Genomic DNA, 54,870 nt, shown 5'->3' on the forward strand with positions numbered 1-54,870 from the left:
GTGCTCCGTCGCCGGCTCTCGCGACTCCCGTGGCTCTATCGCGCACTCCTCGTCGGAGGCGTCGTCGGTGCCGCGTGGAGTCTCTGGTCTCTTCCCGCCGGCGACCTCACCTACCGCGCGGTCCACGACGCCCTCTTGTTTATCCTCATCCCGGGAGCGCTCGCGGTCTCACACGGGCGTAACCTCGGGTGGAGGGTTGACCGACGAGCGCTCAGGAACACCGTCCTCCTCGCGTTGTTCGTCCTTCCGTTCTACCTCGTTGGGTCGTCGCTCCCGACGATTCGGACGTACTATCCGATGTGGCACACGTCGACGGCGCTCGCCGACTTCGTCCCACACGCAGCACAACAACTGCTGGTCGTCATCGCCGCCGAGACGTACTATCGCGGCTTGCTCTGCGTCGGTGTCCGCGAAATCGGGCGTAAGAGTGCGCTCATCAGTCCGATTCTCTACGCGTTCCACCACGTCGGCAAACCACCGATAGAGCTCCTGTTGTCGGCACCGACCGATATCCTGTTCGGCCTCGTCGATTACGAGAGCGACTCGATCCTCCCGTCGATCGTCGCCCACGGGTTCGGTCTCATCCTCCTTGACTGGTTGGTGCTCCATCCGCCGCTGTTCCCACCGGAAGACGTCGCTGCAGCGCTCCAGTGGCTTCCGATTCCGCTATGACTCACTCCGGCGACGACGACGAGTGCGCGGCCTACACAGACGCAAAGTCGTCGTTCGTTCAGACGGTACTCGAAGAACGTCGGGACACGGCGTATCCCCGTCACAACTCGCTGACGGCGCGGTAGAATCCCTCGGGCCACCGTTCTGGGTCGATTCCATACTCGCCCCCGTTTCGAACGATGATGAGCCGATTGGCTGGCGACACGTAGACGAACTGTCCGCGGTCACCCCACGCCGCGAAGTCCGGCGGTTCGTTCTCACGCGGAAAACCCCACCACATGAACGCGTAGTACTCGTCGTCCGAGAACGCGGGTGCTCGTCCGGCCGGGTTGCGACCCGTTGCGAGGGCAACCCAGTCGGGGTGGACAATCGACGCGCCGTTCCAGTCTCCATCGTGTAAAAAGAGCCGCCCGAACTTTGCGAAGTCGATGGCGCGTGCATTGAGGCCGGCTTCCATCTTCTCGAACCCGCTGGTGGTCGAGTCGAGACACCACGCTCCGTCGAACTCCATCCCGAGGGGGTCCCACACCCGTGTCTGTGTCCACTCGGTGACCGACATCCCCGTCGTCCGTTCGAGAATCAACCCAAGCAACTGCGGGTGGTACTTGTTGTACAGGAAGTACTCACCGGGCGGGTCGACGATGTGCGTGTTGTAGAGACTGATGTGTCGCTGGTCGGGGTAGTACGACGTGAGCGCGTCGTCGCTGTTGTACAGACCCCAGCGAATCTCCTGATAGTCGAGTCCTGAGGACATCGTGAGGAGATGCCGAATCGTGATGTTCGCGAACGCCGGGTCGCGGTCGAGTAACTCGGGGAGATACTGGGTAATCGGGTCGTCGATGCCACCGATGAATCCCTCTTGGATGGCGATTCCCACGAGCGTCGAGGCGAACGACTTTGCGACGGAGTACGACGTGAGCATCGAGTCGCGTCGCCATCCGTTGAAGTACGATTCGTAGACGATACGGTCGTCCTGAACGACGACGAACGCTTGTGTGGCAGTCCCGGCGAGGAAGGCCTCGAAATCGTCGACGGAGAAGGCAGTCTCGAACGCTGCTGCGACCCGGCGTTCGTCGAGTGCGACATCGAACTGATACGGCGACGGAGAGGCCGAGAGGACTCGTTGCGGGAAGTGAGTGAGGAAGTCGCCAACGTCGGAGTCCCTCCACGCGAGGATACGCCAAACGTACTCTCTGGGATACCGTATCGCGGCAATAGCGGTCAAAGCCGCGAAGGACGACAACAGGACGACGGGTATCGCGACGAGGGTTCCAAGGAGACGGCGTCGAGAGAGCGGTCTTCCCAAGAACGAAAGGTGCAGTGCACCCCGACTCGTAGAACCGTCTGCAGACCATGTACCCTTGTTTGACCACACTCTGTCGTCACGATGCGACCGACCGCCTTTTGTAGGTGGCTTGGGGGCTGGGTCAGCACGTATTGACGCCCAGAGCACCACGATGCCAAGCGTCCCAATGAGTGCAACAAAGACGAACCGTGCAGGGGTCGCAGCGAGGACACTCCACGTCCAGACTGCGAGCACAATCAGCACTCCACCAATGGCCAGTTTTCCGAGGCCCCTCGCATCGCCAAGTGTCGTCATTTTCTCTCGCCCTCTCAACTGTACAGATACGCTCGGCACGCATCTAAATCGGATGTACAGATAGCTCATGTGCAAATTGGATACAATACCGTAGCTTTTCCACGGTGGAGGCCGAGAGTCATCTTATGGCACTCCCAATCGACCCGACCGCCATCAAACCGGAAGACATCGGTGAGGAACGTGTGGTCCTCGACATGGAACACGAGGAGGCAATCGAACACGTCCGCGAGGCGTTCACGGATGCAGGGTTCGGTGTCGCAACCGAATTTTCGCCGTCGGAGATGCTCAACGAGAAAGTCGACGCCGGCCGTGACCCGTACTACGTCCTCGGTGCCTGCAACCCCGCGATGGCCGACCGCGCACTCACCGCCTCCGACAACCAGATTGGCGGCCTCTTCCCGTGTAACGTCGTCATCTGGGAGGAAGAACCTGGGAAACAGGTCGTCTACCACCTGAGCATCATGCGCGTCGCCCGCCTCATTGGTATCGCCCCCGACAACGACGAGATGGCAGACATCATCGCCGACACGGGCGAACTCGTCGAGAAAGCGCTCGCCAACCTCGACGCTGTCGACGCCTAAGCAGTCTCGCTATCGGTCGGCCTCTCGTTTCGGCTCAGCCGACCCATCCTCTTCTCACGCGTCGGAGTGACTGCCGTCGTCCTCACTCTCGTCCTTCTGGCGAACGAAGAACACGTACCCGACCCCCGCGAGCGCGACGACTGGGAGTAAGAGGAGTAGCAAGATGAGGGCGATGATGAGCAGTTCTGGACCTCCGGGTATCTGGAGTGGGACCATACGAAAACATGTCTTTCAGTTGCCAAAATAGTTGGCTCAAGAGAAGTCGAAGATGTTCGTCTGCAGTCCGGCGGCCATCGTCGACTTCCGGCGGAGGTCACCCAGCGAGACGGGGAGATAGTTGGTCACGTCGCGGACGGCGCCACCGAACGTCTCTGCCCCCGCTTTCTCTCCTTCGAAAGCGTGTCGAATCGACTCGCGAATCTGCCAGACGCCGACGGGACCCCAGTAGTCGTCGGAGACGTGTCTGAGGACGAGCGCCTTCGCCTGCCGCCCTCGGTCGTGGAGGTGTTCGAGGACACCCAATCGGGAGGCGTGGTACGCTCCTGCCGTCTCGTTCACGTACGACGTCCGACCTTCGTAGCCCTCGCTGTCTGCAGCGAGGTACATCCCTGCCTCTGGGTCTGGGTTCCAGACACTCCCGGGAGCCTTCATCTCGACCAACTCGAACTCCCAGCGACCCGGCGCGAGGATGACCCAGAACGCGTTGCCGAGGAACTCGTTTCGGTAGATTTCGACGTTGTCGATGGAAGGTGCGTGTTTCACCGTTCCCCGGAGGTACTGGCCGAGTGTGTCGTCGACAGCGGTAATCGACCACCGCGTGGGCACGAGGCGTCGCTGTTCTGTCTGACCAAGTGCGCCCGCCGACAGAATGGTGTTGATGTCGTACACGTCGAACCCGCGTCGGTAGAGGTACGTCATCGCTCCCTGTGCGTTCCAGTCGTCGTCTTCGAGCGTCTTTTTCACCGCTTTCGGGACGTGCGGGTTCTCCGCGAGGTCAGCAGACCGAGCGCGGGCGCGGGGGCCGACAGGTGTCGCAACGTCGTCCGAGTGGGCGTCGAGGTCTAACTCGGGTTTCCCGTCGAGACCGATTTCGACGGTCACGGGACGGTCGGCGATTGCGACTTCTCGTTGCGTCCCCAGAAACCCGTCCCACGAGTCGGCGACGTTCGTCACCTTCGTGCCGCGATTCGAATTGAGAAGCGAGGTTCGACGCTGGAACACGTCCGAGATACTCACGCCCTCGTCGTACCACGCGGCGCTCGTCTCGAAGGTGTCGGCATCTTCGTCGTGGCCGACTGGCGAGAGAATGCCAGTCGAGACGCGCGGGTAGTTCGAACGCCCGACGAAGATGGACGGCGAGACGCCGCCGTAGAGTGAGTCACCTTGGACCGTCTCCTCGAATCGGTCTTGGAACGTCTCGAGGTGGTCGAGAATGCCGTAGGACTTCTCTTCGGCGAGACGCCGGCGCTCGGCACGTTCGTCTCGCTCGATGTCCATGAACTCGTCGAGCCGCATCATCGGATGTGGGTCGCCCGACGGTATGAACCTTCGGCGACGGAGTCGACGTGACGGACGTGAAAATGAACTCGCAGAGGTACCCGAGACGGGCACCGACACTGCTCAGGCGTGGATGCCCATCGCTTCGATCTGTTCTTGGTAGCGGTTCCGGATGGTGACTTCGGTCACCTGCGCGACGTCGGCGACTTCACGCTGGGTCTTCTTCTCGTTACAGAGCAACGAAGCCGCGTAAATCGCCGCGGCAGCGAATCCCGTCGGCGACTTCCCGGAGAGCAAGCCCTGTTCGGCCGTCGTCTCGATAATCTCGTTCGCCTTCGACTGCACTTCCTTCGAGAGGTCGAGTTCAGACGAGAAACGAGGGACGTACTTCTTCGGGTCGACTGGGCGCATCTCGAGTCCGAGTTCCTGTGAGATGTACCGGTACGTGCGACCGATCTCTTTCCGCTCGACGCGGGAGACTTCGGCAATCTCTTCGAGCGAGCGCGGAATCCCCTCTTTCCGACAGGCAGCGTAGAGCGTCGCGGTTGCGACGCCCTCGATGGAGCGTCCGCGAATCAGGTCTTCGTTGAGCGCGCGGCGGTAGATGACGGACGCGACTTCGCGGACAGCACGCGGGACACCGAGTGCGGACGCCATGCGGTCGATTTCGCTGAGTGCGAACTGCAAGTTCCGTTCGCCGGCGTCTTTGGTCCGAATTCGCTCTTGCCACTTCCGAAGACGGTGCATCTGTGACCGTTTTTCGGACGAGAGCGACCGGCCATAGGCGTCTTTGTCCTTCCAGTCGATGGTCGTCGTCAGTCCCTTGTCGTGCATCGTCTGGGTGGTCGGTGCACCGACGCGTGACTTCGACTGTCGTTCCGAGTGGTTGAACGCACGCCACTCCGGTCCGGGGTCGATACGCTCTTCTTCGATGATGATTCCAGTCTCTTCGTGAATTAGCTCACCATCCCCAGTTCGAATCACTTCGTCGGGGTCGAGATTGTCGAGGTCTATCTCGTCTTCCGCTGTCGGTTCGTCGTCCTCCGACTCCGACTCCGCTCCCCATCGAGGTCGGTCGTGCTCACGTTCCCGCTGGCGGGTAGGCCGTTTCATCGCATTTTTATATTGTCTATGTGTTGATACTTGAAACTTTCCCCCGATTTGTACACCAGGACCGCGTGCCACGGCGACGGCGAACGGAGCGCCTATACCGAGGCCCCAGCGAGGTGGAGGTATGCCGACGGTCGAGTGTGACCCCGACGATGCCCGACGACGACTCGAAGAGGCGGGTGTTGCCGTCCAATCCGGCAACACAGAGTACGAACACTGGCGCGCCGAGCGTGGCGACGCCAGCGCCGTCGCCTACGACGACAAAGTCGTCGTGCAAGGGGCCAATCCCGCGGATTTGCTGGCTATCTTGCAATCGAAGGGTGGCCGGGCACACGTCTACTTCGACGGTGCGAGTCGCGGGAATCCCGGTCCGGCTGCAATTGGGTGGGCTATCGTCACGAGCAACGGCATCGTCGCCGAAGGGTCGAAGCGCATCGGAAAGACGACCAACAACCGTGCCGAGTACGAAGCGCTCATCCAGGCGCTGACGGTCGCCAAAGAGTACGGATACGACGAAGTCGACGTCCGCGGAGACTCCCAACTCATCGTCAAGCAGGTTCGTGGCGAGTGGAAGACCAACGACCCTGGACTCCGTGAGCGCCGCGTGAAGGCGAACGAACTCCTCACGGCGTTCGACCGCTGGACCCTCGAACACGTACCGCGAGAGATAAACGACCGCGCAGACTCCCTAGCCAACGAGGCCCTCGACAATGCCTGAGTCAGAACTCCCCGACGAGGTACAGGAAGAAGCAGAGCGGTTGACTCGCCTGGCCCGCGACGCGGTCGACCCCGACGAGCGCGCCGCGTACCTCTCGGCGCGCGACGACCTCGTCGAGCAGTACGACTTCGTCGCTCGCCACCGCGAAGAAGACGACGTGCTCGTCCTCCACCCCGCCGAGTGGGTCGACGACGGAGGAACCGTCCGTCCCGCGCAAATCGACGACATCGACCGCGGGATAGAACGACCGCTGTCTGGAACTGGCGAAGACCACGAGTGGAGCGCAGTCGAAGAACACAACGCCACTGTCGTCGAGACCATCGCTGACGAACACGGAGACGTCCACGCCGCGAACGCACGCGCGTTCGCAGACTTCCTCGGAAACCACTACGTCCGCAGAATCGAGACAGCGGGCACTCCCGAGGTGCGTGAGTTCGTCAAAGAATATTATCCACGCAATGCGTGGCCGACCGCGGAACAGCGGTCAGTTCTTTCGGAGTCGCTCGAACTGATTTTCGACGCCGCAGGCGCCGAATTGCCCGAGTTCAAGTGAGCGATACCGGGGTTTTCGTCTACTTACAGCTTGGCTTCGATGAGCTCGGAGACCATCTCGGCGCGCTCGTCGTCCGTAACGAACTTCGAGAGCATCCAGTCGAAGCGGTCGAGGACGGCTTTGAGACCGTCGTCGGTCAGTTCGTACTGGTTGGTACGCTTGTCGAGTTCGCTCTTCTCGACGAGGCCCATCTCGACGAGGTCGTCGAGGTTGGGGTACAGACGCCCGTGGTTGACTTCGGTGTCGTAGTACTCTTCGAGGTGGCGCTTGATTGCAAGACCGTACATCGGTTCCTCGGCAAGGATGACGAGGATGTTCTGTTGGAACGCGGTGAGGTCCCGAGCCGCACCGGATTTGTTGCCAATAGTTTGTGCCTCTGACATGGATATGGAAATGTCATCTACCTATTTAAACTTTGTCAACGCGCAGTCGGTTTGGGTCTTTTATATAGCCTTTCCAACAGTAGAAATTGGGGAGTGAGGCACGCGTACATCGGTTTTAGAATAAGTTAACGCGAAACTGAGTATCTCCAATATTGACGGGACCAACAGCGGAGGCATATCCAGAGAATACTACAAACTCAATCTAAGGCACCTCCAGAGAATCTCCAGAGAATATCTCAGAGATTTGGTGCATCATCGTACTGCATCGGCACGGATCGAGAGAAACAGTTCGAGAGCATCCCGAAAGGACTTTTGCTCGTTTCGAGGATGGGTTCAATATGGCGAATCTCTGGGAAGACATGGAAACCGGCCCCGACGCGCCGGACGTCATCTACGCAGTTGTCGAGTGCCTCAAAGGCGAGCGCAACAAGTACGAGTACGACAAGGACATCCCCGGCGTCGTCCTCGACCGCGTGCTCCACTCCAACGTCCACTACCCCTCGGACTACGGGTTCATGCCGCAGACGTACTACGACGACGAAGACCCCTTCGACGTGCTCGTCCTCGTCGAAGACCAGACGTTCCCTGGCTGCGTCATCGAAGCGCGCCCCGTCGCTCTCATGAAGATGGACGACGACGGCGAGCAGGACGACAAGGTCATCGCCGTCCCCACCGAGGACCCCCGGTACGACCACATCGAAGACCTCGAAGACATCCCGCAGCAACTCCGTGCCGAGATTGACGAGTTCTTCGCGACGTACAAGAACCTCGAAGCGGGCAAGGAAGTCGAGACCCTCGGCTGGGAAGACAAGCAGGCCGCGAAGGACGCCATCGAACACGCGATGGACCTCTACGAAGAGAACTTCGCGTAAGCGACGACACCACCTCGTTTTTTGTGACGCTGCCACCCGTAGTGGCCTCGCTCTATGTCGAGACCGAGACCACGCGACCGCCGTCGAGTCGCATACGGCACGAATCGACAGACGTCGTCGGGGGACATACCCTGCAGTTATCCTCGCTGCACCAGGGATGAATTATGCGCATGAGTAATTATTTGACCATCGGCAGCGTAGAGACAACTGAGTATGGCAGCCAAGCAACCACGTCTCGGGCTCGCGCACCCGACCGTCGTTCCGACGAACTTCACTCCCCCCGCCGAGGCAACCACAGACGACGAAGCGGTCGCCGAAGAGACCGACGACGAGGCCTGATTTCGGATTCTCTGCCGACGTTCCCTCGGAGAGTGGCATCTCCGGTCGTCGATGCCAGAGGGTGTCTTTTCAGACTGATGCAGTAGGAGTGAGCGTACGATGTGCCCGTGAGCGGTGACTTTGTAAGTGGAGTCTGTCGGGTAGCCGTCGAGAAGGTGTGCGATTGGCACGCGCGCGAGGCAACCCCTTTTTATCTCGTCGCTGCAACTCGTGAGTAATGGCTACCTGCGACGTGTGCGGGCGGAACGAGAACCTGCCGTACCGTTGTTCCCGGTGTGGCGGCACGTTCTGTGCTGAACACCGACTTCCCGAGAATCACAACTGTTCGGGCCTCTCAGAGTGGAACGACCCCTCCGGCGTCTTCCAAAGTGACTTCAACGACTCCGTACAGACGGAGCGTCGTCCGGGCAGCGGTATCCTCGACTCCCTCACCAGCACGGGAGGGTTCCTCGGCTACTTCCGCGGGAACATGTCGTACCTGTTTCTGGCGATCATGTGGGTGATGTTCCTGTTGGAGTGGGTCGTCATCTTCGCGATGCGGGGTGGAATCCTCCCCTTCGGCACGTTCAGCGCAGTCTTCACGCTGAGTACGCAGAACCCACTGTACATCTGGACGTGGGTCACGTCGGTGTTCTCGCACAGTCCGGTTTCGTTCTACCACATCGTCGGGAACAGCATCGTGCTGTACTTCTTCGGCCCGCCGGTGGAACGCTACATCGGGTCGCGCAAGTTCGCCCTCCTGTTCGTCGGTGCTGGCGCACTCGCCGGACTCTCGCACATCGGGGCTGCGCTCATCTTGACTCCCGGGATTCCGACATCCGTGCTTGGCGCTTCGGGTGCTGTCTTCGCTGTCCTCGGCGTCCTCACGGTCCTCAACCCGGGGCTGCGCATCTACCTGTACTTCCTCATCCCCATCCCGTTGTGGCTGTTCACCTTCGGGTTCGCGGCCCTCTCGGTCGTGTTCTTCCTCTCACCCGGGACTGCGGCGACAGCAGGACAGGGGAACGTCGCACACTTCGCCCACCTCGTCGGGCTCGTCATCGGCCTCGCGTACGGCCAGCGCGTGAAAGGCACACGGAACGTCCCCAGTGAGATGTCGCTCGGTGGCGGCATGCGCCGCGGCCCCGGTGGCGGCCGCTTCTGAGTCGAGATGCAACAGGTCCACCCAGAACTCGCACCCCGGCCCGGTCTCTCCCGAACCGAGATGGAGACACTCCAGCGCCGCGTCGCGGAGACAGCCGTCTTCGACGACGACCTCTCGTTCGCCCCGGAGCGCGTCTCACTGGGTGACCCCGAAAATACGACACTCGTCGGAGACGCAGCGCCCCCGCTCGTCGCCGGCATCGACCAGTCGTTCCTCGACGGCCGCGCCCTGAGCGCCGTCGTCGTCCTCCGTGGCGGCGAGGTAGTCGAGCGCGTCCACGCCGTCTCCGACCTCGACTTGCCGTACATTCCCGGCCTCCTCTCGTTCCGCGAAGGCGGCCCCATTCTCGACGCGCTCGCCGAACTCGAGACCGACCCGGACCTCTTCGTCTTCGACGGGTCTGGACGCATTCACTTTCGGCAGGCCGGCCTCGCCACCCACATCGGCGTCGTCTGCGACGTTCCGAGTATCGGCGTGGCCAAATCACTCCTCTGCGGAACGCCCGACGAAGACGTAGACGGTCGTCCCGAAGGGTGGCGCACACCGATTCGCGCGGACGATTCGGTCGACGCCGTCGGGGGGCACCCTGCGACACCCGAGACGACCATTGGCTACGCCTTCCAGTCGCGGCAGTACGACTCGCGTCCCATCATCAATCCGCTGTACGTCAGCCCCGGCCACCGCGTCTCGGCAGAGACCGCAGTCGACCTCGTCTCGCGTCTCTCCGGTGACTACAAACTTCCCGAACCAACGCGTCTCGCCGACGCCTACGCCGACGAGGCAAAGGCACAGTACGAGTAGGGTTCCGCGTTGCCGGGGTCACAGCAGTCGAATCGTCGTGCCGAACCGCCTACACTTAACAGCGCACGGTTCGACGTACCGACGTGCATCAAAAGACGGTCCTCATCACCGGTTGTTCCTCGGGAATCGGGCGCGCCACGGCGCTCGGCTTCCTCGACGAGGAGTGGGAGGTCTACGCCACCGCCCGTAACCCGGCGGACATCGAGACGCTGGGCGACCGCGGTGCGAACATCGCGACGCTCGACGTGACCGACCAGAGTGACGTCGACCGCGTCGTCGACCGCATCCTCGACGAACAGGGTCGCATCGACTGTCTCGTCAACAACGCTGGCTACGGCCAGATGGGTCCCATCGAGGACGTGCCGACCGAGATGGTCCACGAGCAGTTCGACGTGAACGTCTACGGTCCACATCGACTCACTCGGGCCGTACTCCCTCACATGCGGTCACAAGGCGAGGGAACCATCGTCAACGTCTCCAGCGTGGTCGGACGGGTCTCCTTCCCCGGCGGCGGTGTGTACGCGGGGTCGAAGTTCGCGCTCGAAGCGATGACCGACGCGCTCCGCGCCGAAGTCGAGGAGTACGATATCGACGCCGTCCTCGTCGAACCCGGCCCGGTCGAGACGCAGTTCGCGAACCGCGTCGAAGCGGAGGTCAACGGCGGCGACGAACACGATGGCCTCGAACGGTCGGGCGCCTACGAGAAGTTCTACAAACTCTTCGACGATACGGAAGCGCTCGGCGGCACCGGTCCGGGAGCAATCCCGCCCGAGCGAGTCGCCGAAGACATCGTCAACGCTGCGAGTTCGACGAAACCACGCGCGCGCTACCAACCGGGGACCGTCGCACGAATCGCCGTCCTCGGTCGGTTCCTCCCCGACGCGTGGCGTGACACGCTGTTCGGGTTCGTCCGAAAACTCCCCTGAACGGGGTCGTCTCGTCTCTTCTCTCCGGAAGACCGTCTACTCCAGACAGGACGCGACGACGCGCAGCGCGTCTTCACCCTGTACCTGGTCTGCGAGGAGTGGCACTCGTTTGACGTCACGGCCGCGGAACAGGTCGGTCGCCGACCGAAGTGCCTCTTGTTGCACTTTCCAGCGGCGCTGGCAGAAGCCACAGTTTTCCAGGTCGGGCGATTCGAACCACGACGAGTCCACGTCGGCGACGTCGTCGACGTTCTCCATCACGCGATTGACGACGAGCGTCTGGACCGGAATGCCGAACTCGTCGAGGCGGGCGACGAGGCGCTTCGACTCGACGACGCTCATCTCTTCGGGAATCATGACGACGCGGAAGTCAGTCTTCGACGGGTCTCGAAGGACGGCGCGGAGCCGCTCGATACGCTCTCTGAGTTCGTCGAGGTCGGCCATCCCCGCCTGCGGGTCGTCGGGACCGGCACCGAACATCCCTTTGACGCTGTCCATCATACCCGAAAACTTGTCGCGCATTCGGACGATGCGACCGAGCATCGAGTCCATCATCTCCGGCAGTTCGAGGAGTCGAAGCGTGTGACCAGTCGGTGCGGTGTCGATGACGACGCGCTCGAAGCGAGGGTCGTCAAGATATTCGAGGAGTTGCTGCATCGCTGCCGCCTCGTCGGCACCGGGCATCGGGCCGCCCATCCCCATCGGACCGTCGCCGCCAAGGAGGTCTTCGAATCCACCCATCGCGTCGCCCATGCCGCCGAACGGTGAGTTCCCGCCGTCGTCGCCGACGAACGGGTTGTCGTCGTCGTACTCACTCGTGTCGTACTCCGTCTCGTCGCTGGCGGGGGCCGCGTCTCCGCCCGCGGCGAATGGCCCTTCCATCACTGAGTCGGGGTCGATTTCTGCGGCGTAGAGAGGGATGTCCTCACGAATCCGCGACGGTTCTGCAGGGAGTTGCGTCCCGAGCGTGTCCGACAGCGAGTGTGCGGGGTCGGTCGAGACGACGAGTGTCGCCGTCCCGTCGGCCGCGCTGGCGAGTGCCGTCGCGGCCGCCATCGTAGTCTTCCCGACGCCGCCTTTGCCGCCGTAGAGGACGTAGTCGGGGGCGTCGATACCGCGTGGGAGGTCCGCGCGGTCCGTGGTCGTCGCCTCCTCACGGTCGGTGACTTCGACTTCTATCTCTGCTGGCCCCTCATCGCCAGCGTCGTCCGTCTCCTCGGGGCGTTCAGTCGGCTCGACGTCGATGTCCATGTCGGACCCGAAACGGCCAGGCTTTGTGTACTTCTCGGTCTCGGAACCTCGCGTGGGGTGTCGAGGGTGCGGGGTGACTGCGCTCTCTCGTCGCCGGACGGATTTTTGTCACGTCGGACCGTCGAGCGACGTATGCGCGAGTTCGAATCCGGCCAACCGGAAGCAGAAGAACGCGTGGGAGACACCCTCCGCGACGCAGGCCACACTGTCGCTGTCGCCGAGTCCTGTACGGGTGGTCTCATCGGGTCGCTCCTCACCGACGTGCCGGGGTCGAGCGACTACTTCGACCGCTCGCTCGTCACCTACTCGTACGACGCCAAGCGCCACGAACTGGCCGTCTCGCGGGAGAGTCTCGACGAACACGGGGCAGTCTCCGAACCCGTCGCAGGTGAGATGGCAGCTGGCGTCCGCGACATCGCCGACACGACGTGGGGTCTCGCGACGACGGGCATCGCAGGTCCAGATGGCGGCCTTCCCGGAAAGCCAGTTGGGACTGTCTTCGTCGGCATCGCGTTCGCGGCCCCGTGGGGGTCGGGAGACTCCTACACGCGTGTCGAACGGTTCGAATACGACGGGTCGCGGACGCAGGTGAAAGAACAGATTGCGCGCGGGGCGCTGGAGTTACTTCGTGAAGAAGTCGAGTCGGTGAGCGAGAACGCAGGCGACTGAGACACGAGGGAATCGACCGTGTTTCGGTAACGCCGTCAGTCGATTTTTCTGGGAAAGCTTTGTATCCCGGCAGGCCAGTTTCAGCGCATGAACAAGAAGGGGCACGTCCTCAATGCCATCCTCTTAGCACTCGGCCTCGGCGTCATCCTCACCATCGACCCGCGAACGTTCGAACCGAATCGCGCGGAGACGTACGTCCTCCTCGCGCAGAAAATCGGACAGTTGTCCCTTCCAATCATTCTCGGCGCGCTCTTTCCCGACGTGGACACTGCCTTCGGCAAACACCGCAAGACGCTCCACAACCTGCCGGTGCTTATCGTGTTTCTCGCCTTCCCACTGGTGTTCGACAATCTGCACTTCGTCTGGATTGGCGTCGCCACGCACTACGTCCTCGACATGGTCGGGTCGAAACGCGGTATCGCGCTGTTCTACCCGCTGTCACCGCAGGAGTACGACCTGCCGACTGGCGTGGCGACGAGTTCGAAGTACGCCGACATCGTCACGTACGTCGTGACTGCTGCCGAACTCGTCGTGCTGGCGGGTATCCACTACTACGTAATCTCACTCGACGTGTCGCTGGCGGACACGGCGGCGGCGTTCACGGCAGTGCTGTGAATTCAGAATAAGCGGTGTTTGTCGCGCGGGCACGGGTCAATCTCGTTCAGTAGACGCTCACGTCGTCGAACTTGCCGTCGTACGCGATGTGGTTCGGATGAGTTGGTTCCATCCCCGACAGGAGTAAGCGGTCTAGCTTCCCCCACGAGTTCTCGTAGCCGAGGTGTGCAAATTCGACTGCGCCACGAATCGTATGCGAGAGACCGGAGCGGCGCATCACTCGGCGGTCGGTCCCGTCACGAAGGGCCTCGACGAGCGCTGCTTCCGAGTCGATGTCGCCGTCGAACTCGGTCCACGCTTCGCCGATGCTCCCGCGGAGGTGGGCGTACGACGACGCAAATCCGGGCAAGCCAGTCTCGCGAGCGATTTCACGCCCGCGACGATTGTGCCGTGAGAACGCTTTGGCGTTGTACGTCTCGACGGCGTCGATGTCGTCGCGGTACTGGGCGATGTCGTCGAGAGTCAGACTCACCGTCAGCAGTTCCGGGTGTGGGACGAGCGTCGCCGCACCCTGTCGCTCGAACTCGTCGAGCGCGCCGTCGAGCGTGATGAAGTCGGGGACGGGGTCGTCGAGGCCGACTGCGAGGAGGTGTTTGCGGTCTTTCCACGACCCGGTGAACACCTCTCGGGCGGGGACGACCAGTAGGTCGTCGTCAGAGAATCGTTCGGCGCGAGCACGAATGTCGGGGAGACGAACAAAGTGCGGAGCGTAGACGAGCACGTCGAGACCACGGGCTTTCGCACGCGAGACGACACTGTCGTCGAGAATCTTCACGTGCATGTCTACCCGAGTCGTCGTGCTCGCGGTCACACGACCACGTGGGGGTAGGCGATAGTTAGTGGTTGCTATTTCTGAGACGACAAGAGACCGAAGAAACGGTTTAGTCCCCCACGTCCGTCGGGTCGAACATGGCCAGGTGGAAGTGCGGTGTCGAAGGGTGCGGTGGTCGATTCGAAGACGTCGAAAGTGTCATCATCCACCAGACGACCGAACACGAGCGTCACGAGTGTAAGGTGTGTGGAACCATCGTTCCCGAGGGCTACTTCGCGATTCGTCACGCCTTCGACGAACACACTCGCGCGGAGTTCGTCCGTGCGTACGAAGCAGATTCGACAGCCGTCCGTATCCGCGAGGACATCAAGGACACTGTCGAAAGTGAAGCCGACCTCAATAGCGTCGTGCAGACGCTTCGCGAGAAAGGCGCGCTGTAATCACGGGTCGGACTCCGGACGTACGTCCGCAGAGACTCATCACACTCGTCAGGTGAGGACGCGAAACACGAAGAGAGAAGAGAAAACTGTCCGAGCCGAAGGTTATCGCTCTTCGGAGTCGAGGACGCGAATCTGGTCGCCGCGAACGGTGACCGGAATCGGAACCGTCGCTTCGTAGAGTTCGACGGTGACCTGGTCTTTCGTCTCGTCGATGCGCTGGACGCGTGCCTTCTCGCCTTTGAACGGTCCGGCGATGAGTTCGACGATGTCACCCTCGGCGATGCCTTCGACGTCCGGCGTTGGCGAGAGGAAGTGTTCGACTTCCGCCATGCTGGAGGTGCCGACCATCCCGCCACTCTCGACGAGCCCACGAGCGTGTGGAATCTCTTCGAGGACGCGAGTGACGATTGCAGAGTCGTCTGCTTCGACCATCACGTAACTCGTGAGCGAGTCGGGTGACAAGACGGCGTGGATTTCGGCGAACTCCTTCGTCGCAATCATGTCCGCGACCGTTCGCTCCTGGCGAGCGGTCGTCTTTACGGCGAAGATTGGCATCTCAGACGCCCCCAGGGAGGAAGCTCATGACTGCGAAGATGATGAAGCCGAGCAGTCCGACCAGGAAGATGCCCGCGCCGGCAATCTTGGAGATCTGAGAGAACTCCTGCCAGGAGGGCGTGCTCGCGAGTTTCAACACGCGAACGTAGCTGTTGAGGTCGTATTTGACGTCCATGTTGGTGGGGGCTAAGACGGCCGGCTTTTTCTATCTATTGATGCTCGTCGCGACGGACCCGTGGGTCAGCGCGCTACGCAACGTCAAAAAACGAATGTGGTCGTGCCCGACCGGCGCCTCGCGATCGAACCGCGACGAGTGGATTACTCGACGTAGTCGATGTCTTCGAGGCGTTCTTGTGCGGCCTCTTGGACCTGCCCATTTCGGCCGTAAATCTGCGGTGATTCGACACCCGTGACGACAATCATCGTCCGCATCATGCCTTCGAGTTCGTCGTCGACGGAGGTTCCCCAGATAATCCGTGCGTCGGGGTCGATACGGTCGTAAATCTCCTCGACGACACCTTCTGCCTCTTCGATGCTCATGTCCGAGCCACCGGTGACGTTGACGAGCGCAGAGTTCGCGCCGGAGATGTCGACGTCGAGAAGCGGCGAGCGGAGTGCAGACTTGACAGACTCCTGTGCCTTGGATTCCGAGTCGGACTCGCCGAGACCGATCATGGCGACGCCACCACGTTCCATGACCGTCTTCACGTCGGCGAAGTCGAGGTTGACCAGACCTGGCTTGGTGATGAGTTCGGTGATACCCTTGACAGAGCGCATCAGCACTTCGTCGGAGACCTTGAACGCTTGCCGAACGGGGAGTTTCCCGACGGCGTCGAGGAGACGGTCGTTCGGGACGACGATGACCGTGTCAGAGACGTCGCGGAGGCGTTCCAGACCCGCTTCGGCGTTCGTTCGTCGGACCTCACCCTCGGCCGTGAACGGCGTCGTGACGATGGCGATGGTGAGCGCACCAGACTCGCGTGCTGCCTTGGCGACGACGGGCGCAGAACCAGTCCCGGTACCGCCACCGAGGCCTGCCGTCACGAACACCATGTCAGAGCCTTCGATGGCGTCGTAAATCTCCTCTTGGGACTCGAGTGCTGCTTCTTCGCCCACCTGTGGAAGCGAACCGGCACCGCGTCCCTGGGTCTTCTGCTCGCCCATGAGAATCTTCGTGTCTGCCCCGATTTCGACGAGGTGTTGCACGTCAGTGTTCGCGGCGACGAGTTTGGCACCCTTGATACCCTCGTCGTGCATTCGGTTGACGGTGTTGCCACCCGCACCACCGCACCCGACCACCGTAATGTTGGTCTGAAGGTCCTTGAGAACCGCCTTCAGTTCGTCATCAGTCATCGTTCCAGACCGGTTGATGTTTTCTGGGCCGCCGACTTCGGTCGCCCCATCCCCCATGTCCTCGGCCTCATCGATTGCGTCGTCGACGATTGAGTCCATATTTGAGCAGATGGTTTACGAGGATGACTAATTATCTTTCCCCCTTGTGTCAGACGTGCGTCTGACAACGACGATATTTGGGGCGTTTAATTACTGTCTGATGACACGTACTTCGGGAAAATCGGACAGTCGCAGTTAATTGATAACTATCTGAGTCAGACAACGAACTCGACAACTCTCTCGCGCGCGACGTCCGCGGGGTCGACAGTCTCTCCGTCGACCTCGACCGCCTGGCCTGACGAGAGTTTCCCGAACGCGGGTCCCTCTGGAACACCCCGTTCACGGGCCGCTTCGGGGTCGAAGGCGCTGACGGACGCTGTGACGCGGCCATCGTCGCGGACCACCGAGTCGTACTTCTGCCGAAGAATCTCACAGAGACGGTCGACGAGTTCGTCGTATCCATCTTCAGTGACCGCTGCACGGCCGACCGCGCGCGTCCCGCCTTCGGTCGTGTGGAAGGCGACAGTCGTCTCGGTGACTGCGTCGAGTGCGTCGTCGAGGTCGACGCCTTGTGCCTCGCCGAGGAGCCCATCCGGAAGCGAGACCGTGTCGTAGGTTTCGGCGTCGATATCCGCCCCGAACCGGAGTCCATCTTCGATTCGTGTGATGTCAGATTCGAGTTCACGAACGCGACCGAGTGGGACGCCTGCAGTCTCGCGGACCCACGTCTCGGAGACGACGCGGTAGCCCTCGTCGTCGAGGACTTCCGCGAGGTCGTCACGGTCACCGTCGACGAGTGCGACGTCTGCTGCCGACGCCTCGAACGCGCGACGGAGCACGTCCCGATTTTCGTCGGGAGAGCCCATCGACTTCAGTTGCCAATCGGCAGCGATGTGGCCGACACACCAGTCAGTGTCTTCGAGGACTCGAAGGAACCGCGGCGCGTAGTGGCCGCCACCAAAGCCCACGAGTTGTCGGTCGGTGTCTGGAGCGACGCCCTGAATGTCGAGGACAGCGGCAGCGACTGCGCGCGCGCCATCGGGGTCTTGCCACTCCGACTCGTCGCTTCCGAGTTCGACGAACATCGAGGGAACAGCGGTCTGGGTTGGACCGTGGTGCGTCGCCTCGATGCCGACTTCGTAGCCGTCAGGGGCGTGGGTTCGGAGTGCCTCGACGACCGCGCGCTGGGCGTTTGGACAGGCGCGGGCGAAGTGCCCTGCTTCACCGCCGTAGTCAGCGGGGCCAAAGTTACCGGTGAAGTGTGCAGTCAGAAGCGGACCGGTCTCGCCAGAGTGCCGAGACACGAATGCGACGAGGTCGATGTCAGAAGCGAACGCTTCGGCGGGGTCGTCGAGATAGATGTGGAGGTCGTCGAACTCACGAAGTTCGAACCCCTCACGGCGATAGAACGTCCCGCCGCCGTCGGCGTCCGGTCGGTCCTCGTCCACCTGTTCGTCCCAGTCGGCGAGAGAGCGAAGGTGCTCGCCGATGTGGACCGATGCGCTGTCAGCGCGACTGACGACGATTCCAATCACGATTCGAGGGTCGCTGAGGGCGGCGAAAAGGCCGTCGGAACCGGCGAGGCGACGCGGCGTCACGGAGGCCGAGAGTCGGCCGAGAAGACGACGTCAGTCTTCAGCCGTCGCCATCGATTCGCCGGGTCCATCGTCGCTGAAGTCACCACGAACCCGACGGACCGACCGTTTGGCGACCGAAAGAAGTTCCCGTCTGCGGAGGACGAACAGTCCGGTTCCGAGTACCAGATAGATGACCGAGAACGCGATGAGTGAGGTAGTCCCGTCGAACGTGACGAGACCGAGGCCCGGAATGGGAAGCGTGACCGACGCCCCCGTGACGGCGTAGACGAACTGCGCGAAGAACAGGCCGAGAAGTGCCAGCGCCTCGCGGACGCTGATTGCGAGCGTGATGAGGATGGCGATGGCGAAGTAGCTCTGTGCGGCGGTCAGCCAGATTTCGCCCATCTGGTGGGTGTCGAGCGGAAGTGGGGCGTAGTAGCCGAGCGAGAGACTGTAGACGAGGACGAGCGTCCCGATGAGGAGCGTCCACTGGTTGAGTTTCGACGAGATGAGGGCGTTGAATCCGGCGGTCGACCGGGCCTTGTTGACGAGATAGGCGACGACGATGAGTTCGGGACTCTCACTCGCGAGCGGGGCGACCCACTGAATCATCAAGAACGGGGGGATGCCGACGGCGGTGCCGAGTTCTTCGAGGCCGTGGGCGAAGGGTTCGACGGCGACGAGGATGACGAACCCCGAGAAGATGAACAACGCGAGCGTCGTGGCGATTCGCTTCGGTTTGACGTACGATTGGAGGTACGCGGGGATGCCAATCTGTTCTTCGTGGTCGTGGGGTGAGTTCAGCGCGACGAGGATGTACGCGACGTAGAGACCGACGAGGACGAACATATCGAACGCCCCGATACCTCCGCCGAGTGGGACGAAGAACGCGAACACGGTCGCTGCGAAGAGGAACAGAATCTCCGTCGAGATGCCCTTGTCCAGTCGAACCGCGTCGGCGAGGAAGCCCGGGCGGTTTTCGACTGCCGTGTCGCCTGTTTCACGCGCTCGGAAGACGGTGAAGAGTGCGATTGCAGACCATCCGATACCGATGAGGATGCGGTTCGCGCCGGTCATGTTGGCGACAGCGAGACTGGCCGCCTCGGCAGACTCGGGCGTGCCGGGGTTGATACCGGCTTCCCACGCGTAGAGGGCGTCGACAGCGTACTCCGGGGCAACCGCGAGGACCGCGAGAATCGCCAGTGCGAACGCGCGCGGCACGTCCGCTTCTGCCGTCTCCGCACCCCACGCGAGGAGGAACGACGCACCGAGGACAGCGACACCGCTCAGTGCCACCGTGACACCAGTCTGAAGCTCGATACCGAAGAGCGTGTGGAGCCCCAGCCACGGTACGGTGAGGAGTGCTGCACCAAACACTGCGACAAGCGGGTGGCTCAGTCGTCGTCGTACCATCGTGACTACACTACCGTCTGGGGGGCCGGTAGCTTTTGTGTTTCAATTTCGTGAGAAGAATGTCAGTCCGGGCAGGCAGTATCCCCGTTACGGGAGGATGAGCCAGAAGAAGACGAGGTAGCTCCCGACGAGAATTCCACCGTCGAGACGAGACACGTCGCGGTTGCGGAGCATCAGCGCGATGACGCCGAACGTGAAGACGAGGAGTGCTGGGAAGTCCAGTGAGATGGTACTCGCAGGGACCTTCACCGGAACCATGATGGCGAGGATTCCGAGGACGGCGACGACGTTGTAGATGTTCGACCCGACGACGTTCCCGATACTAAACTCGGACTCACCGCGGACAGCGCTGATGACGGAGGCAGCCAGTTCGGGGAGCGACGTCCCGAACGCGAGGATGGTCAACCCGATAAATCGCGTGCTGAACCCGTACGCTGCGAGGAGACCCTGTCCACCTTGAATGAGCCAGTTCGACCCGACGAACAGGAGAACCAGGCCGACACCGAGGTAGAGGACGTCTTTGAACTGCGCGGAGACTTCGTCTTCGTCCTCGATGTCGATTTCGTCGGTCCCAATCGCGTCCGCCTTCGCAGACCGAGCACGGTAGACCAGAAACGCCGTGAACGCCACGAGGATGACGAGGAGGACCACGCCGTCGAGCGCACTCAGGTTTCCGTCCAGACCGAGCGCGACGAGCGTGACTGCCGCCGCGACCATGAAGGGGACGTGACGCCGAAGGGTCGCAGTCGAGACGCCCATCGGTTGGATGAGCGCAGAGATACCCAACACGAGACCGATGTTGGCGATGTTGGACCCGATGATTGCGCCCAGTCCGAGGTCAGAACTGTAGCCAAGTCCACTCAACACGGCGACGAACAGTTCCGGCGTCGTCGTCGCGAACGCGACGATTGTCACGCCGACGATTGCTGCCCGAAGACCGAGGCCAATAGCAAGACGTGAGGCACCCTCTACGAGCGCCTCGGCCCCGAGATAGAGTGCGACGATACCAGCCACGAGGAGGGCGGTATCGAAGGAAATCAGGGTTGCGAGTGCCGACATAAGCGGGAGTAGACCGACGGGAGAACAAAAGCACGCCGGTACACTATGCCGTCGGTACCGATTGTCATACTATCCTCGCGTGACAGTCGCGGCGGAATCCGACGCAGACGGGCGAATTATATCGCCGGCGGGACTCCACCCGGCCATGCAAGTGTACGGTCTCGTCGGGAACCCCGTCGGACACTCGTTGTCGCCGCCGATGCACGAGGCGGCCTACGAGGCGACTGGGGTCGATGCACGGTACGTCACCTTCGAACCCGAGCTTTCGGCCATCGAAGCTGCCATCACTGGCGCCGATGCGCTCGGAATCGCCGGGCTAAACGTCACGATTCCATTCAAGCAAGACGTTCTCGAACTGGTCGACCCCGACCCACTCGCCGAACGAATCGGGGCGGTCAACACCATCGACTTCGGCCCGGACGGGCCGGTTGGATACAACACGGATGCGGCGGGAGTCACGCGAGCACTCGAACGTCACGGCGTCGAACTCGATGGTTCGGCCGCTGTCGTCGTCGGTGCTGGCGGCGCAGGCCGCGCGGCCGCGTTCGCCCTCGCCGACGCCGGATCCTCGGTTCATATCGCAAACAGAACGCCAGCGAAAGCCGAGGAACTGGCCAGTGCCGTCCCCGGTGCGACGGGTGGCGGGTTAGACACACTCGACCGGATTCACGACGCCGATATCCTCGTCAACGCGACGAGTGTCGGGATGGAAGCGCCCGACGAGACACCAGTCCCTGCATCGTACCTCCACGCCGACCTCGCCGTCCTCGACGCGGTGTACACGCCAATCGAAACGCGACTCCTCCGAGAAGCGGCCGACGCAGGTGCCGTCACCGTCGATGGCGCGTGGATGCTCCTCCTGCAAGGTGTCGAAGCGTTCGAGGTGTGGACTGGGCTCGATGCACCCGTCGAAGCGATGAACACCGCTCTCCGAAGCCACCTCTCCGACGACTGAGGCCGCCGGTTTTTAAATAACGGGGTTGCATATGACAAACTAATATGGGCTTGCTTGACAGTATTCTGTCCTTCTTGAAATCGCTCCGTGGTGGCGACTCCTCGTCCGCTTCGCACGGTGGACGTGACGAATCGGCAACCGTTACGGTCGAACGAGACACGCGCGCAGAGCGTGAGGAGGCGGATATCGAGACGGAAGCAGCAGTGAAAGAACCGGTCGAAGAGACGACAGAACCCGACACGGAAGCAGCAGTCGAGGAACCCGTAGAGGCCGACGTGGTCGAAGAAGCTGAAGAGGCTGAAGAGACCATCGAAGAGGCAGAACCAGCGGGTGAAGAAGAACCTGAAGCCGATGAGGCTGAGGAAGTCGAGGAGGCTGAAGAGGCTGAGGAAGCGGCTGAGGCAGAGCCCGAAACTGTCGACGAGGCTGAAGACGTCGAAGAGACCGAGGAAGAACCCGAGGCTGAAGAAGCCGAAGACGTCGAAGAGGCTGAAGAAGTCGAAGAGAGTGAAGACTTCGACGAAGCGGAAGAGGCTGAGGAAGCTGAAGAAGAACCCGAAGCTGAAGCTGAAGCTGAATCACCCTCCGTCGATACGGTTCGCGGAATCGGCCCGGCCTACGCAGAACGGCTCTCTGACATCGGTATCGAAACCGTCGCAGACCTCGCAGTCGCTGATGCAGAGGAAGTCGGCGAGGCCATCGACGTGTCGCCGAAGCGGGTTCAACGTTGGATCGACCGCGCGAGCGACGCGTAAGCAGAACGGCTGACACGTCGCGAAACCGTTTACCCGACGCGCCGTTTGGTGCGAGTAATGACCGCACCGACCGTCGTCACCGACCGCGACGACTTTTGTGCGACCGCTGGGGATGCACCAGCAGGCGCGCGCGTCCCTGTCGAAGTCCAGGTCCGAGTTTCGGACCCCTTCGACGCCTATCGGCGTAGCCGACGGGACTCTGGTGGCTTCTTCTACGAGACGACCGGTGGCCAACCCGGATGGGGCGCGTTCGGCGTCGAACCCGTCGAACGCCTCACTGTTGGCGCATCCGCCGTCTCACGAGACGATACCGCACCGACGCTCGCAGCCCTCGAAGGACTCGTCGACTCGGAGACGCTCGTCCGCGGCGAGTGCGACGTTCCGTATCCCTGTGGCCTGTTCGGATGGCTCTCCTACGACGTCGCACGTGAACTCGAAAGACTCCCCGAGTCCACGACCGACGACCGACGCCTCCCACATCTGCAACTCGGCCTGTACGACCTCGTCGCCTCGTGGGAAGAACCGCGCACCGACGGCGACACACGACTGCGAATCACGTGCTGTCCTCGAATCGAATCGGATTCGGACCTCGACGACGTGTACGACGAGGCACGCGACCGAGCAGTGGCACTCGCTCGTGACGCAGTCGACGGCACCCCCGAACCGGTCGCAGCACCCGTCGCATCCCACGAAGCGCAGTTCGAGAGCGAGTGTGGACGTGCGGCCTTCGCCGAGCGGGTTCGGGCGGCAAAACAGTACATCCGCGACGGCGACACGTTCCAGGCGAACCTCTCACAACGACTCGTCGCACCCGCAGCAGTCCACCCCGTCGACGCCTACGCGGCACTGCGAGCGGTCAACCCCGCGCCGTACTCCGGACTTCTCGAACTCCCCGGACTCGACCTCGTGAGTGCGAGTCCGGAACTCTTGCTCCGCATCGATGGCGACCGACTCGTCACCGAGCCAATCGCTGGAACCCGACCGCGAGGGGCGACGCCGGCCGAAGACGAAGCGCTGGAAGCTGACTTGACGACAGACGAAAAAGAGCGGGCCGAACACGCCATGCTCGTCGACCTCGAACGAAACGACCTCGGGAAAGTCTCCGAGTACGGGTCGGTCAGCGTGACCGAGTACCGTCGCGTCGACCGCTACTCGGAAGTGATGCACCTCGTGTCACTGGTCGAAGGGCGGCGGCGTGCGGGAACGACCCTTGCAGATGCCATCGCGGCGGTGTTCCCCGGTGGCACCATCACTGGAGCGCCAAAGCCACGAACGATGGAGATTATCGAGGAACTCGAATCGACCCGCCGTGGACCCTACACCGGCAGTATGTTCGCCATCGGATTCGACGACGCCGCGGTGTTGAACATCGTCATTCGCACGCTCGTGCGCTACCGCGACGAGTATCACCTCCGCGTCGGCGCGGGTATCGTCCACGACTCCGACCCGGACAGCGAGTACGACGAGACGTTGGCGAAAGCCCGTGCCCTCGTCACCGCCATCGACGAAGCGCTCGGTGAGCGCGCGAAGATGACCGTGGGGGCCGACCGATGACCCACATCCTCGTCGTCGACAACTACGACTCGTTCGCCTACAACCTCGTCCAGTACGTCGGTGAGTTCGCAACCAAGGTAGATGTCTACCGAAACGACGACCTGACGACCGACGACATCCGCGACATCGACCCCGACGGGATCGTCATCTCGCCGGGCCCCGGAACCCCAGCAGAGGCGGGCATCTCTGTCCCCACGTTCCGTGACCTCGACTATCCAACGCTCGGTGTCTGTCTCGGTCACCAGTCGCTGTGTGCCGCGCTCGGCGCGCACGTCGGCCACGCACCCGAAGTCGTTCACGGCAAACCATCGCTCGTCGAACACGACGGCAAGGGTGTCTTCACCGGTCTCCCCGACCGAATCGAAGTTGGCCGCTACCACTCGCTCGCGGTCGAACTCGACGACATCCCAGACGAATTGGTCGTCACCGCGTACACGGTCGACGACGACGCCCGAGAGACTGACACCGGACCAGATGCCGGAACCGACGACACACAGGTCGTGATGGGCGTTCGCCACCGCGAGAAACCACACGTCGGCGTGCAGTTCCACCCTGAGAGCATCCTGACCGAGTCGGGCAAAGACATCGTCCGAAACTTCGTCGCGCTGGCCGCTGGAGAGTCACCAGTCGCCGACACGTGGGCGTCGTGGAGGCCCACCCAATGAGCGACGATGACGCCACGCGACGCTACCACGTCGATGGTGACCTCGTTCCGGCGGACGAGGCGTCGATTCCGGTTACTGACCGTGGGTTCCTCTACGGCGACGCCGCCTTCGAGACGCTCCGTACCTACGGCGGCGACGTGTTCCACTGGGACGCTCACGCAGACCGGCTCGCCGAGACGTGTGACGTACTCGGGATGGACCACGGCCTCTCGGACGCCGACCTCCGCGCTCGAATCGACGAGACGCTGGCCGCGAACAATCTGTCGGATGCCTACGTTCGACTCTCGATTACGCGTGGGAGTCAACCCGGCCGCCTCACTCCTGCCGAGGACGTCGACCCGCGAGTCGTCGTCATCGTCGAACCACTGCCGCGTGGTGGGCGCGGGTCGGACCCTGTCTGGGACGGCCCAGCGACGGTCCAGACGGTCAGAACGCGCCGAATTCCGGACCGCGCGATTCCCGCACGGGCGAAGACCCACAACTATCTCAACGGCATCCTCGCACGCCTCGAACTCCGCGTCACCGGCGCGGACGAGGCACTCATGCTCGATTCAGACGGCTACGTCACCGAAGGTGCGACGAGCAACCTGTTTTTCATCGACGACAACGCGCTCTGCACGCCGAGTCTCGACGGGCCGGTCTTGCCGGGCATCACCCGACGAGTCGTCTTAGACCTCGCCCGACAGGAGGGCATCCCGATTCGGGAGCGACGCTTCACCCCGGACGACGTGCGCGGCGCGAACGAGGCGTTCCTCACCAACTCGACGTGGGAACTCCGTCCCATCGAGACGGTCGATGGTATCACCGTCGGCGACGGACCGGTGACGAAACTCCTCTCACGTCTGTACGACGACTACGTCGAACGACGACACTACGAAAACGAGTCACTCGACGACGACACTGTACCCGAATAACCGCGAGGGCGCTCAGAACTCGACGTTCGACTTCGAACTCCGGTCGGCGGGGTCCGTCTCGATTGCGCCGGGTCCCTCGAAGGAGAAGTCGTCGTCGGAGAGGAACACGTGGTCGCCGTCGATGGTGATGTCGAGGCCATCGAGGACGGCACCCTCACACGGGCCGTAGTTGCAGTAGCCGGAATCGGCCTCGAAGTACGCGCCGTGATTCTCGCAGATTATCTCGCCGTTTCGCATCTCCGCACCCGACCCCTTGTCGAGTTTGATGTTCGTCAGGTGCATGCAGTAGTTCAACCAGCCCTTGATGTCGCCGTCGTCTCGCACGAGGATTGCCTCGCGTACCTCTTCGTCGTCGTCGTCGGTGATGCGAAAGAGGAACGTCGTGTCTGCGGGCACGTCGTCGACAGAACAGATTCGTTCGAGGTCGCTCATTGGGCTTTCGTTGGAGTGCGGTGGAAAATCTCCTTCGGAAGTGGTCGGTGAGGAGAGACGGTACGTGCATGACGTTACGGAGTATCGTGGTAGGCAGTTTTGTCGAACCCCTCAGAACATGACAGGAATGGCGTGCTAAATATAGAGGCTGTATCTCCCACCGTCTTTCACCTGTCATACTACTCTCTGACGGCGTTCAGATCAAAACGCGCCTCCGAGAGTCGAATGACGTCAGTCCGCGGGGTGAGAGCGCCCCAACACAGACACACTCGGAAGCGATGGGAGTTCCAGATCAACCTGCCGGAGGAACTGTGCGTTGATCGCCACGATCACTGTCGAGAGTGACATCAACAGCGCACCCACCGCTGGTGAGAGCAAGATTCCAGCCGGTGCCAGGACGCCAGCCGCGAGTGGAATCGCGAAGACATTGTACCCGGCTGCCCAGACGAGGTTCTCCTGCATCTTCCGATAGCTCGCCTTGCTGAGTTTCACGAGGCGAACCACGTCCGTCGGGTTGTTCTGCACGAGGATGATGTCTGCCGACTGCACCGCGACGTCCGTCCCGGAGCCGATGGCGATGCCGATATCGGCTCGCGTGAGCGCCGGGGCGTCGTTCACGCCGTCACCGACCATCGCCACGAGGTTTCCTTGCTCTTGGAGCTCCTGAACCTTCTCGTCCTTGTCTTCGGGGAGGACCTCGGCGAACACCGTGTCGATACCGAGTTCGTCGGCAACCGCGTTGGCGACGTCCGCAGAGTCACCGGTGAGCATCGCCACCTCGATGCCGAGTTCGTGGAGCGCGTCGACGACCTGGTAGCTCTCCTCTCGGATCACGTCCGCCAGAGCGAACGCCGCGACGGGCTCGCCGTCGCGGAGGAGGTACACCACCGTGCGTGCGTTCTCGCCGGACCGCTCGGCGAACGCCCGGAGCACGTCGGGAACCTCCCCCTCCATGGTCGAGAGGAGGTTCGGCCCGCCGACGTGGATGAGTTCGTCATCGACCCGTGCCCGAACGCCCTGCCCTTTGATCGCCTCGAAGCCGGTCGCACGGGGACTGTCGACATTTCGCTCGGTGGCCGCCTGACGGATGGCTTCGGCGATCATGTGCTCGGAGTCGGCCTCGACGGCCGCCGCCAACCCGAGCGCTTCCTCGTCCGTGATACCCTCGACGGTCTCGATGTCCACGACGCCCTGCTCGCCTTCCGTGAGGGTCCCCGTCTTGTCGAAGACTATCACGTCGAGCTCTCGAGCCTGTTCCATCGCGATCCGGTCTCGGACGAGCATGCCGTTCTGCGCGGCGAGGGACGTGTTGATGGCAACGACCAGGGGAACCGCGAGTCCAAGCGCGTGCGGGCAGGCGATGACCAGCACCGTGACCACGCGTTCGATCACCGTCACGTCGAACGTGGTGGCGACAGTCCAGGCAACCCCCGTCACCACGGCGGCCGCGAGCGCCACGTAGAACAGCCAGCCAGCGGCGCGGTCGGCGAGCATCTGTGTCTTCGATTTGCTCTGTTGGGCGTCCTCGACAAGTCGCATGATTCCGGCCAGCGTCGTCTCGTCGCCCGTCGCGGCGATCCGCACGCGGAGGCTCCCGTCGCCATTGACCGTCCCGCCGATTACCGCCGCACCCGGTTCCTTGGTGACTGGCTTCGACTCGCCGGTGATCATCGCCTCGTTGACGTCCGAGTCACCCTCCTCGACGACGCCGTCGGCGGGGACGCTCGCACCCGGCCGAACGAGGACGAGGTCGCCCTCGCCGAGGTCACTCACCGAGACCGCCTCAGTCTCACCCGTCTCGGTGATGCGCTCGGCCGTGTCGGGAATCAGCTTCGCGAGTTCGTCCAGTGCACTCGAAGCCAGTCGGACCGACCGCATCTCGATCCAGTGGCCCAGCAGCATGATGTCGATGAGCGTCACCAGTTCCCAGAAGAACGCCGCCGTCGTGGGGAAGACCACGCTCGCGAGGCTGTAGACGAAGGCGACGGAGATCGCCATCGAAATGAGCGTCATCATGCCGGGTGCACGGTCACGTAGTTCGGGGACGGCCATCTTCAGGAACGGAATTCCACCGTAGGCGAAGACGATTACCGCGAATACGGGGTTGACCCACTCACTGCCGGGGAACACCGGGACGGAGAAGCGCAGCCACTCCTGCAGTGTCGGGCTGTAGAGGAGGACGGGAATCGAAAGCAGCGTCGAGACAAAGAACCGCCGTCGGAACAGCTGTTCGTGCCCCTCGTGCATGCCGTTGTGGCCGCCGTCCTCACCATGGCCCTCACCGCTGCCGTGGTCGTGCTGAGCGTCGTAGGCGTTCACCGCTTCACCATCGGTGGCGACCCCATGGCTGTCGTGAAGGTGTCCGCTCTCGGTATGTTCGGGTCGCGCGTGTTCGTTATGTCGGTCGCTTCCCTGACCTGTGGGCGTCTTGGTCCTGCTTCGGTTCTCGTCTCGGCCGTGTCTATCGTCGTGCGTCATGAGTTATCACCATACACTGGTATCGGTTCTGTGTCGGTCCATCGAGGGGTTGAGTTCTGTACTCACGTACCTATACGGTCCCCCTATCTATGCGGATTTTGCCTAGCAAAGCTAGGTAGAAAGCGCTCTAAAGTTTCCAAATTAAGGAAAGAGATATTCTGATAGGCAGTCTACCCTGCGTATGCGCACACTCGACGAGACGGACTTCGAGATCCTTCGACTCTTGACCGAAGACGCACGCCGGTCCTACCGCGAGATCGCCGAGGTCGTCGACCTCAGTTCCCCGTCGGTATCCGACCGTGTGAGTCGCCTCCAGGAGATGGGTATTATTCGCAGGTTCACGCTCGACCTCGACCGCTCGAAACTCCGTGGGGGTGTTCCCGTCCTCGTGGAACTGTCGGTTCGACCCGACGCCGTCGAGGAGATCAGTGATACACTCGCGCTCGCGGACGGTGTCGAGCACGTGTTCATGGGCTCGGACCCCCGGGTCTTTTTCCAGTCACGGCTCCAGAAGGCGGACGTGCGAACGTTCCTGACGAAGACGTTCGACTCAGAGGAGTGGGGGGCGATCACTGACTACGAGGTGGCCGTGCTCACGAGCGCCGACTGGACGCCACAGATCAGTGGAACAGACCTCGCAGTCACCTGTGCCCAGTGTGGCAATGATGTGAATGACGAGGGTGAAACGCTCCGACTCGACGGCCGTCTGTACTACCTCTGTTGTCCCTCCTGTCTGGAGCAGTTCGAATCCCGCTACGACCAGTTCAGTGCGAACGCCTGACTGCGTCGGATACGTGGACCGTCTCGTCCGGCCAGTCGCCGACAGGCACTCGCCACTGGCTATTCCTCAGCCGGTTCGTAGACCCTTTAGCATGAACGGTGACGACGCAATGATTCCTAGAAACCGAAGGCGAATACGGAGGCACGTCTCCAAAATAAGCGACCGGAAACACGGCATACGCTATGCACCGAACGAAGCGACTGCGGCGAGGTAAAGCGCGAACGAAGCCACTGCTGCGGTCGTTCTGACGTGGTTCCATCGTGTCCACCTTGCTCGAACAGCGGCCCAGTCTTCTGGTGGCGACACCGGAGACCAGGTGGCGATGTGTTCGTTCATCGGGATGTGGATCCGCGCCGTGACGAAGAACGCTCCGGCGAGGTAGATGACGGTTCCTGCGAGGTACAGTTGTCCGTAAAACGTCTGCCAGTCCCCGTGAAGAACCAAGACCGCCGCACCACCGAGCGGTACGACGGCGGCACTGAAGAACACGACTCCGAACAGGGCGTTCAGCACCTTCTCGTTGATCTCCTGCATCACGTTCGTGTACTCCGATGACGAGAGCGTCTCCAGTGCCAGCACCACACTCACCGAGTACGCGAAGAAGAACCCGGCCATGAGTCCACCGAGAACGGCCGAAACCGCCAGCACAAACACGACCGGCACGTCGAGGAGGGTGCTGACCTGGAGTATTGGAACCACTACTCTATGCCTCCGAGGACGTTTCGACAGGACTGTTCTGCTGGGCCCAACTGCTATCGACGAGAGCAGGTGAGGCGACGGCCTTCGCGTCGGTTCGAGCGACTACCTCGAACGTCCGGTTAACGACGTCTGGGGCGAACAGAGACGCGACCATGAGTCGAGCGACGTCCGCTCTGGGAATCGATCCAGTCATGGTTTTCGAGCCTTCCGCGACGAGAACGTCTCCCGTCGCCGGGTCGTCGTTCATCCAGCCGGGACGGATGATCACGTAATCGAGGCCTGATTCGAGGAGCGCCTGCTCAGCCTTATCTTTCTCTCGGACGGCCCAGCGAAGGACGATTAAGCGGGCCCAGAACGGCATTCCCTGACGGGAGTCACCGACACCGATGGAACTCTGGAGGACGAAGGTTCGGACCCCTTCGTCGACGGCCGCTTCGATGAGGTTCAAGACGCCGTCTCCGTCGACGACACGGCTTGGGCGGGTCAGCCCTGTCGTCAGACTCGAACCCGCAGCGAACAGGACTGCGTCGCAGCCTTCGATAGCGCGCCGTGCGTCTTCGGGGTTCAACAGGTCACCGACGACCACCTCGTCAGCACCGTGTGCCACGAGCGACTCGCGATTGTCGGCCGACCGGGTCATCGCGCGAACGGAAACCGACCGTTCGTTGAGCTCGCGGAGGATCTCACGCCCGGTTCTGCCACTGGCTCCGGCGACGAGTACTTTTGAGGGATATTCTTGTCTCATAGTTCTTGGACGTCGTACGGGGGTTGATACCAAAAAGTGTCCAGTTTCTTAAATGAAAGTAACTATCTCGACGGAAAGCGGCGGTTCGAGTGTCAGAACGGTCATATGATGGGTATAGTATCTATATCTCATCGTCAGTTGTAGCAACCGTGATGAAGCCAATCGACGGGGAGAAGGTTCCCTCCTCAGAGTCGGAGCACGCGGTAGCATCGGCACGACTAGACCCGGAAGCGGTGGTGACGGAGTACTTCTACCTACTCGAAGGAGTGCCGCCGATCGACGAGACGCCCAGAGAGCTGAACGAGACCGTCCGTACGCTTCTCGAGTTACTCACCGGCGCACATGCGATGGCGCTATTCTACGCGCTCTTCTGCGAGCAGCGCCCGCTTCGGTTCACGGAACTCGAAGCGGCGACGGGTGCATCGCCGAAGGTGCTCTCACGACGACTGAAAGAGTTCGTCGAGGCGGGGCTCGTCACGCGCCGTTCTTACGACCAGAGCCCTCCACACGTCGAGTACGAACCGACGACGATGGCAAAGGAACTCGACCCCGCGTTTCAGTTCCTCTTCGCGTGGGCCGCACGCCACGACCAACTCACAGGTGGTCTTCCTGAATAGGGCCTATCTACGACTGAGCGCGACCCGGGTATCGCCTCACACCGACCCATACACAAATGCCGCACTTGGGGTCACCTCGGTCGGGGTCGAGAGTCTGCAGCTAGTATTTGACTGATGTCGGCGTTATCAGATGCATGGCCACTATTCTCACCGTGTTTGGAACTGGCGAGGGACAGACCACAAAGATAGCTGACAGCATCACGGAGGAATTCAGAGGTCGCGGCCACGAGGCAACAACGGTGAACGTTGCGGAAATCGATCCCGAACTCGGTCTCGACGAGTTCGACGCTGTCTTGATCGGCGCGTCGGTTCACTATGGGAGACAACAGAAGTCGGTTAAGAAGTGGGTCAAAACGAACCGCGACGTACTGGTGAGAAAGCCGAACGGGTTCTTCCAAGTCTCCGGTGCGTCCGGGGCGAAGAATAACGAGGGGCACGCGGAGGCGACGGGGTATGTCGACAAGTTTATCGACGCCACGAACTGGCGGCCCGACAGAGTTGCCCTCTTCGGCGGCGCACTACGGTTCTCAGAGTACGGTTTTCTCAAGCGAGCGCTGCTGAAATTCATCGTGAGGAATCAGGAATTCGAGACGGATGAGTCAGGAGACGCCGAGCTCACCGACTGGGAATCGGTCGTGTCGTTTGCCGGTGAGTTCGCCGTGTTCGTTGAGGAGCGGCTGAGCGAGGCGGTCGAAGCAGACTGAGGACCGACCGACAGCAGACGACCGGTTGGCCTTCACGAACTGACACTAGACGGTCACTAATTCGGCCGAGAACAGATGAACGGGGCGGGCAATAGAAGCGCGACAGGTCTCGGGCCGACGAACCCGGCATCCGCTCGACGGATGAGCCAGAGCGACAGTGACCGACTCGCGCCCTCTATTCAGCATGACCGCAGGAACCTCACCAATCGCTGTCAGAAGCGGCGTGCAACACTCAGAGAGTAAGTTCAGCACAAGTTGTTGTGTGCCACTCGTTCTCATTTCTGGTTGAACTTCTCGACGAATTTAGCACAAGAGATCACTAGCCCAAGACGTGTTCGGAGCGGTCAGTAGAAGCGACGGTGTTTCCGAAACATGATTCCATATCCAACCCTGAGACGCCCCACAGGCGCTCACGTTCGGAGTATGATTATAGACGCGCGAGGCCTTCTTGAATCATGGACCCGATATTCTTCGACTCTCGCAACGAGTTCCGTACCTGGCTGGAAGAGCACCACGACAGGGCCGAGGTGCTGTGGGTTGGCTACTACAAGGTCAGCGCCGACCGATCCGGTATCGGCTACGGCGAGTCGGTCGAGGAAGCGCTCTGCTTCGGGTGGATCGACGGCCTGGTTAGGGGCATCGACGACGAGACGTACACCCGTCGGTTCACGCCCAGGCGCCACGACAGCAAGTGGTCGAAAGCGAACAAGGAGCGGGTCGAAGCGATGGTCGAAACGGGGAAGATGAACCCGGCAGGAATGGAACTCGTCGAAGCGGCGAAGGAATCGGGCGAGTGGGCGGCTGCCTATCGGCTGGCCGACGACCACGAAATCCCGGCCGAACTTGAGGCGGCGCTGCGTGAGAACGAAACTGCTTGGGAGAACTTCCAGAACTTCTCGAACACTGACCAGCACGCTTTTATCGTGGCCGTTGAGGAGGCTAAGACGGACGAAACCAAGCAAAAGCGCATCGCACGAACGGTCGAACTTGCGGCGCAGGACCTCCGAGCATACGACGAGAACAACAAGCGGCGGCTGTGATGAGGCCTTTTCGGAGGGAACCGTCTTTCAAGAAATTTCTTTTTCTCGTGTTCCATCTCGTCACCATTGCGAACGAAGTTATGGCTATGCTCACCGGGACTGGTCGTGCAGTAGGCGCCCTGTATCGACCGGGCCGATCGGCTCGAAAGCGACAATCGCTGGTGACCGACTCGCGCCTTCTATTCAGCATGGCTTCGACAAACTATCAAAATTAGTTCATTTCAACAGGTCCTGAGAGATGGATGTGAACCTCGTGGGACAGCGCGTCACGTACCTATCGGTTCACTTCGCTTGCGGGTACCTCACTCGCAACGCTTCGCGCTGCTCCCCGGTTCAAACCTACTGAGCTAGGAGGCCGACCTCAGTGGGTCACGCCGAGACGAGACTCGGCGTTCAGGAGTTGAGGTCGGCAAAAACATAGCGGGAGGTAGATTTGAACTACCGATCTCCGGGTTATGAGCCCGGCGGAATCTCCTGGCTATCCCATCCCGCTGAATCAACAAATGCGACGTTCACTGTTAAGGCTTCTGTTTCGCTAGCTGTGTGGCAATTTTCACCGTGAGTCACGGTGACTCGAACCTCCCCCAATCCGCCACGTGAACAGGCTCTCAGCGACGTAGTTCAAGAACATCGACGCGCCGATTGCGATGGGGAGCGGGATGAGTTGCCAGAGGTCCACACCAGCGACGGGAATCGTCAGTGGAACCTCTCTGAGGAGTCGGACGACGACCACCTGCACGACGAGGCCACCGCTCCTGACGAAGTTCGACTTCACGAATCGCCGAACCTTCGCAGTGAGGTGGTCAGACCCCGCGTCCGCGAACGTCCAGCGGTCGTTGATGATGAACATCACGACGATTGCGACTTCGGCGCCAACGAGTTTGGCCACCTCGCCGACGACGCCGAAAAAGAGGATGAGCAAACTGCTCACGGTGAGGTCGAACACCGCGCCGACGGCACCCACCGACGCGAACTTGCCGAACCGGGCGCCAGACAGGAGGGCAGAGAGACGGTCAGTCATCCGTGACCTCTACCGAGGACTCCTCGACGAGGGTTCGCTGGTCGTTTCGGGCGGCGATGAACTCGTGGATTCTGTCCTCTCGAATCGTCCGCGCACGGTGACGCGAGCGAGCGAGGCCACGAGCCATCTTGAGACTCGTGTCTATCGGCGAGACGGTCGAATTCGGTTGGTCCTCCCAGACCACCGGGACTTCCGCGATACGATGGTTGAACGCGCCCGAGACGGCGATGAGTTCGATATCCCACGCGAAGCCCGGTTCGTACAGGTGTGTTCGCACGTCCGCCCACGCGGACGCGGTGAGAGCCTTCGCACCGCACTGATAGTCGTACAACGGAACGTCGGTGAGGTGGCGCGCCAACCACGCGAATCCGTCACCGAGGTAGCGACGCGCGACGGTCTGGTGGGACGCAACCGTCGCCTTCGGGTGTCGTCGTGACCCGACTGCGAGGTCAGCACCTTCGAGGACTGCGTCGACGACCCTCGCCATCGACTCGGCCGGGGTGCTCCCATCGGCGTCTGCGAACGCGAGGATATCGGTGTCGAGTGCTTCGAACCCCGCGGTGATGGCCGCGCCCTTCCCGCGGCGCGCATCGACGGGGTTCACGACAGCGACCGCTGGGAGCACATCGAGTGCGTCGAGGGTCTCTGAATCCGGTGCGTCGAGTTCGACACGGACCACCTCGGGGTCGATCTCCTCGACGAGGGCGTGAACGTACGGAATCAGACGATCGGGGTTCGGCCGATAGGCAGGAACTACGACCCCGATAGACTGCGACATGCACGTCCATTCTTCGAACGGGGTAAAAAGCAAACCGCTCTCGCACGCACCAGCCATCACAACACGTATTGTGTCGGCCGAACCTTCCTCCGACAGATGGAGTACGCCCTCGTTGTCCGTTGGCTGGTGATGTTCGCGGCCCTCTGGGCAGTCGGTCTCCCGCTCTCGGCCCGACTGTTCCGCCGCCTCCCCGGCCACGGCGCTGGTTTCACACTCCCCGTATCGCTCGTCGTCGTGACCCTGCCGGTCTACTACCTCGGGCACGTCTCGTTCGGTCCCGCGACGCTCCTCGTCGGTCTCGGCGTCTTCGTCGTCGCCTCGGCACTGAGTGGCCTCGACAGGACTGCACTTCGTCGCGGTGAAGTCCGCCTCGCGTCCGACCTCGACATCGACACACGGGCAGTCGCCGAAGCCGCCGCAGTGTTCGCCCTCGCGTTCTTCTTCGCCGTGGGAATCCGCGCCCTCGACCCGGCAGTCCACGCTGGTGGGGGCGAGAAGTTCCTCGACTTCGGTCTCCTCCAGTCACTCGCTCGCGCCTCGGTCCTGCCGCCCGAAGACATGTGGTTCGCGGGCGAGTCGGTCCGCTACTACTACGGTGGCCACCTCGTGTCGATACTGCTTGCGTGGCTCACGGGAACCGAACCGGAGTTCGCCTACAACCTCGCACTCGCAGGGTTCTTCGGATTCCTCGTCACGGCAGCGTTCGAACTCGGGCGTGGCATCTCGGTCGTCACCGGTTCCAACGGACGCCTCGGTGGCATCCTCTCTGCGTTCTTCGTCGGCTTCGCCAGTAACCTCGTCACGGCGGGTCGCTTCCTGCTTCGCGAGCTCCCCGAGGACATCCAGCGACAACTCGCACAGTTCGTCGCCGAACGCTCACGGTACACCGTCGCCCAGCTCCTCGCGAGGCCGAGTGAGTTCTCGTACTGGGACGCGAGTCGCATCATTCCCGGGACGATAAACGAGTTCCCGCTGTTCGCGTGGCTCAACGGTGACTTGCACGCACACATGATGGGGACGCCGTTCTTGCTCCTCGCCGCTGGCCTCGCGTTCGCGTACTTCCAGACGCCCGAAGACGCAGTCCGTGAACGACGATTGCTCGTCGGCGTCACCGCCGTCGTCGGCGCACTGCAAGTCGTCGTCGACACGTGGAGTTTCCCGTCGATATTCGGCGTCCTCTTCCTCGGGATGGTCTTCGCACCGGCGCGTCCGTGGACGCTCCTCCCCGGCCGTGAGCGACTTCGAGCACTCACCCAACAGAGTCCAGTTGCCGAAGAGAGTGCCCGGCTCGTCGGAACTGCGGCCGTCGTCGGCGTCGCAGGCGTCGTCGCCGTCGTCCTCGCGAGTCCGTTCCTCCTCAGTAGCGTCGCGGGCGGTGGAAGCACCCGAACGATCGAGATTCTCGGGCCAGTCGACCGGAGTGGCTTCGGCCCCCTCCTCCTCGTTCACGGCGCGTTCATCGGTGCGTTCGCGCTCCACTATGTGCAACGACTGGGTTCGAAGCAAGTTCTTCCAGTCGCTCTCGGCCTCGTGGTGCTGACTGCTGTCGCGGTCGTCCACTCTTTCGCGGCCCTCGCACTCGTCGTTCCGTTCGTCGTCGTCGGATGGGTCGTACTCAGACTCGCCGACACCCCACGGTTCGATACGGTCCTCATCGTTGCGGGCGCGGGCCTCGTGGCACTCGTCGAACTCGTCTTCGTGAACGAACAGGCCGGGCCGGGGCGGATGAACACGGTGTTCAAGACGTACATGCAGGTGTGGGTCCTCTGGGGGAGCGCGATGGGCCCCGTTCTCGCAGGATTCGTCCGCGACGCGGCCGACGCGAGCGACCTGTCGCTCCCGAACGTCGACTTCCACGTCCGTTCGGGCGCGATTCGAGTCGTCGGCGTCGCCGTCGTCGTCCTGCTCGTCGCCTCCACGTCCGTCTACGCCGGCCTCGCCGTCGCAGACCACGCGCAAGGTTCACCTCCCGAAGTGACGCTCGACGCGACGGCGTTCGCCGAGTGGTACCACCCGGACGAGGCGACGGCGATAACGTGGCTCGACGAGAATGTCGAAGGCACCCCGACCATCCTCACCGCACCCGGAACGTCGTGGTCCGCGACAGTCGACGACAAACGAGAGCACGTCATGTACGCGTGGCGCGGGAATCCCGAGTCGAGTCTCACGGGCGTCCCAACCGTGGCGGGGTGGGCACACGAAGTCGGCTACCGCGGACCCGACGCGTACTACGACCGGGTTCGAGACGTCGACGCCATGTACGTCGGCGACGAATCGACGCGGGCCCATCTCATCGAATCGTACGACGTGCAGTACGTCTGGGTCGGGCCGGGCGAGCGCGCACGCTACGGAGAGATAGACACCGACGTCCCGTGGTTGACGCCGGTGCACCGCTCTGGGTCGGTTGTGGTCTACGAAGTAGAAGAAGCGAGGCTACCTTAGGCGGCCTGGCCGCTCTTTCGAACGACCTCGATAGCCTCGGCGTCGACGCCCTCGGTGTCGAGCCAGTGAGGGACGAACTCGCGCTTCTCGAACGCTTCGCGCTCGTCTTCGGTCCCGATGGTGCACCACAGTTGGACGCGGTCCGGACCGTGCCAGTCGCCCTGGCGGTCGATCGCGAAGCAGATGTACTCTTCGCCGTCGTAGTTGATGACGGCGTCGCGCCGAATACCGGGGTCGCCGTGGATGATGAGCTTCTTCATGTGCCGGGATTGGCACAGTCACTGCTTAATCGCTTCGGCTTCCGGCGTGCACGCGAGCGCCGGGCAAACCGTGTTCTCCACTGCGCGCACTCGCGCGTTGAGAGGACGACCCGAGCTCGCTCGTGGAGTGTCCACACGTGCCACAACCGGTGCATGGGGCTTCGAGAGCGAGTCTCGCCGTCGCGGCGAACCAAACGGGTTTTAACGGGCGACACCAAATCCCTCCACAAGGTCGATATCTATGCAGATGCCACGCCGTTTCAACACGTATTGCCCCAACTGTAAGGGTCACCACGAGCACGAAGTCGAGAAAGTCCGGAAGGGTCGTCCGACCGGAATGAAGTGGAACGCCCGCCAGACCCGACGCGGAAAGGCGACCATCGGTAACGCCGGTAAGTTCTCCAAGGTTCCCGGTGGAGACAAGCCGACGAAGAAGACCCACCTGAAGTACATCTGCTCGGACTGCGGGAAGGCCCACATGCGCAAGGGCTGGCGAGCAGGCCGTCTCGAATTCCAGGAGTAAACACATGGCAGGAAATTTCTACAAAGTCGCTTGCAGTGACTGTGAGAACGAACAGATCGTCTTCGGAAAGGCCTCCTCGGTCGTCAACTGTGCCGTCTGTGGCACGACCCTCGCGACCCCGACCGGTGGCAACGCCGAGTTCCACGGCGAGGTCGTCGAGACGGTCGAGCGTCGCGACAGCGACGAACTTGAGGCGTAACGTCCCGGAGGACTCCTCATGAAGTACAGCGGATGGCCTGACTCCGGCGAACTCGTCGTCGGAAAGGTAGACGAAATTACGGACTTCGGTGTCTTCGTCGACCTCGAAGAGTACGAAGACAAGCGTGGGCTTTGCCACATCAGCGAAGTCGCCAGCGGATGGATCAAGAACGTCCGCGACCACGTCCGCGAGGGACAGACCGTCGTCGCCAAGGTGCTCGACGTCAACGAGAGTTCGCAGCAGATCGACCTCTCTATCAAGGACGTCAACGAGCACCAGCGCAAAGAGAAGATTCAGGAGTGGAAGAACGAGCAGAAGGCTGACAAGTGGATGGCCCTCGCATTCGGCGAGGACATCTCCGACGAGCAGTACGGCGCAGTTGCGAACGCGCTGCTCGCCGAGTTCGAGACACTCTACGACAGCTTCGAGCAGGCCGCGATCCACGGCACCGAAGCACTCGAAGACGTCGACCTCGACGACGACGAAATCGAAGTCATCGTCGACACCGCACGACAGAACGTCTCGGTGCCGTACGTCAACGTCACCGGCTACGTCGACCTCCGCTCGCCAGCAGGCACCGGCGTCGACGACGTCAAGGAGGCCCTGAAGGCCGCCGAAGGCGACGGTGAAGTCAGCGACGAAATCGAACTGACGGTCACGTACGTCGGTGCGCCCGAATACCGCATCAAGGTGAAGGCACCCGACTACAAGACCGCCGAATCGGAACTCGACGCGAGTGTCGCCCGTGCCCGCGAAGCCATCGAAGCGGCCGGAGGCACTGCATCGTACCACCGCGAACGAAGCGGCGACGACGAGTAATGAAATCTGACATCCGGGTGTGTAGCGCGTGGCACGACCGCCACAACCGCCCGGTGTACACACTTTCTTCTACGTGTCCAGAGTGTGGCGCACCCACAGAGAACAGCGCGCCCGCACCGTACAACCCCGACGACACGTACGGCGACTACCGCCGTGCGCGCAAGCGTCGGCGTGCCGAGGAGTAGCTGAGAGCGTTCGGCTACCGACGCCCTCTTAACCGGCGCGTTCGGCACTACGTGCATGGACGACATCGAAATCGAGGCTGTCGCAGAGGTTGACCTCTCCGACCCCGTCCTCATCGAGGGGCTTCCGGGTGTCGGAAACGTCGGGAAGCTCGCCGTCGAGCACCTGCTCGAAGAGTTCGAAGAGGCCACGCTGGTCCGTCGAATCTACGCCGACGTGTTCCCGCCACAGGTGACGCTCGAATCGGGCGTCGCCGAGTTGACGCACGCAGAAGTGCACGCCGTCGAGACGCCGGGCGAGGGTCCAGACTTGCTCTTGCTCACCGGCGACCACCAGGCGCAGTCGAACGAGGGTCACTACCACCTCACAGACACCTTCCTCGACATCGCCGAGGAGTTCGGTGCAGACCGACTGTTCGCACTGGGCGGCGTCCCCACCGGCGAACTCGTCGACGAACCGTCGGTCCTCGGTGCCGTCACCAATGAGTCACAGGTGGAAGAACTCGAAGACGTCGGCGTCGAGTTCCGCGACGGCGAACCCGCTGGCGGCATCGTCGGCGTCTCCGGCCTCCTCCTCGGACTCGGCGGCCGGCGTGGGTTCACTGCAGCGTGTCTGATGGGCGAGACGAGTGGCTATCTCGTCGACCCACAGAGCGCACAGGTCGTCATCGAAGTCCTCCAAGAGCTCCTCGACTTCAGCGTCGACTTCGAAGCCCTCGAAGACCGGGCAGAAGAGATGAAAGAAGTCGCCGCGAAGATTCAGGAGATGCAACAGCAACAACAACAGAGCATTCCGAGCGACGACGACCTGCGGTACATCGGCTAAGTCGTCGGAGACTGGTCGAGGCGTCGGGCATCGGGAGAACGAGTATCGCGGCCCGCACCGAGTGAGGGTGTCAGGCCTCGATGATGTCGTCCGCTTCGAATTCGGGGACGGCGAGTTCACCATCGAGCGACTGCACCGCCCGGCCACCGACCTGAATCCGCTCGTCGACGGTGACGCGGACGAGACTCGGTCGGTCGACGAAGTGGCCCTGTTCGAACCGAAGTTCGTCAGGAACCGAATCGAACGCACCCATCTGTCGGAGGTACGCACCGCACGCACCACTCGCAGTGCCAGTGGCGGGGTCTTCGGGGATGCCGACACCCGGTGCGAAACAGCGGGCGTGGAGCGTCGAGTCACCGTCGATGGTATCGAACGTGAACGCGTAGATGCCCGCGGCGTCGTATTCTGCGGCGAACTCGTCGATGGCATCGAAGTCGGGAGTCGCGGCAGAGAGGTGTTCGAGGAAGTTCACCGGAACAACCACGAACGGAAGCCCCGTCGATGCGAGGGCGATGGGTAAGTCGGCGCCCACGTCACGGAGTGCAGCGACGTCGACACCGAGCATTTCCGCGATTCGGTCGTAGTCGACGTCGAGCTGTTGTATCGTCGGTGCGTCCTGTGTCATCCAGACCTCACCGAGTTCTCCGATCTCGATATCGAGTGTCCCCACGTTCGTTTCGAGCGTGTGAGTTCCCGGTTCGATGGCGCGCTCGGCGGCGAGATGGGCGTGCGCTGCAATCGTCGCGTGACCACAGAGGTCAATCTCCTGAGTCGGCGTGAAGTAGCGGATTCGGCGGTCTGCACTGCCCGACGAGCAGACGAACGCCGTCTCGCTCGCACCGAGTTCGGCTGCGACTGCGCGCATCTGTTCCGCGTCCAGTCCGTCGGCGTCGGGGACGACACCGGCGACGTTACCGGACAGTGGTTCGGTCGTAAACGCGTCGACGAGGAGGGCGCGGCGTCGGTCCATGGAAGTGCGCACTGCACGACACTGTATCAAACCCGTGGGTCAGCGGGCGAAAATGGAGGACAAAGAGAGCTGTTCGGGGACCGGATAGTTGGACGTCTTGGGTTACGCGCGAGTCCAACGGACACGGCTCGACTGCGCGGCCGCACCGTTCCCCTGCATCACCTCTCGCATGTTCATACAGGATGGACAACCGACGACTTCGTCCATATCGTTGCCGAAGACGCGAACGAAGTCACGGGACACGAACTCACCACAGTTACCACACGTGTGCATGTTTAGCTCACCTACGAAATCGGGTACACCTTCACCCGACATAACTATGTGCATTGTTAGCATGTGTTAGTGTATGCCTGAAATCACGAATCCGGGGTTAATGGTCTCTTAATTGGGCTTTTCCGCACATTGTGACTGTCACCCACGGTCGGAACGAGACGTACAGATTAAAGGGCGTTAGGCACTGCAATATGGACGGTGAACAGAAGATATGGGCGATCTCCCCGACGAATTTAAGTGCACCATCACAAACTGGGAGTACATCTACGGACTCTGTCGTGACGTCTCGGACGAAGTCAAGTCGTCCGAGTTCGAACCCGAAGTCATCGTCGCGCTGGCACGCGGCGGTTGGTTTGCGGGGCGCTGTATCTGCGACTTCGTTGGGCTCGACGACCTGACGAGTCTCAAGATGGAACACTACGTCGGTACTGCCCAGAAGTCGAACGAACCAGAAGTACGCTACCCAATGCCAGAGGGAAGCGTCGAAGGCAAAGACGTACTCATCATCGACGACATCGCCGACACCGGCGGGTCTATCAAACACGCCTACGAGTACGTGACCGACCGAAACGCGGGCGAAGTCCGTACCGCGACGCTCCAACTGCTCCAGACGAGTGAGTTCGAACCCGACTACGTCGGCGAGCGTCTCGAAGAGTGGGCGTGGGTCGTCTACCCGTGGAACTTCATCGAGGACATGATCGACCTCATCTCTGGTGTCATGTCGAAAGCCGACGAAGAGACGTTCGAGTTGGACGACATTCGTCACTACCTCGCAGAGTTCCACGACGTCGACCGTATCGAGATGGAGATTGCCCAACCCGACCGGATGCAGGAAGTCATCGCGGAGATGGAGCGACGCAACGTCGTCGAATCTGCTGGCGACGGTGCGTGGCGTCTCCTCGAAAACGACGGCGTCGGCGCCTAATCGACGCCAACGCCCCCGCGCCAGCGAGGCGCAGGGAGCTGTGGTCTCCGTTCTTTTCGCGGCAGAAGCGAAACGTTGGTGAGCGTTACATCCGTCGGCACGCGCATGTCGCTTCTGTCTATCTTTGTCACAGCCCTGTTGCCAATCCTCGCTATCGGTGCGGTGGGGTTCGTCTTGGGGCGGACCCGCGACATCGACCCGGACCCACTCAACACCGTGACGGTGTACGTTCTCGCGCCTGCGCTCGTGTTCTATAGCCTCGCGACGACCGAACTCGCCGGCGCGACGTTGGCGACGCTCACGGCCGGTGTCGTCGTCTACCACGTGGTGATGATTCTCGTCGCTGGGGGCCTCGCTCGACTCGCCGGCCTCTCAGAACCGCTCCTCGGTGCGCTCGTTCTCGTCTCTGCCTTCCCGAACTCCGGGAACTACGGCATCCCCGTCTCCTCGTTCGCCTTCGGCGACACGGGTCGGTCGACCGCCGTCGTCTACCTCGCAGTGCAGGGCGTGCTCATCTACACGCTCGGCGTCTATATCGCTAGTCGGGGGTCGTCCGGCGGTAGCGACGACACACCGAGTTGGCGCGTCGGACTCGGGCGGGTGCTCCGTATCCCGCTCGTGTACGCCGTCGTCGCTGCACTCGTCGTCCGGTGGCTCGGTGTCGTTCCGCCGACTGACATCGCCGCGATGCAGACGCTCAAACTCGTCGGCGACTCGTCGATTCCAATCATGCTCCTCATCCTCGGCATTCAACTCGCAGGTGCAGACCTCGGGTCCACGCTCAGAGAGGTCGGACTCGTCGCGGGCCTGAAGATGGTCGTCGCCCCTGCAATCGCCGTTGGAATCGTCCTCGTCGCTGGGTTCGGTGACCCCGTCGTCGCGCGGACGTTCGTCCTCGAATCTGCGATGCCCGCTGCGGTGACGCCGCTCATCCTCGTCGGCGAGTTCGGAGACACGAGCGGGTCGACAGTCAATCTCGGTGAGTTCGTCTCCGCCGCCGTCTTCGCGACGACGCTCCTGAGCGTCCCGATACTCTCAGTTCTCATCTTCCTCCTGGACGCCGGCCTCGTCGTGTAACCACAGACTCGGGACAGAACCCCGTCTCGTCTCTCGCGAGTGGTCGAGTGGGCTGCGAGTGCGGACGGAGAAACGTGTGCGAAAAGAGGTGTTAGTCGTCGCTGCTCACGTTTCTCGTGGATGCGTTCGACGAAGTCGGTTTCGCCGAGAGGTTCTTCCGCCGAGCGTCCAGTTCGGAGAACCCGTAGACCAGGCCGACGAGCGTGAGAATCCCGACTGGAAGCAACACGAGCGGACTGAGGTTCGTTGCACCGTACAGGAAGTACACCACGATGGTGGCGAGGAGGACGGTGAACGCGTAGTACATCTGTGTCCGGACGTGGTCGATGTGGTCCGACCCCGCGAACGTCGACGCGAGGACGGTGGTGTCCGAGATTGGCGAACAGTTGTCGCCGAAGATTGCTCCACTAAACATCGCACCGATGGCGACAGCGATGAAGCTCGGGTCGTTCCCACCAATCGCCCACGCCAATGGGATGACGATCGGCGTCATGATGGACATCGTCCCCCACGACGTCCCGATAGCGAACGAGATGAACGCCGAGGTGACGAAGACGACGACGGGAACCATCATGGGCGAGACGACGCCCTCCGCATACTGCGTGACGTACGCCCCGGTTCCCAACGCACTCGCAACGGCACCGATAGACCACGCCAGCACGAGGATACTGACTGCTGGGAGCATCGTCCCGAACCCGTCGAGAATCGTCTCCATCGACTGACCGAGCGACATAATGTCCTCGCTCAATCCGACGACGACGGCCATCGTAACCATGGCAAACGACCCCCAGACGAGCGCCGTCGCAACGTCGGTGTTACTGACCATCTCGACGGGCGTTCGGCCGGGTGCGTAGCCCATCATCGCCGCGCCGCCGATGACGACGGAAACGAGCGCGATGACTGGCAGGAAGAACACTCGCAGTGGAGCATTATCAGAGAGCGGTTCACCAAGTTCGTCCTTGATGTTCTGGAGCGGTTGTGCGTCCTCTCGGATGACGTCACCCGTCCGCTGTGCACGGGACTCGGCGTCGAGCATCTCTCCGAAGTCACGTTGCGTGATGACGATGATACCGACCATCGCGATCGCGAGAATCGCGTACACGTTGAACGGGATACTCTGGATGAACGTCGCAGCAGCAGAGGGCGTCTCCGCCTGGATACCGAGTTCTTCGTACTGGTTGGCGATGAGGCCGATTTCGAAGGCAACCCAACTCGAAATACCGATGGTCGCCACCGGTGCAGCAGTCGAGTCGAGCAGATACGCCAACTTCTCGCGCGACATCTTCAGCTCGTCGGCGAGGTTCTTCATCGAACTGCCGACGATCGCGTTGTTCGCGTAGTCGTCGAAGTTCCACAGAATGCCGAGCAACCACGTCGCGATACCGATCTTCCGGTGTGAGTCGATCCGTTTCGTCGCGAAGTTGGTGATAGCGATTGCACCTCCTAACCGCCAGATGAGTGCAATTCCGGCCCCAATTTGGAGCGTGAAGACCAGAATCTTCGCGTTGAACGTACTTCCACCGATGGACGAGACGATCCAATCGTACAACTGTGCAACACCGGTACCACCTGTGTAGATGATTCCACCGACCCAGATGCCGATGAAGAGCGACAGCATCGCCCTGCGGGTCGCAACTGCCAGCACGATTGCCAACAGTGGCGGTACGAGTGACAATACGCCGAATTCTGACGCCATGATAATTGGTTACATAGGACATTCATTATATATCTTATTGATTTATTCCTGTCATAATTCGAAGGCGTTAACCGGGCAACACTGCTGATGCCGGCGGTACACCCGATTACGTATCGACGCCATCTTTGCGGCGACGAATCTCAGCGTCGCGAGGTTCTCGGTTCTCATCACTCTCGCCGACGCAAGCAGTACCGGCCTCATCGACGCAAGCGGTACCGGCCAGCCACAGATTCCCCGATGAGACGGTGTTTCGCCACGATTTTGTGCATCCTCCCCGACCTACGAGTATGAAAATCGGATTTATCGGCGGCAGCGGAATCTACGAGGCGCTGCCCCTCGAAAACACCCGCGAAGAACCGGTCGAGACACCCTTCGGCGAACCCTCGACGACGCCCATCGTCGGCGAGTTCGGCGACACCGGCCGAGAAGTCGTCTTCCTGCCACGACACGGCCCAGACCACCAGCACTCGCCGACGACGCTCCCCTACCGTGCGAACATCTTCGCACTGAAGAAACTCGGCGTCACGCACATCCTCGCCAGCAACGCCGTCGGGAGTCTGAAAGAAGACCTCCCGCCGCAGACACTCGTCGTTCCGGACCAGATTTACGACCGCACGAAACACCGCCCCCTGACGTTCTTCGACGAGGGCATGGTCGTTCACCAACCGTTCGCGATGCCGTACGACGAGGAGCTCGTCTCCATCCTCGCCGAAGCGGCCGAGGAAGCGACCGACGCGAAGGTACAGGAGGGCGGCACCTACGTCTGCATCGAAGGTCCGTCGTACTCCACGAAGGCCGAGAGCGAACACTACCGCGCACAGGGATGGGACATCGTCGGCATGACCACGATTCCGGAAGCAAAACTCGCACGCGAGGCCGAGATCGCCTACGCGACCATCACCGGCGTCACCGACTACGACGTCTGGAAAGAAGACAGCGAAGTCACGCTCGAAGAGGTGCTGAAGAACGCCGCCGCCAACGAGGAGGCCATCAAAGAGACCGTCGAAGCCGCGATTCGCAAGATTCCCGACGGCCACGAGACGGACAGTCACTCCGCGCTCGAAGGGACCATCAACACGCCCGACGAGGCAATCCCCGCCGAGACGAAGGAGAAACTCGCGCCACTCATCGAGAAGTACGTCGAGTAAGCTGTCGACGTGCTCGGTGTCGTCTCTGGGAGACGACCCACTCTGTCACTGCGTACACTTTCATAACCCCCCGTACAGTTCTATACTCCCATGAGTTCTACAGACAGAGTGAAAGTCAAAGACGTAATGTCCTCACCACTCGAGACGATTTCGAAGGACGCGACGGTGATGGAGGCCGCACAGCAGATGCGTGACAAGGAAATCAGTGCCTTGGTCGTCCGGACCACACCGCGCGCCATCATCAGCAGTACCGACGTGCTCGACGCCGTCGCCGACGGGCGAGACGTCTCGAATCTGAAAGTGACCGACGTGATGACGACCGACGTCGAGACTGCCACCCCCGACCTCTACATGGAAGAAGTCGCCGCGATGATGACCAACTACGGTATCAAACATCTCCCGGTCGTCGACGACGACTACGTTGGCATGATTTCGTCGACTGACGTCACTGCTCACCTCTCGTAACGCCGACCGCAGAAAGTAGGTTGGCTTCAGTCGTCGGCGATAGCTTCGACTTCTGATTCGGTGTCTCTGTCGTCCGCACCGGACTGGTCGTCCGTCTCGGTTCCGTCGAACACCTCGGGGTTCCGTATCCAGAGGTCACCGAACAGTTCGTCCTGTTTCAGATAGACGGTACTTCGGTGCGCGAGGAACAACAGCGCGAGATACGTCGTCATTACAGTGTCTGCCACGTGTCGAATCTCGGCGAACAGCACCTCGTCTCGACCCTTCTCGTAGTGTTCCGAGAGGACGGCACCGACTTCCTCGACGATTGCTTCGATGTCTTCGTTGTGTGCCGTGCCAGTCACGTCGTCTTCGGTCGGTTCACCAGCACCGCGCATCTCGCCGGGCGTGTGGTAGTCGAGTGTCTGTGTCCCGCGCGAAAATCCACGTGGTGACTGTGAGGTGTCGTACTCCCGGCGGCGCTTCCACCACGACCCGCGCTCTGCTTCACGGAGTTCGTGGACGAGTTCGTCCAGTGTCTCGGGCGACCCGCGCGCGTGTTTGCGTTCGAGGCGGCGGTCCATCTCCGCTTCGAGCGACGCGATGGGGTCGAATCCGGGTGCACCGTCGTCGCTAGGGTGGCCGTCGCCTGCGCCACCCTGCATGGCGAGTTCCCACGGTTCGAGTTCTTCTTCCTCGGGTTCGTCCGGTGCGAGGAGTTCGTCGGACTTCATCCGAAGCAACACGCTCGCGTAGAACAACGCGCGCCCGGTGGTCCGGAGGTCCATCGCGTCGAGGCGGTTGAGGAACGCGTCCGTCACTTCGACGATGTCGATGTCCCACGGGTCGATTTTTCCCTCCTTCGCGAGTTGGACGAGGAGTTCGACGGGCTCGACTTCGTCGTCGTCTGACTCTGATACGTCGTCCGGGAGAACGTCGTCGACGGACCCATCTTGGGAGGTGTCGTGGTCGTCGTCACCGTCGAGAGCAGCCTCACCAGAGAACTGGAACGGGTCGCTGTCGTCGGCGTCGCCGCGCTCGCCGCGCTCGCGGGTCAGGTTGAGTTTCGGAATGTCGTCAGTCATCCGCCGGGACCTCCGGTTCCGTCACCGTCTCGTCGCCGCTGTCACCACCGTGGTCGCCGTCGTCGCCGTCGTCGGTGTCGTCGCTTCCGTCGCCACCGTGGCCGTCAGTACCGTCGCTTCCGTCGCCACCGGTCTCGTCCGAACCGGGTCCGCTGTCACCGCCACCGAACTGGATGCCGGTGACGGCGCTCACGTTGTCGCCTTGCATCGTCACGCCGATTGCTCGCTCGGCGCGTTCGAGGAGTGCAGAGCGGTGGGAGACGACGACGAACTGAGCGTCGCCAGCCAGGTCGTCGACCATCTGTCCGACGCGCTCGGCGTTCGCGGCGTCGAGGAAGGCGTCGACCTCGTCGAGCGCGTAGAACGGCGCGGGGTTGTGCCGCTGAATGGCGAAGATGAACGCGAGTGCCGTCAGCGACTTCTCGCCACCGGACATCGCGTCGAGACGCTGAATCGGCTTGTCGCCGGGTTGTGCCTTCATCGTCAGGCCTTCCTCGAACGGGTCTTCGGGGTTCTCCAGATGGAGTCGTCCCGTCCCGTTGGAGAGTCGCTCGAAGATGTCGGTGAAGTTCTCGGCAATCGCGTCGAACGACTCCATGAACGTCTGTTTCTTCTGTGACTCGTACTGCTCGATGCGCTCTTGGATGGCGTCGCGCTCTTCGACCAGCACGTCACGCCGCTGTTGGAGGTCTTCGAGGTCGGCCTTCACGTCGTCGTACTCCTCGATCGCGAGCATGTTGACCGGTTCGAGTGCCTCCATCTCTTCGGTCAGTCGCTCGATTTCGGATTCGACCGTGCTGTGGTCGGGAATCTCGTCGGGGTCGTAGTCGCCAACCTGTGCTTCGAGTTCCTCAATCTCCCATTCGAGGCGTTCGGCGGCCGACTGCATGCTCTCCAGTTTGGACTCCACCGCGTGCACCCGGTCTTTCTTCTCGTCGCGGGCAGTGCGGGCTTCGCGAAGGTCCTCCTGCAGTTCGCGTCGGTCTTCCTTGAGGTCGACCAATTCTTCTTCGAGTTCGGCGACGGCCGCTCGTTTCTCGTCGAGGTCGTCTTCGCGGTCTTCTATCTTCGACTCGGCGTCGGAGATTGTCTGTCGTGCCTCTGCCTTGCGGTTCTGGGCGGTCTCGACCGTGTCGTGGAGGTCGTCGACCGCGTCTTCGGCGTACTGTTTCTCCAGTTGGACCTCGTTGAGTCGGCCGTCGAGGGTTCCCATTCGGTCTTCGAGGTCGTCGATATCCGCGCGAATCTCGTCTGCCCGAGCGGTAAGTTCCGGAATCTCCGAGTCGGCGAGTTCTCGCTCGATTTCCTCGATGTCCGCGTTGACTGCCGCTATCTTCTCGTCGTACTCGGCAATCTCGTCGTCGAGGTCGGACATCTGCTCGTCGACCGACTCGCGTTCAGACTGCAGTTCGTCGAGTCGGTCGTTCAGCCGCTCGATTTCGTCTTCGGCGGCGTCGATGTCTTCTTTGGCGTCTTCGATTTCGCGCTCGATGACACGCACCCGGTCGGCCGCGTCGGAGGCCCGACCACGGGCGTCTTCTAAGTCGTCGTCGATGTCACGGAGTTCGCTGTTGAGCGACCGACGACGGTCTTCGAGTTTGGTAATCTCCTTGGCGATGCGTTCGAGACGGCCTTCGCCCGACTTCGAGAAGGAGTAGCGAGAGCCACCGCCGGACCCACCGGTCATCGCTCCGGAGCGTTCGACCAGGTCGCCGTCGAGCGTGACCATGCGGTAGTCGCCCATCAGGTCGCGGGCAGTTTGCATGTCTTCGACGACGAGCGTCGACCCGAGAACGTACGAGAAGATGGACTCGTACTGCGCGTCGTAGTCGACGAGGTTCCGCGCAAAGTCCACGACGCCGGGATGAGACGGCTTTCGCGGGAGGCCGCGGTTGTCCATCTTCGTGATGGGCAAGAACGTCGCGCGACCCGCGTTTCGGGACTTCAGGTGGTTGATACAGGACGACCCGACACCGTCGTCGTCGACGACGACGTTCGCGAGGCGGCCACCAGCGGCCGTCTCACACGCTTTGGCGTACTCGCCGTCGACCGAACCGAGTTGGCCGACTGCACCGTGAACACCGGAGAGTCCAGCGTTGAGAATCGTCGTGACCGCGCGTGGCCACGAGTTGTCGCCGTCCGACCCGGCCCGCGCTTCGAGGCGGGCGTACTCGGACTGTTTGGTCTGGAGGTCGTCGTTGACCTCCGAGAGGTCGTCTTTCAACTCGGCTTTCTCGGCTTGCAGTCCCTCGATGACCTCGTCTATCTTCGATTTGTTCTTCTCGGCGGTGTCGAGTTCGCTGTGCAGGTCCGACAGCGTCGCCTTCAGTTCGGGGATGCGCTCGTGTGCGGCCTCGATTTCGGCCTGTGTCTCCGAAATCTCGTTCGAACGACGACGCGCGTCGTCGAGGAGGCGGTCTTTCGCCCGCTGTCGGTCGTTCTTCTCGTCTTTGTACTCGTCGACGGTCTCCTTCTTCTCTGCGAGTTCGGACTTCAGTTCGTCGAACTCGGTGTCGACAGAGTCGATTTCGGCCTGCACTTCGGAGAGTTCGACCTGCTTGGACTGGATGTCGCTCTTGACCGACGCTTTCTCGACTTTTATCTCACGGATGTCGCCCGACAGGTCGTCGATCTTCTCTTGTTTGCGGTCGATGTCGACGAACGCCTTCCGCCGTTCGGCCTCGGCGTCGTCACGCTTCTCTTCGGCCGCTTCGATGGAGTTCTCGAGGCGCGCGATGTCGCCTTTTATCTCCTCCATCTCGGATTTGATGCGGAGTTGCTCGTCTTCGCCTTTCCGCTCGATTTCGTGCGTGAGGTCTTCGAGGTCCTCTTCGAGACGGGTGACCTTCCCCTGTCGTTCGTCGAGTTCTGCCTGCAGCGATTCGAGGTCGGACTCGGTCGACTCGATACGCGACTCGGTGCGCGAGAGGTCGTCGCGTTTGTCTTCGAGTTCTGCTGCCTTCAGGTAGCCTTCGTACTCTTCTTTCTCGTCGCGGAGGCCTTTGTACTGAAGCGCTGTCTCACGCTCGTCGGCGAGCTGGTCGAGGCGCGTCTCCTTTTCTTCGATACGGAGGTCCGCCTCTTCGACGCGGTCTTCGACCGCTTCGAGTTCGCCGTAGGCGGCGTCTTTCTTCGCGTCGAACTCGGCGACGCCCGCGATCTCGTCGATGATGCCACGACGCTGGTAAGGCGTCATGTTGATAATCTCGGTTACGTCGCCCTGCATGACGACGTTGTAGCCCTCGGGCGTGATGCCGGCCTGCGCGAGCAGGTCCTTGATGTCCGAGAGGTTGACCGAGCGCTCGTTGAGGTAGTAGTACGAGTAGTAGTTGTCCGGCGTCTCCTTGACGCGGCGCTTGATGGTTATCTCGTCGACGTCGCCGACCTTGTCGGTGCCGGCGGCGTTGACGACCTGTGACCGGTCGAGTGTCCCCTCGGAGTTGTCGAGGACGACAGTGACACTGGCCTCTTTCGGCTGTTTCGCCGCCTCGTCACTCCCGTCAGCGTGGCCGGGGTTGTAGATGAGGTCGGTTAGCTTCTCGGCGCGAATCCCGCGGGTACGGGCGAGGCCGAGGGCGAACAGGACGCCATCGATGATGTTCGACTTCCCGGAACCGTTCGGGCCCGTAACGACCGTGAAATCCTCGTAAAACGGGATGCGGGTCGGCCGCCCGAAGCTCTTGAAACCGTCAAGGACGAGCTCTTTGATGTGCATGTGTTGGTGTTCGCGCGGGCGACGCCCGCAAGGGTGACACGCCGTATGGACACAGGGCGTGCCTACGTGGGCCAGCGCGCCCGATTAGGCGACGATGATGTCGTCGTCGGGTGCCTGACTTTCTTCTTCGTCAGACTCGTCGGCCTCATCCGTTTTAGTCTCATCGCCGTCGACCGACTCTGCCGCGTCGGCTTGCTCGGGCGCGGACTCCTCGGCAGGCGTCCAGTCGCCACGGCGACGAGCGGCGCGCGAAGGCACCTCGACGTCGTTCGCGTCTTCGAGTTGTCGAAGTCGCTCTTTTGTCTCGACGAGTTCTTCGGTGAGTCCGTTCACCGCTGCTCGCAGTTCTGTAACCTGTGATTCGAGTTCCTCCACCCGATTACTCATGGGTAGAATAGCCCCACGCGTGAGACATAAATGTGCGTCAGACAATCACCGAAAATGTGATACGTGCGCGAGCGGTCGCACCGCTTCACTCGCAACGAGGGTCTCTATTCAGCTATCGTCCGACCCGTCGTCAGCGTCCTCACGGTACGACTCGGTCGTCGTTCCTCTGAAGGTTCGAACCGCGTCGAGGTACGACTCACGGGACCGCTTTTCAGCTTTGGCGGCACGGAGTTCGTCCATCGCCTCGGAGTCGGTGAGAACGTCGACGAGCATGCAGGCTGTGAGTTTGGCCGGGATGACGTACGCCATCTCTTCGTCGACGACGCGGAAGTCACGGGCGTGGACCGCTCCCTCGAACCCGCCGGTCCACGGATGAATGCCGGGGACGAGTTGTGTGACGTCGCCCATGTCGGTCGACCCCGAGAGGTGTTGGTCTCCCTCTGTGATGGCATCCGGTCCGACGATATCACGGGCGTTCTCGTCGTAGAACGACGCGAGCGTCTCGTTCGTCTGCAACGGCATGTAGCCGGGATAGTCTTCGATTTCGACGTCGCCACCGACGCCCATCGCCCCGGACGCGAGCGCTCGATTGACCGACTGGTTCACCTCCGAAACGGCTTCGATGGAGGCCGCACGGACGTACGATTCCATGGTTACCTCGGCAGGAACGACGTTCACGCCGTCGCCACCGCGTGTGATAATTGGGTGGACGCGAACGTGGTCCTCGTCGCGGAACGTCTCTCGCTGGGCGTTGACCGCGTTCATCCCGAGCATCGCGGCGTTGAGCGCGTTGATACCCTCTTCGGGGGCCGCGCCTGCATGGGCTTCTTTCCCTCTGTAGGTGACGAACTTCCCGACGAATCCGTTGGTCGAGAAACTACTCGTGATGGTTCGGTCCGGTGTGTTGCTGCCGGCGTGCATCATCGCCGCGGCGTCCCAGTCGTCGACGTAGCCGCGGCGGATGAGTTCCTGCTTGCCGCCGAAGAACTCGATATCGCCCGCGTCGAGGAGTTGCCGCCGATAGTCGAGGTCGAGATACTCTTCAGCGGGGACGGCCACGAACTCGACTGCACCGTCGAGTTCATCCACGACGCCACTCCCGACGAGTCCGATAGCGGACCCGACGAGGTGAGCGAGTTGCGCGTTGTGTCCGCAGGCGTGAACTGCACCGGTTTCTGGGTCAGCAAGCGGGTGGTCAGGGTTGACGAGTGCGTCGAGTTCGCCGAGGACGGCCGCAACAAAGTCGCCTGACCCGGCGCGAGCGCGAGCACCGGTGATAGCGAGTTCTGTCTCGACATCGAGGTCGAGGTCTTCGAACATCGAGACGACTTTCTTCGTCGTTTCAACCTCTTTGTACCCGAGTTCGGGTTCGGATTGCACGTCTTTCGCGAAGGCGATGATATCGTCTGCACGGGCGTCGATGGCGTCGCAGACGCGGGTTTTGAGTTCCTCGGTCATCTGGAGTACGTGTCGAGAGGGAGTGTGACGTGATAAGTGGCCCCGCCAGCAGGCCGCGAGTGAGCCCCCGTCGAAGAAAGAGCCTGAATCTGAGCGACCACCAGTAGACTGCCCGCTCGCGCCCGTCCCGTTAGTCTTTAGCCCACCGCCGTCGAAGCGCGCCCAATGACTGCGCAAGCGCTCGAACAGCGCGAACTCGCGGTCGTCATCGGGTTGGAAGTCCACGTTCAACTCGAGACGTCCACGAAGATTTTCTGTGGCTGTTCGACCGAGCCTGCCGAGGACGAAGCGCCGAACACCCGCGTGTGCCCGGTCTGTCTCGGGCTACCCGGTGCGCTCCCGGTACTCAACGAGAACGCTGTCGAATCGGCCGTCAAAATCGGCAAGGCACTCAACGCCACCATCGCCGAAGACACCCGGTTCCACCGGAAGAACTACTACTACCCCGACCTGCCCAAGAACTTCCAGATTACCCAGTACGACGCACCCATCTGCGCCGACGGTACGCTGGAGGTCTCTGTCGAAGGCAAGCGCCGCAAAATCGGCATCACGCGCGCCCACCTCGAAGAGGACCCCGGAAGCCTCCAGCACAAGGGCGGGAGCATCGACACTGCCGACTACACGCTCGTCAACTACAACCGCGCCGGCACGCCGCTGATGGAAATCGTCTCGGAACCGGACTTCCGGAGCCCCCAAGAGACCCGCGCGTTCCTCGCGAAACTCGAAGAGGTGCTGGAGTACCTCGGCGTCTTCGATGCGACCCGCGACGGGTCGCTCCGTATCGACGCGAACATCTCGCTCGTCCCCGCCGACGAAGTCGCGGAAGACGGCTCTATCTCCGACGAGGCGCTCGAAGCAGCGAACCGCACCGAGGTCAAGAACATCTCCAGCCACAAGGGTGCGGAGAAGGCACTCGCCTACGAAGTCACCCGCCAGAAGAACGCCGTCAAACGTGGCCGCGCCATCGAACAGGAGACCCGTCACTGGGACGAGTCTCGCGGCATCACCGTCTCGATGCGCTCGAAAGAAGAAGAGAAAGACTACCGCTACTTCCAGGAGGCCGACCTCCCACCGCTCCAGGTCGCCCACTGGAAAGAAGAGATTCCGATTCCGGAACTCCCCGACGCGCGCCGCGAGCGCTTCCAGAGTGAGTACGGACTGGACGAAGAGTCTGCGTCGAAACTCACCTCCACGAAGGAAGTCGCCGACTTCTTCGAAGACGTCGCCGCCGAGTTCGACGCCGACCTCGCAGCGACGTGGGTCGCCGACAATCTGCTGGGTGAACTCAACTACCGCGACATGCTCATCACCGACGTCTCGGACCGTCTGGACGAGTTCACCCGTCTCGTCGAACTCGTCGACGC

General features: G+C 61.9%; 59 protein-coding genes and 1 tRNA gene (1 of these 60 only partly in view). 32 read left to right on the forward strand and 28 right to left on the reverse strand.

Translation table 11 applies throughout. The features are described from left to right. Positions 1–672 (forward strand): CPBP family glutamic-type intramembrane protease (locus GJR98_RS00005; protein ID WP_225316341.1); only part of this gene is annotated, 672 nt, incomplete at its 5' end. A gap of 100 nt (positions 673–772) precedes the next feature. Here the strand turns inward: GJR98_RS00005 and GJR98_RS00010 are convergent. Beyond that, positions 773–1,978 carry a serine hydrolase domain-containing protein gene (locus GJR98_RS00010; protein ID WP_191965390.1) on the reverse strand — a complete coding sequence of 402 codons (1,206 nt, stop codon included), beginning with the start codon at positions 1,976–1,978 and terminating at the stop codon, positions 773–775. Between the two features lie 419 nt (positions 1,979–2,397). On the opposite strand from GJR98_RS00010, the gene GJR98_RS00015 reads away from it, so the two are divergent. After that, the gene (locus tag GJR98_RS00015) at positions 2,398–2,853 is read left to right on the forward strand and encodes a DUF302 domain-containing protein (protein WP_151134168.1); all 456 of its coding nucleotides are present in this window, start codon (positions 2,398–2,400) and stop codon (positions 2,851–2,853) included. Between the two features lie 54 nt (positions 2,854–2,907). Here GJR98_RS00015 and GJR98_RS17375 read toward each other — a convergent pair whose 3' ends face one another. The 3 genes from GJR98_RS17375 to GJR98_RS00025 form a co-directional block, all read right to left on the reverse strand. Next, entirely contained in the window at positions 2,908–3,069 is a 162-nt protein-coding gene (locus GJR98_RS17375; protein ID WP_191965391.1) for a hypothetical protein, read from the reverse strand. A 36-nt stretch (positions 3,070–3,105) separates the two neighbouring features. Next, positions 3,106–4,368, reverse strand: a complete 1,263-nt coding sequence (nreA, locus tag GJR98_RS00020) for a DNA repair protein NreA (RefSeq protein ID WP_151134171.1) — start codon at positions 4,366–4,368, stop codon at positions 3,106–3,108. A gap of 105 nt (positions 4,369–4,473) precedes the next feature. After that, complete coding sequence (locus GJR98_RS00025) at positions 4,474–5,463, reverse strand: transcription initiation factor IIB (RefSeq protein WP_151134173.1); 990 nt, start codon at positions 5,461–5,463, stop codon at positions 4,474–4,476. 121 nt (positions 5,464–5,584) lie between these two features. Here GJR98_RS00025 and rnhA point away from each other — a divergent pair, with 121 nt between their 5' ends. Together rnhA and GJR98_RS00035 are read left to right on the forward strand one after the other, a co-directional pair. Continuing rightward, on the forward strand, positions 5,585–6,178 hold the full coding sequence (gene rnhA, locus GJR98_RS00030) for a ribonuclease HI (RefSeq protein WP_151134176.1): 594 nt from the start codon (positions 5,585–5,587) through the stop codon (positions 6,176–6,178). Further along, complete coding sequence (locus tag GJR98_RS00035; RefSeq protein WP_151134179.1) at positions 6,171–6,731, forward strand: DUF7108 family protein; 561 nt, start codon at positions 6,171–6,173, stop codon at positions 6,729–6,731. Before rnhA ends, GJR98_RS00035 begins: the two co-directional genes overlap by 8 nt. Before the next feature lie 23 nt (positions 6,732–6,754). On the opposite strand, the gene GJR98_RS00040 is transcribed toward GJR98_RS00035, so the two are convergent. After that, the gene (locus GJR98_RS00040) at positions 6,755–7,114 is read right to left on the reverse strand and encodes a PadR family transcriptional regulator (protein WP_151134181.1); all 360 of its coding nucleotides are present in this window, start codon (positions 7,112–7,114) and stop codon (positions 6,755–6,757) included. 338 nt (positions 7,115–7,452) lie between these two features. On the opposite strand from GJR98_RS00040, the gene GJR98_RS00045 reads away from it, so the two are divergent. The 5 genes from GJR98_RS00045 to GJR98_RS00060 all read left to right on the forward strand — a co-directional run bounded on the left by GJR98_RS00045 (position 7,453) and on the right by GJR98_RS00060 (position 11,196). Beyond that, the gene (locus GJR98_RS00045) at positions 7,453–7,986 is read left to right on the forward strand and encodes an inorganic diphosphatase (RefSeq protein WP_151134184.1); all 534 of its coding nucleotides are present in this window, start codon (positions 7,453–7,455) and stop codon (positions 7,984–7,986) included. A 213-nt stretch (positions 7,987–8,199) separates the two neighbouring features. Next, on the forward strand, positions 8,200–8,325 hold the full coding sequence (locus tag GJR98_RS17775; RefSeq protein ID WP_255518390.1) for a hypothetical protein: 126 nt from the start codon (positions 8,200–8,202) through the stop codon (positions 8,323–8,325). Positions 8,326–8,542: 217 nt separating this feature from the next. After that, a complete protein-coding gene (locus GJR98_RS00050) occupies positions 8,543–9,469 on the forward strand; it encodes a rhomboid family intramembrane serine protease (RefSeq protein WP_151134187.1) in 927 nt (308 codons plus the stop codon). Positions 9,470–9,475: 6 nt separating this feature from the next. Next, a complete protein-coding gene (locus tag GJR98_RS00055; RefSeq protein ID WP_151134189.1) occupies positions 9,476–10,270 on the forward strand; it encodes an endonuclease V in 795 nt (264 codons plus the stop codon). An 83-nt stretch (positions 10,271–10,353) separates the two neighbouring features. Continuing rightward, on the forward strand, positions 10,354–11,196 hold the full coding sequence (locus tag GJR98_RS00060) for an SDR family oxidoreductase (protein WP_151134192.1): 843 nt from the start codon (positions 10,354–10,356) through the stop codon (positions 11,194–11,196). A 36-nt stretch (positions 11,197–11,232) separates the two neighbouring features. Here GJR98_RS00060 and GJR98_RS00065 read toward each other — a convergent pair whose 3' ends face one another. Next, positions 11,233–12,447, reverse strand: a complete 1,215-nt coding sequence (locus GJR98_RS00065) for an ArsA family ATPase (protein ID WP_151134194.1) — start codon at positions 12,445–12,447, stop codon at positions 11,233–11,235. A 132-nt stretch (positions 12,448–12,579) separates the two neighbouring features. Here GJR98_RS00065 and GJR98_RS00070 point away from each other — a divergent pair, with 132 nt between their 5' ends. Together GJR98_RS00070 and GJR98_RS00075 are read left to right on the forward strand one after the other, a co-directional pair. Continuing rightward, positions 12,580–13,116, forward strand: a complete 537-nt coding sequence (locus GJR98_RS00070; RefSeq protein ID WP_151134197.1) for a CinA family protein — start codon at positions 12,580–12,582, stop codon at positions 13,114–13,116. Positions 13,117–13,203: 87 nt separating this feature from the next. After that, positions 13,204–13,731, forward strand: a complete 528-nt coding sequence (locus GJR98_RS00075) for a metal-dependent hydrolase (RefSeq protein ID WP_151134199.1) — start codon at positions 13,204–13,206, stop codon at positions 13,729–13,731. Between the two features lie 46 nt (positions 13,732–13,777). Here GJR98_RS00075 and GJR98_RS00080 read toward each other — a convergent pair whose 3' ends face one another. Continuing rightward, positions 13,778–14,512 carry a PHP-associated domain-containing protein gene (locus GJR98_RS00080; RefSeq protein ID WP_151139342.1) on the reverse strand — a complete coding sequence of 245 codons (735 nt, stop codon included), beginning with the start codon at positions 14,510–14,512 and terminating at the stop codon, positions 13,778–13,780. 128 nt (positions 14,513–14,640) lie between these two features. On the opposite strand from GJR98_RS00080, the gene GJR98_RS00085 reads away from it, so the two are divergent. Then, positions 14,641–14,943, forward strand: coding sequence for a DUF7565 family protein (locus tag GJR98_RS00085; protein WP_151134202.1), 303 nt, complete (start codon positions 14,641–14,643; stop codon positions 14,941–14,943). Between the two features lie 102 nt (positions 14,944–15,045). On the opposite strand, the gene GJR98_RS00090 is transcribed toward GJR98_RS00085, so the two are convergent. From GJR98_RS00090 to GJR98_RS00115, 6 genes are all read right to left on the reverse strand, one after another. Continuing rightward, positions 15,046–15,498, reverse strand: a complete 453-nt coding sequence (locus GJR98_RS00090) for a transcription elongation factor Spt5 (RefSeq protein ID WP_151134205.1) — start codon at positions 15,496–15,498, stop codon at positions 15,046–15,048. 1 nt (position 15,499) lies between these two features. Next, on the reverse strand, positions 15,500–15,673 hold the full coding sequence (locus GJR98_RS00095) for a protein translocase SEC61 complex subunit gamma (RefSeq protein WP_004044219.1): 174 nt from the start codon (positions 15,671–15,673) through the stop codon (positions 15,500–15,502). 143 nt (positions 15,674–15,816) lie between these two features. Next, complete coding sequence (gene ftsZ, locus GJR98_RS00100; RefSeq protein WP_151134207.1) at positions 15,817–16,950, reverse strand: cell division protein FtsZ; 1,134 nt, start codon at positions 16,948–16,950, stop codon at positions 15,817–15,819. A 155-nt stretch (positions 16,951–17,105) separates the two neighbouring features. Then, positions 17,106–18,425 (reverse strand): D-aminoacyl-tRNA deacylase, encoded by a 1,320-nt coding sequence (locus GJR98_RS00105; RefSeq protein ID WP_151139343.1) that lies wholly within the window; start codon positions 18,423–18,425, stop codon positions 17,106–17,108. A 93-nt stretch (positions 18,426–18,518) separates the two neighbouring features. Then, positions 18,519–19,880: a sodium:calcium antiporter gene (locus GJR98_RS00110; protein WP_154269674.1), complete on the reverse strand. Its 1,362-nt coding sequence runs from the start codon at positions 19,878–19,880 to the stop codon at positions 18,519–18,521. An 87-nt stretch (positions 19,881–19,967) separates the two neighbouring features. Continuing rightward, positions 19,968–20,939 carry a calcium/sodium antiporter gene (locus GJR98_RS00115; RefSeq protein WP_151134210.1) on the reverse strand — a complete coding sequence of 324 codons (972 nt, stop codon included), beginning with the start codon at positions 20,937–20,939 and terminating at the stop codon, positions 19,968–19,970. Between the two features lie 145 nt (positions 20,940–21,084). On the opposite strand from GJR98_RS00115, the gene GJR98_RS00120 reads away from it, so the two are divergent. From GJR98_RS00120 to GJR98_RS00140, 5 genes are read left to right on the forward strand one after another with little or no spacing between them, the layout of a single operon-like run. Further along, positions 21,085–21,894, forward strand: coding sequence for a shikimate dehydrogenase (locus tag GJR98_RS00120; RefSeq protein WP_151134213.1), 810 nt, complete (start codon positions 21,085–21,087; stop codon positions 21,892–21,894). Between the two features lie 44 nt (positions 21,895–21,938). Further along, positions 21,939–22,649, forward strand: a complete 711-nt coding sequence (locus tag GJR98_RS00125) for a helix-hairpin-helix domain-containing protein (RefSeq protein WP_151134216.1) — start codon at positions 21,939–21,941, stop codon at positions 22,647–22,649. Between the two features lie 57 nt (positions 22,650–22,706). Next, the gene (pabB, locus tag GJR98_RS00130) at positions 22,707–24,203 is read left to right on the forward strand and encodes an aminodeoxychorismate synthase, component I (protein ID WP_151134219.1); all 1,497 of its coding nucleotides are present in this window, start codon (positions 22,707–22,709) and stop codon (positions 24,201–24,203) included. Then, entirely contained in the window at positions 24,200–24,868 is a 669-nt protein-coding gene (locus GJR98_RS00135) for an anthranilate synthase component II (protein WP_151134222.1), read from the forward strand. The genes pabB and GJR98_RS00135 overlap by 4 nt, the downstream gene beginning before the upstream one ends. Further along, positions 24,865–25,782, forward strand: coding sequence for an aminotransferase class IV (locus GJR98_RS00140; RefSeq protein WP_151134225.1), 918 nt, complete (start codon positions 24,865–24,867; stop codon positions 25,780–25,782). The genes GJR98_RS00135 and GJR98_RS00140 overlap by 4 nt, the downstream gene beginning before the upstream one ends. A gap of 12 nt (positions 25,783–25,794) precedes the next feature. On the opposite strand, the gene GJR98_RS00145 is transcribed toward GJR98_RS00140, so the two are convergent. Continuing rightward, on the reverse strand, positions 25,795–26,214 hold the full coding sequence (locus GJR98_RS00145) for a Rieske (2Fe-2S) protein (RefSeq protein WP_151134228.1): 420 nt from the start codon (positions 26,212–26,214) through the stop codon (positions 25,795–25,797). A 231-nt stretch (positions 26,215–26,445) separates the two neighbouring features. Beyond that, positions 26,446–28,461, reverse strand: a complete 2,016-nt coding sequence (locus GJR98_RS00150; RefSeq protein WP_151139345.1) for a copper-translocating P-type ATPase — start codon at positions 28,459–28,461, stop codon at positions 26,446–26,448. Between the two features lie 412 nt (positions 28,462–28,873). On the opposite strand from GJR98_RS00150, the gene GJR98_RS00155 reads away from it, so the two are divergent. Continuing rightward, positions 28,874–29,473 (forward strand): winged helix-turn-helix transcriptional regulator, encoded by a 600-nt coding sequence (locus GJR98_RS00155; RefSeq protein WP_151134230.1) that lies wholly within the window; start codon positions 28,874–28,876, stop codon positions 29,471–29,473. A 180-nt stretch (positions 29,474–29,653) separates the two neighbouring features. Here the strand turns inward: GJR98_RS00155 and GJR98_RS00160 are convergent, their stop codons facing one another. Together GJR98_RS00160 and GJR98_RS00165 are read right to left on the reverse strand one after the other, a co-directional pair. Beyond that, positions 29,654–30,172, reverse strand: coding sequence for an anthrone oxygenase family protein (locus GJR98_RS00160; RefSeq protein WP_151134233.1), 519 nt, complete (start codon positions 30,170–30,172; stop codon positions 29,654–29,656). A 4-nt stretch (positions 30,173–30,176) separates the two neighbouring features. Beyond that, positions 30,177–30,917 carry an SDR family oxidoreductase gene (locus tag GJR98_RS00165; protein WP_151134236.1) on the reverse strand — a complete coding sequence of 247 codons (741 nt, stop codon included), beginning with the start codon at positions 30,915–30,917 and terminating at the stop codon, positions 30,177–30,179. A 152-nt stretch (positions 30,918–31,069) separates the two neighbouring features. Here GJR98_RS00165 and GJR98_RS00170 point away from each other — a divergent pair, with 152 nt between their 5' ends. From GJR98_RS00170 to GJR98_RS00180, 3 genes are all read left to right on the forward strand, one after another. Beyond that, complete coding sequence (locus GJR98_RS00170; RefSeq protein ID WP_151134238.1) at positions 31,070–31,534, forward strand: winged helix-turn-helix transcriptional regulator; 465 nt, start codon at positions 31,070–31,072, stop codon at positions 31,532–31,534. A gap of 134 nt (positions 31,535–31,668) precedes the next feature. After that, complete coding sequence (locus GJR98_RS00175) at positions 31,669–32,238, forward strand: flavodoxin domain-containing protein (protein WP_151134241.1); 570 nt, start codon at positions 31,669–31,671, stop codon at positions 32,236–32,238. A gap of 455 nt (positions 32,239–32,693) precedes the next feature. Next, a complete protein-coding gene (locus GJR98_RS00180; protein WP_191965392.1) occupies positions 32,694–33,278 on the forward strand; it encodes a YdeI/OmpD-associated family protein in 585 nt (194 codons plus the stop codon). A gap of 418 nt (positions 33,279–33,696) precedes the next feature. Here the strand turns inward: GJR98_RS00180 and GJR98_RS00185 are convergent. The 3 genes from GJR98_RS00185 to GJR98_RS00195 form a co-directional block, all read right to left on the reverse strand. Then, positions 33,697–33,771, reverse strand: a tRNA-Met gene (locus GJR98_RS00185). A gap of 60 nt (positions 33,772–33,831) precedes the next feature. Next, positions 33,832–34,299, reverse strand: a complete 468-nt coding sequence (locus tag GJR98_RS00190; RefSeq protein WP_151134244.1) for a GtrA family protein — start codon at positions 34,297–34,299, stop codon at positions 33,832–33,834. Then, entirely contained in the window at positions 34,292–35,077 is a 786-nt protein-coding gene (locus tag GJR98_RS00195) for a glycosyltransferase (RefSeq protein ID WP_151134247.1), read from the reverse strand. The genes GJR98_RS00190 and GJR98_RS00195 overlap by 8 nt, the downstream gene beginning before the upstream one ends. 96 nt (positions 35,078–35,173) lie before the next feature. Between GJR98_RS00195 and GJR98_RS00200 the strand changes: the two genes are divergently transcribed. Beyond that, positions 35,174–37,519: a DUF2298 domain-containing protein gene (locus GJR98_RS00200; RefSeq protein ID WP_151134250.1), complete on the forward strand. Its 2,346-nt coding sequence runs from the start codon at positions 35,174–35,176 to the stop codon at positions 37,517–37,519. Here the strand turns inward: GJR98_RS00200 and GJR98_RS00205 are convergent. Next, entirely contained in the window at positions 37,516–37,779 is a 264-nt protein-coding gene (locus GJR98_RS00205) for an HAH_0734 family protein (RefSeq protein WP_151134252.1), read from the reverse strand. The genes GJR98_RS00200 and GJR98_RS00205 overlap by 4 nt on opposite strands. A gap of 241 nt (positions 37,780–38,020) precedes the next feature. On the opposite strand from GJR98_RS00205, the gene GJR98_RS00210 reads away from it, so the two are divergent. From GJR98_RS00210 to GJR98_RS00230, 5 genes are read left to right on the forward strand one after another with little or no spacing between them, the layout of a single operon-like run. After that, positions 38,021–38,302 (forward strand): 50S ribosomal protein L44e, encoded by a 282-nt coding sequence (locus GJR98_RS00210; protein WP_058572609.1) that lies wholly within the window; start codon positions 38,021–38,023, stop codon positions 38,300–38,302. A gap of 4 nt (positions 38,303–38,306) precedes the next feature. Beyond that, complete coding sequence (locus tag GJR98_RS00215) at positions 38,307–38,501, forward strand: 30S ribosomal protein S27e (protein ID WP_151134256.1); 195 nt, start codon at positions 38,307–38,309, stop codon at positions 38,499–38,501. An 18-nt stretch (positions 38,502–38,519) separates the two neighbouring features. Beyond that, a complete protein-coding gene (locus tag GJR98_RS00220; RefSeq protein ID WP_151134259.1) occupies positions 38,520–39,320 on the forward strand; it encodes a translation initiation factor IF-2 subunit alpha in 801 nt (266 codons plus the stop codon). After that, a complete protein-coding gene (locus GJR98_RS00225) occupies positions 39,320–39,505 on the forward strand; it encodes an RNA-protein complex protein Nop10 (protein ID WP_151134262.1) in 186 nt (61 codons plus the stop codon). Before GJR98_RS00220 ends, GJR98_RS00225 begins: the two co-directional genes overlap by 1 nt. 55 nt (positions 39,506–39,560) lie before the next feature. Then, on the forward strand, positions 39,561–40,328 hold the full coding sequence (locus tag GJR98_RS00230) for a proteasome assembly chaperone family protein (protein ID WP_151134265.1): 768 nt from the start codon (positions 39,561–39,563) through the stop codon (positions 40,326–40,328). A gap of 70 nt (positions 40,329–40,398) precedes the next feature. Here GJR98_RS00230 and GJR98_RS00235 read toward each other — a convergent pair whose 3' ends face one another. Then, positions 40,399–41,298, reverse strand: coding sequence for a PhzF family phenazine biosynthesis protein (locus tag GJR98_RS00235; RefSeq protein WP_151134268.1), 900 nt, complete (start codon positions 41,296–41,298; stop codon positions 40,399–40,401). A gap of 102 nt (positions 41,299–41,400) precedes the next feature. After that, positions 41,401–41,571 (reverse strand): DUF7563 family protein, encoded by a 171-nt coding sequence (locus GJR98_RS17380; protein WP_191965393.1) that lies wholly within the window; start codon positions 41,569–41,571, stop codon positions 41,401–41,403. A gap of 211 nt (positions 41,572–41,782) precedes the next feature. On the opposite strand from GJR98_RS17380, the gene GJR98_RS00240 reads away from it, so the two are divergent. After that, a complete protein-coding gene (locus GJR98_RS00240; RefSeq protein WP_151134271.1) occupies positions 41,783–42,496 on the forward strand; it encodes a phosphoribosyltransferase in 714 nt (237 codons plus the stop codon). Positions 42,497–42,601: 105 nt separating this feature from the next. Continuing rightward, complete coding sequence (locus tag GJR98_RS00245) at positions 42,602–43,573, forward strand: AEC family transporter (protein ID WP_151134274.1); 972 nt, start codon at positions 42,602–42,604, stop codon at positions 43,571–43,573. A gap of 91 nt (positions 43,574–43,664) precedes the next feature. Here the strand turns inward: GJR98_RS00245 and GJR98_RS00250 are convergent, their stop codons facing one another. Beyond that, positions 43,665–45,269 carry a Na+/H+ antiporter NhaC family protein gene (locus GJR98_RS00250; protein WP_151134278.1) on the reverse strand — a complete coding sequence of 535 codons (1,605 nt, stop codon included), beginning with the start codon at positions 45,267–45,269 and terminating at the stop codon, positions 43,665–43,667. A 287-nt stretch (positions 45,270–45,556) separates the two neighbouring features. On the opposite strand from GJR98_RS00250, the gene mtnP reads away from it, so the two are divergent. After that, on the forward strand, positions 45,557–46,417 hold the full coding sequence (gene mtnP, locus GJR98_RS00255) for an S-methyl-5'-thioadenosine phosphorylase (protein ID WP_151134286.1): 861 nt from the start codon (positions 45,557–45,559) through the stop codon (positions 46,415–46,417). 90 nt (positions 46,418–46,507) lie between these two features. Continuing rightward, the gene (locus GJR98_RS00260; protein ID WP_191965394.1) at positions 46,508–46,882 is read left to right on the forward strand and encodes a CBS domain-containing protein; all 375 of its coding nucleotides are present in this window, start codon (positions 46,508–46,510) and stop codon (positions 46,880–46,882) included. Positions 46,883–46,908: 26 nt separating this feature from the next. On the opposite strand, the gene GJR98_RS00265 is transcribed toward GJR98_RS00260, so the two are convergent. The 4 genes from GJR98_RS00265 to GJR98_RS00280 form a co-directional block, all read right to left on the reverse strand. Further along, positions 46,909–47,946 (reverse strand): segregation and condensation protein A, encoded by a 1,038-nt coding sequence (locus GJR98_RS00265; RefSeq protein ID WP_151134290.1) that lies wholly within the window; start codon positions 47,944–47,946, stop codon positions 46,909–46,911. Then, positions 47,939–51,661, reverse strand: coding sequence for a chromosome segregation protein SMC (gene smc / locus GJR98_RS00270; RefSeq protein ID WP_151134292.1), 3,723 nt, complete (start codon positions 51,659–51,661; stop codon positions 47,939–47,941). Before smc ends, GJR98_RS00265 begins: the two co-directional genes overlap by 8 nt. A gap of 84 nt (positions 51,662–51,745) precedes the next feature. Continuing rightward, positions 51,746–52,048, reverse strand: a complete 303-nt coding sequence (locus GJR98_RS00275; RefSeq protein WP_151134295.1) for a DUF7518 family protein — start codon at positions 52,046–52,048, stop codon at positions 51,746–51,748. 108 nt (positions 52,049–52,156) lie between these two features. Then, complete coding sequence (locus GJR98_RS00280; RefSeq protein WP_151134298.1) at positions 52,157–53,506, reverse strand: amidohydrolase; 1,350 nt, start codon at positions 53,504–53,506, stop codon at positions 52,157–52,159. 165 nt (positions 53,507–53,671) lie between these two features. Here GJR98_RS00280 and gatB point away from each other — a divergent pair, with 165 nt between their 5' ends. Then, positions 53,672–54,870, forward strand: the 5' portion of a protein-coding gene (gatB, locus tag GJR98_RS00285) for an Asp-tRNA(Asn)/Glu-tRNA(Gln) amidotransferase subunit GatB (protein WP_151134301.1). It continues 292 nt past the right edge of the window; 1,199 of the gene's 1,491 nt are visible here — the first part of the coding sequence; its start codon is at positions 53,672–53,674; its stop codon lies beyond the right edge, outside the window.

This window comes from Haloferax marinisediminis (assembly GCF_009674585.1).
Classification (GTDB): domain Archaea; phylum Halobacteriota; class Halobacteria; order Halobacteriales; family Haloferacaceae; genus Haloferax; species Haloferax marinisediminis.

What these genes read in the sequence shown, in the direction of transcription:
- GJR98_RS00015 (WP_151134168.1), top strand. Translation starts at nt 2,398, where the DNA reads ATGGCACTCCCAATCGACCCGACCGCCATCAAACCGGAAGACATCGGT.
- GJR98_RS17375 (WP_191965391.1), bottom strand. Translation starts at nt 3,069, where the DNA reads ATGGTCCCACTCCAGATACCCGGAGGTCCAGAACTGCTCATCATCGCC.
- nreA (WP_151134171.1), bottom strand. Translation starts at nt 4,368, where the DNA reads ATGCGGCTCGACGAGTTCATGGACATCGAGCGAGACGAACGTGCCGAG.
- GJR98_RS00025 (WP_151134173.1), bottom strand. Translation starts at nt 5,463, where the DNA reads ATGAAACGGCCTACCCGCCAGCGGGAACGTGAGCACGACCGACCTCGA.
- rnhA (WP_151134176.1), top strand. Translation starts at nt 5,585, where the DNA reads ATGCCGACGGTCGAGTGTGACCCCGACGATGCCCGACGACGACTCGAA.
- GJR98_RS00035 (WP_151134179.1), top strand. Translation starts at nt 6,171, where the DNA reads ATGCCTGAGTCAGAACTCCCCGACGAGGTACAGGAAGAAGCAGAGCGG.
- GJR98_RS00040 (WP_151134181.1), bottom strand. Translation starts at nt 7,114, where the DNA reads ATGTCAGAGGCACAAACTATTGGCAACAAATCCGGTGCGGCTCGGGAC.
- GJR98_RS00045 (WP_151134184.1), top strand. Translation starts at nt 7,453, where the DNA reads ATGGCGAATCTCTGGGAAGACATGGAAACCGGCCCCGACGCGCCGGAC.
- GJR98_RS17775 (WP_255518390.1), top strand. Translation starts at nt 8,200, where the DNA reads ATGGCAGCCAAGCAACCACGTCTCGGGCTCGCGCACCCGACCGTCGTT.
- GJR98_RS00050 (WP_151134187.1), top strand. Translation starts at nt 8,543, where the DNA reads ATGGCTACCTGCGACGTGTGCGGGCGGAACGAGAACCTGCCGTACCGT.
- GJR98_RS00055 (WP_151134189.1), top strand. Translation starts at nt 9,476, where the DNA reads ATGCAACAGGTCCACCCAGAACTCGCACCCCGGCCCGGTCTCTCCCGA.
- GJR98_RS00065 (WP_151134194.1), bottom strand. Translation starts at nt 12,447, where the DNA reads ATGGACATCGACGTCGAGCCGACTGAACGCCCCGAGGAGACGGACGAC.
- GJR98_RS00070 (WP_151134197.1), top strand. Translation starts at nt 12,580, where the DNA reads ATGCGCGAGTTCGAATCCGGCCAACCGGAAGCAGAAGAACGCGTGGGA.
- GJR98_RS00075 (WP_151134199.1), top strand. Translation starts at nt 13,204, where the DNA reads ATGAACAAGAAGGGGCACGTCCTCAATGCCATCCTCTTAGCACTCGGC.
- GJR98_RS00080 (WP_151139342.1), bottom strand. Translation starts at nt 14,512, where the DNA reads ATGCACGTGAAGATTCTCGACGACAGTGTCGTCTCGCGTGCGAAAGCC.
- GJR98_RS00085 (WP_151134202.1), top strand. Translation starts at nt 14,641, where the DNA reads ATGGCCAGGTGGAAGTGCGGTGTCGAAGGGTGCGGTGGTCGATTCGAA.
- GJR98_RS00090 (WP_151134205.1), bottom strand. Translation starts at nt 15,498, where the DNA reads ATGCCAATCTTCGCCGTAAAGACGACCGCTCGCCAGGAGCGAACGGTC.
- GJR98_RS00095 (WP_004044219.1), bottom strand. Translation starts at nt 15,673, where the DNA reads ATGGACGTCAAATACGACCTCAACAGCTACGTTCGCGTGTTGAAACTC.
- ftsZ (WP_151134207.1), bottom strand. Translation starts at nt 16,950, where the DNA reads ATGGACTCAATCGTCGACGACGCAATCGATGAGGCCGAGGACATGGGG.
- GJR98_RS00110 (WP_154269674.1), bottom strand. Translation starts at nt 19,880, where the DNA reads ATGGTACGACGACGACTGAGCCACCCGCTTGTCGCAGTGTTTGGTGCA.
- GJR98_RS00115 (WP_151134210.1), bottom strand. Translation starts at nt 20,939, where the DNA reads ATGTCGGCACTCGCAACCCTGATTTCCTTCGATACCGCCCTCCTCGTG.
- GJR98_RS00120 (WP_151134213.1), top strand. Translation starts at nt 21,085, where the DNA reads ATGCAAGTGTACGGTCTCGTCGGGAACCCCGTCGGACACTCGTTGTCG.
- GJR98_RS00125 (WP_151134216.1), top strand. Translation starts at nt 21,939, where the DNA reads ATGGGCTTGCTTGACAGTATTCTGTCCTTCTTGAAATCGCTCCGTGGT.
- pabB (WP_151134219.1), top strand. Translation starts at nt 22,707, where the DNA reads ATGACCGCACCGACCGTCGTCACCGACCGCGACGACTTTTGTGCGACC.
- GJR98_RS00135 (WP_151134222.1), top strand. Translation starts at nt 24,200, where the DNA reads ATGACCCACATCCTCGTCGTCGACAACTACGACTCGTTCGCCTACAAC.
- GJR98_RS00140 (WP_151134225.1), top strand. Translation starts at nt 24,865, where the DNA reads ATGAGCGACGATGACGCCACGCGACGCTACCACGTCGATGGTGACCTC.
- GJR98_RS00145 (WP_151134228.1), bottom strand. Translation starts at nt 26,214, where the DNA reads ATGAGCGACCTCGAACGAATCTGTTCTGTCGACGACGTGCCCGCAGAC.
- GJR98_RS00150 (WP_151139345.1), bottom strand. Translation starts at nt 28,461, where the DNA reads ATGCACGAGGGGCACGAACAGCTGTTCCGACGGCGGTTCTTTGTCTCG.
- GJR98_RS00155 (WP_151134230.1), top strand. Translation starts at nt 28,874, where the DNA reads ATGCGCACACTCGACGAGACGGACTTCGAGATCCTTCGACTCTTGACC.
- GJR98_RS00165 (WP_151134236.1), bottom strand. Translation starts at nt 30,917, where the DNA reads ATGAGACAAGAATATCCCTCAAAAGTACTCGTCGCCGGAGCCAGTGGC.
- GJR98_RS00170 (WP_151134238.1), top strand. Translation starts at nt 31,070, where the DNA reads ATGAAGCCAATCGACGGGGAGAAGGTTCCCTCCTCAGAGTCGGAGCAC.
- GJR98_RS00175 (WP_151134241.1), top strand. Translation starts at nt 31,669, where the DNA reads ATGGCCACTATTCTCACCGTGTTTGGAACTGGCGAGGGACAGACCACA.
- GJR98_RS00180 (WP_191965392.1), top strand. Translation starts at nt 32,694, where the DNA reads ATGGACCCGATATTCTTCGACTCTCGCAACGAGTTCCGTACCTGGCTG.
- GJR98_RS00190 (WP_151134244.1), bottom strand. Translation starts at nt 34,299, where the DNA reads ATGACTGACCGTCTCTCTGCCCTCCTGTCTGGCGCCCGGTTCGGCAAG.
- GJR98_RS00195 (WP_151134247.1), bottom strand. Translation starts at nt 35,077, where the DNA reads ATGTCGCAGTCTATCGGGGTCGTAGTTCCTGCCTATCGGCCGAACCCC.
- GJR98_RS00200 (WP_151134250.1), top strand. Translation starts at nt 35,174, where the DNA reads ATGGAGTACGCCCTCGTTGTCCGTTGGCTGGTGATGTTCGCGGCCCTC.
- GJR98_RS00205 (WP_151134252.1), bottom strand. Translation starts at nt 37,779, where the DNA reads ATGAAGAAGCTCATCATCCACGGCGACCCCGGTATTCGGCGCGACGCC.
- GJR98_RS00210 (WP_058572609.1), top strand. Translation starts at nt 38,021, where the DNA reads ATGCAGATGCCACGCCGTTTCAACACGTATTGCCCCAACTGTAAGGGT.
- GJR98_RS00215 (WP_151134256.1), top strand. Translation starts at nt 38,307, where the DNA reads ATGGCAGGAAATTTCTACAAAGTCGCTTGCAGTGACTGTGAGAACGAA.
- GJR98_RS00220 (WP_151134259.1), top strand. Translation starts at nt 38,520, where the DNA reads ATGAAGTACAGCGGATGGCCTGACTCCGGCGAACTCGTCGTCGGAAAG.
- GJR98_RS00225 (WP_151134262.1), top strand. Translation starts at nt 39,320, where the DNA reads ATGAAATCTGACATCCGGGTGTGTAGCGCGTGGCACGACCGCCACAAC.
- GJR98_RS00230 (WP_151134265.1), top strand. Translation starts at nt 39,561, where the DNA reads ATGGACGACATCGAAATCGAGGCTGTCGCAGAGGTTGACCTCTCCGAC.
- GJR98_RS00235 (WP_151134268.1), bottom strand. Translation starts at nt 41,298, where the DNA reads ATGGACCGACGCCGCGCCCTCCTCGTCGACGCGTTTACGACCGAACCA.
- GJR98_RS17380 (WP_191965393.1), bottom strand. Translation starts at nt 41,571, where the DNA reads ATGCACACGTGTGGTAACTGTGGTGAGTTCGTGTCCCGTGACTTCGTT.
- GJR98_RS00240 (WP_151134271.1), top strand. Translation starts at nt 41,783, where the DNA reads ATGGGCGATCTCCCCGACGAATTTAAGTGCACCATCACAAACTGGGAG.
- GJR98_RS00245 (WP_151134274.1), top strand. Translation starts at nt 42,602, where the DNA reads ATGTCGCTTCTGTCTATCTTTGTCACAGCCCTGTTGCCAATCCTCGCT.
- GJR98_RS00250 (WP_151134278.1), bottom strand. Translation starts at nt 45,269, where the DNA reads ATGGCGTCAGAATTCGGCGTATTGTCACTCGTACCGCCACTGTTGGCA.
- mtnP (WP_151134286.1), top strand. Translation starts at nt 45,557, where the DNA reads ATGAAAATCGGATTTATCGGCGGCAGCGGAATCTACGAGGCGCTGCCC.
- GJR98_RS00260 (WP_191965394.1), top strand. Translation starts at nt 46,508, where the DNA reads ATGAGTTCTACAGACAGAGTGAAAGTCAAAGACGTAATGTCCTCACCA.
- GJR98_RS00265 (WP_151134290.1), bottom strand. Translation starts at nt 47,946, where the DNA reads ATGACTGACGACATTCCGAAACTCAACCTGACCCGCGAGCGCGGCGAG.
- smc (WP_151134292.1), bottom strand. Translation starts at nt 51,661, where the DNA reads ATGCACATCAAAGAGCTCGTCCTTGACGGTTTCAAGAGCTTCGGGCGG.
- GJR98_RS00275 (WP_151134295.1), bottom strand. Translation starts at nt 52,048, where the DNA reads ATGAGTAATCGGGTGGAGGAACTCGAATCACAGGTTACAGAACTGCGA.
- GJR98_RS00280 (WP_151134298.1), bottom strand. Translation starts at nt 53,506, where the DNA reads ATGACCGAGGAACTCAAAACCCGCGTCTGCGACGCCATCGACGCCCGT.